Here is a 57,277-nt window from a genome sequence, read left to right as displayed (position 1 = left end):
AGTGGGAGCTGCGGGTGCAGATGATGGAGGACCACGAGCACCCGGAACTCGGTTGGGATCCGCTGGATGACACGAAGGTGTGGCCGGAGAACGAGTACCCGGCGCATCCGGTCGGCCGCATGGTGCTCAACCGCAACGTGGACAACAACTTCGCCGAGAACGAGCAGATCTCGTTCGGCACCGGCGTGCTCGTGGACGGGCTCGACTTCTCCGACGACAAGATGCTGGTGGGGCGCACCTTCTCCTACAGCGATACGCAGCGCTACCGGGTGGGGCCGAACTACCTGCAACTGCCGGTCAACCAGGCCAAGCAGGCGACCGTGCACACCAACCAGCGGGATGGCCAGATGGCCTACGACCAGGACCAGGGCGGGCGCAACCCGCACGTCAACTACGAGCCCTCGATCAACGGGGGACTGGTCGAAGGCGAGTACCCGACGCACGACGAGCAGGGCCCGGAGATCCGCGGCCGGATCACCCGGGCCCGCATCGAACGCCCCGACGACTACGAGCAGGCCGGTCAGCGCTACCTGCTGATGGAGCAGTGGGAGCGCGACGACCTGGTGCGGAACCTGGTCGAGAACCTGTCGCAGTGCGCGCGGCCCATCCAGGAGCGGATGGTGTGGCACTTCCTGCTGTGCGAGGACGACCTGGGCCGCCGGGTCGGTGAAGGCCTGGGCATCGCGCCGGCCGACGTCGCGGGTCTGGAACCCCTGCAGCAGCAGAACCTCTCCGAGGCAGATCGGCGGCGGCTGGGCAATCTCGGCGGCAACGGTCCGCGCGAGGTCGGCGACCTGGTGATGACGCACTGCGTGCCCGACGAACGGATGGCCGGTTGAGATCGCGACCGTCGTGCCCGGCCGGTCGGCGGCCCGCGTCGTCCGGGGATCGACGCGGGCCGCCCCCGTGCGGTGGTGCGGCGTCGGTCCCGGGCCGGCGTTGACCGCGGGATCGGAGCCGTGAACGTGGACGGGATCGCCGCGAGGGCCTGGGAGACGCTGTGGGAGCAGCTCGCCGGGCCCATGGCATTCGTCGACCTGCAAGGGCGCCACCTCGACGTGAATCCGTCCATGTGCCGGATGCTCCGCTACGACCGGGCGGAGCTGATGGAGCTGCGTCCGGCGGACGTCACGCACCCCGGTGATCCGGTGCTCGACAAGGCGTCGATCGCCAGGCTCATCGCCGAGGGCGGCACCCTCTCCTCGGTGGAGAAGCGCTTGGTGCGCTCCGACGGCACGATGGTCTGGGTGCTGATCAACAGCTCCCTGGTGCGCGACGCGGTCGGGAACCCGCTGCTCATCGTGTCCCAGTTCCACGACATCACCGCTCGGCGACAGTCGGAGATGCTGTGGCACCAGACGCTGGCCAACGCGCCGATCGGGATGGCGCTGATGGATCTCGACGGGAGGTGGATCGAGGTCAACGAGCGGTTGGCGTCGCTGGTGGGCTACCGCCGCGAGGACATGGTCGGCCGTCCCTCGCACGAGACAATCTACGACGGGTATCGGCACGATGCCGAGCGGGTGCTGGACGATCTGCGGGAGGGCAGGCGGACCGCCGGGGCGATGGAGATCTGCCTGCGTCACCGCGACGGGCACCCGTTCTGGATGCTGACCCGGTACGGCGTGGTGCCCGGTGCCGATGACCGGCCGGCGTACCTCGTCTCCCAGTTCGAGCCCCTCGGGGATGACCTCACGATGAGCCCGGAGCGGCTCACCGAGCTGACCCGGATGGCGTTGCGCGACCCGCTGACCGGGCTGGCGAACCGGTCGCTGCTGATCGAGCGGTTCCAGCAGGAGGTGGCGGCGCTGGGCGAGCAGGGGGGCGGGCTCGCGGTGCTCACCGTCGACCTCGACGGCTTCAAGCCGGTCAACGACCGCTACGGGCACCACGTCGGCGATGACCTGCTCCGGGTGGTGGCCGACAAGCTGGTCACCGTCGTGCGCTGCGCGGACACCGTCGCCAGGGTCGGCGGCGATGAGTTCGTCGTGCTCGCCCTGGTCCGGGACCGCGCCCACGCCGACGACCTCCGGGAGCGGGTGGTGCGGCAGGTCAACGCCGACGTGGTCGTGTCGGGCCAGGCCATCGCGCTGCGGGCCAGCGTCGGCATCGCCCACACCGACGACCCCGCCGTGGCGCCCGCCGACCTGATGCGCCGCGCCGACCAGGACATGTACGGGCGCAAGGAACGCGCCCGCTGACCCGAGGCGCGGACGTCGCCCGCGAGCGGCGGTCGCGAGCGACCGCTCCGCGAGCACGCCGGTTCGGAGGCGCTCCCGACGGGGACGGGGCACCGCACCGGCGCGGTCGGTCAGGCCCGGGCGCCTGCGGAGCGGGGAGCGGCCGCGATGCCACCGCCGTGCCGGTGGTGGGCCCACCGCGCGGCCGCATCGCGGAGCTGGTGCGTCCAGCCGCTCGGGTGCTCCTCGGCCGTGGCCCGCCAGAGCCCGGCCTGCGCGGTGGAGAACAGGTTGAGGTCCGCGGCCGACGCGCTCGACCACGAGGGCACCCCCGCGGCCCACCGCTCGGCCTCGCGCGGGTGGTGGCCGGCGGAGATCAACCAGACCACCCAGCACGCCGGGTCGATCCACGCCGCTCCCCGGGTGGCCCAGGCCCAGTCGACCAGCCGCGCGATCCCGCGGTGCCCGGTGCGGGCGATGAGCACGTTGGTGTGGTTCAGGTCGGTGTGCAACAGCGCTTCCCCGGAGAAGGCCACGGCATCGGCCGGCTCGTCGAGGTAGGCGGCCCACCGCCGTGCCGCGTCCTTGAGCTCGACCTCCGGGCAGCGCAGTCGCCCGAGCGCGGTGAGCAGGTCCACCACGAGCGGGAGGTCCGTCGACCCGGGGCGGAAGTCGGCGCCCCGGCCGGCGAGGTGTTCGAACCCGAGCAGGTCCCAGCCCGCGCTCGTCACCCGCCAGAGCAGGGCGGCGCTCACCGGCCGCACGCGCGGGTTGACCGCCGCCTCGCGCGCCTGCGTCCACGCCCGCGGGTGGTCCTGGCGCAGGCCCTTGACGAAGACCGGCCCGCTGGCGGTGTCCAGGGTGGCGGCGACCTGGCTGTTGAAGCCGTGACGGGTCGACACCGCGCCACGGACCGCGCCCGTGCGTTCGTGGACGGCGGCGCGGAGGGACGGTGGCAGGTCTGCCCAGCTTCGGCTTGGTGGCACGCGGTGCAGCATAGGGAGCGGGCGTGCCCCGATCCGGTCGACACGCGAGCGGGCCCCGGCGGTGCGCTGCCGCGATGACCCGGCCGTGCGACCCGGCGGCCCCCGCTTCGCCGTCGAGCCGAGCGCCTCCCGATGCCCATGCCGCGGCCACCCGCAGCGCTCGGCGCACCAGCGGCAGCGCCGCGCGCGACCACCGCGCGACCCCGGTCTTCCACCCACCCATCACCTGCTCCTTCCGACCTGGTCAGCGTGCCCATCAGCGAGCACCCGCCGGATCGGCCGAACGGCCGGGAAACCCCCGCCCGTCTCGGCCGACAGGCCGGGTTCCCGAGCGCCCACCCGGCCGGGAGGACGACCACCCGGCGTGTCCGACGCACGTCGCCGAGCGGGCCTCGCCCGGCCGCGCCGGTGCTGGGCCGAACGGCTGGCGTGCCCGGCTCCGGACGCGGGCCGAACGGCGTCTCCGACCTGCGCGAACACGCGGGCGCGCGGACGTTGCGCCGTCCGTGTGCGATCTTGTCCCGGTCCGGCGGGCGCGGCGACGCTGATGTCCGGAACCCGTCTCGGGGACAGGCGTGCCCGGAAAGGGCGCTCCGGTGCGAGCCAGCCCGCCGTCGACCTGTCCCGGTGCGGTGCCGACCCGGGCGCCGGACCCACCATCCACAATGGAATCTCAGGTGCGCCGGTCGGTGCTGAGCACGCCTCCGGGGCGCAGCTCGGCGTGGAACTCTGCCAGCGCCTCGCGGCGGTCCTGCTTCCCGAGCAGGTGCGCGAGCGAGCCGCCGAGGCAGCTGATCGCGTCGCGCACGCCCGAGCTCAGCGCGGGGGTGCGGTGCTGTCCCTGGCGACCAGTTCGGTCGGCAGCAGCAGCCGCTTGCCGACGCCCCCGCGCATCACCTCGACCAGCATGTCGGCCGCGCGGCGCCCCTTCTCCACCAGCGGCTGGGAGACCGTGGTGAGCCCGGCCGTCGCGGCGGCGGGCAGGTCGTCGAAGCCGGAGACCGAGATGTCCTCGGGCACCCGCGCCCCGCGTTCGGCGAGCACGTCGAGCGCGGCGAGGGCGAGCACGTCGGTGCTGGCGAGCACGGCGGTGAACCCGCCCTCGTCGAGCAGCGTGCGGGCGGCGCGCAGCGACAGTGCCCGGTTGAACCCGCCCGCCTCGACGACGGTGGTCCGGCCGAAGTCCAGCCCGTGCGCGGCGAACGCGGACCGGTAGCCGCCGATGCGCTCCCGGGCCACGCGGTCGCGGATCCTCCGGAACCGGCCGCGCGGGACCACGCCGCGCCGCCCGTCGGGGGCGAGGCGGTCGACGAGGACGCCGATCCGGCGGTGCCCCAGCTCGAGCAGGTGGCGGGCGGCCTGCTCGGCGCCCCGGCGGTCGCGGATGCCCACCGACGGCACGCCGGGCAGCAGCGGGGAGTCGATCACGACCATCTGCGCGCCTCGCCTGCGGACCGCGTCCAGGGCCGGGTGCCGGTCGGGCATCGCGTAGGCGAGGAACCCGTCCACGGCGCTGCGCAGCGCCACCCGGGCGGCGTGGGCGTCGCGTTCGTCGGCGGACCGGGCGATGTCGGCGGCGGGGAAGGGCAGCAGCGTCAGCGCGACCTCGGCGAGCTCACCGACCTCGGCGATGCCGCGCAGCAGGTACGTGGTCGCCGGGTCGTCGAAGGCGAGCGCCAGCGAGTCGGTCATCATCAGGCCCAGCGCTCCGAAGTGGCCGGTGCGCAGGTTCTGGCCGCCGGGATTCGGGCCGGCGTAACCGATCTCGTCGGCGATGCGCAGCACGCGGTCGCGCAGGGCCGAGGAGATCTTCTCCGGCCGGGTGTAGGCGTAGGACACCGTTGCCTGGGACACCTGTGCGACCTGCGCCACGTCCTTCATGGTGACCAAGGCAACACACCCCCAGCGCGGTGACGCGGTGGTTCCGGCCACCGCGCAGCGCACTGTAGTCCGCACCGCCGCGGCGGGTGCTACCAGGCCGGTTCTGGCGGTGCCGACCCCGGTTATACGTTTCGACGCGTCCTTCCCTACGCTCTTCGGGTCGTAGTTCACCGCACGGATGGGATTCGATCGCGTGGCTCTTCGGTCGCGCCCGGTCGCCGACCGGGACGTATCGCCGCGGACGAGGAAGGCCCGGTGGTGGGCGGCACTGCTCGGGCTGGCGGGCGCGCTGCTCGCGGTGGCGGTGCCCTTCCTGCCGGTCAAGCACGACGTGACGACGCTGCGGTGGCCGACCTCGCACGGCACCGAGTCGGTCGAGGCGCCGCTGGTGACCTACGCGCCGCTGTGGCTGGACGCCGAGGTGCCGTGCGCCGCCGCGCGGGACCTCGACGCGCGCACCACCGGCCCGGCCGTGCTGCTCAGCACCAACGCCCCCGACTCGCCCTACGGCGCGCTGTCCGGGCTCAGCGCCACGATCGACGGCGGGCAGGTATCGCTGTTCTCCAAGGGGGAGCTCACCGGGACCGCCCCGCTGCCCGCCGGGAACTGCTCGCTCACCGTCCACGCCGACGCCGAAGGCACCGAGGCCGCGGTCGGCGGGGAGCAGCTGGCCGCGCTCACCGGTGATCAGCGCCCGCAGCTCACCGGCGTCTTCTCCGACTTCGACGACGCGGTGGACGACGTGCGGGGCATGTCGGTCGAAGCCCGCGTCGACGACCGGTTCGCCAGCTACGCCACCGGCCTCAAGCTCGCCGTGATGGCGTTGGCGGTGCTGTGCTTCCTCGGTTCGGTGTTCGCGCTGCGGCGGCTGGACGACCGCGGCGGCCGCCGGGCGCCCCGGTTGGCCCCGTCCCGCTGGTGGCGGCCGACCGCGCAGGACACCGTGGTCGTCGGCGTGCTGCTGGTCTGGTGGCTGATCGGCGCGATGACCGCCGATGACGGCTACATCCTGACGATGGCGCGCTCGGCCGAGAGCGCGGGCTACGTCACCAACTACTTCCGCTGGTTCGCCAACCCGGAGTCGCCGTTCGGCTGGCACTACGAGCTGCTCGCGCTGTGGGTGCAGATCTCGACCGCGACGCCGTGGGTGCGCCTGCCCGCGCTGCTGATGGGCATCGGCTCCTGGTTGCTGATCAGTCGGGGCGTGCTGCCCCGGCTCGGCCGCCAGGTCCGGCGCAGCGGGGCGGCGGTGTGGGCCGCCGCCATGGTCTTCCTGGCGTCCTGGCTGCCCTACAACAACGGCATCCGCCCGGAGCCGGTCGTGGTGCTGTTCACGCTGCTGTCGCTGTGCCTGGTGGAGCGCGCGGTGGCCACCCGGCGGCTGACGCCGGCGGTGCTGGGACTGGTCGCGGCGGCCTTCGGGCTGGGCGTGAACCCGCACGGCATGGTCGCGGTGCTGCCGTTCGTGGTGGCGATCAAGCCGCTGCTGGCGATGGTGCGGGAGCGGATCCGCCAGTTCGGCGTGCTGCCGGTGCTGGCGCCGATCGCGGCTTCCGGCCTGGTCCTGCTGGTGGCGGTGTTCGCCGATCAGACCTTCCGCTCGGTGCTGGAGGCCGTCGAGCTCAAGCAGATGTTCGGCCCGAACGGCAAGTGGTACGAGGAGCTCAGCCGCTACACGCTGTTGTTCAGCGGCGGCCAGGACGGCTCGCTGAGCAGGCGGGTGCCGGTGCTGCTGCTGATCCTGTGCGTGGTCACCACCGGTGCGGTGCTGCTGCGGCGCAACCGGATCCGGGGTGCCGCGCTGGGGCCGAGCCGGCGGTTGCTGGCGATGGCCGCGCTGTGCTTCGTGGCGCTGGCGCTGACCCCCACCAAGCACACCCACCACTTCGGCATCCTCGCCGCGGTGTGCGGTGCGATGGCGGCGCTGACCGCGCTGGCCACCAGTTCGACGGTGCTGCGCTCCCGCCGCAACCGCACCGGGTTCTTCGCTTGCCTGATGGTGGTCTGCGCCTTCGCGGTGACCGGGCCGAACGCCTGGTGGTACGTGTCGGGCTGGGGCGTGCCGTGGTTCGACAAGCCGCCGTCGCTGGACGGGCGCACGCTGAGCACGGCCTTCCTCGTGGTGGCGGCCGTGGCCGGGCTCGTCGCGCTGGTCGAGCACCTGCGCCTGGACGACAATGGCGCGGGCGAGGGACGCGGCCGGGCGCTGCGGCGCGGCACGGCCTCGCTGACCATCGTGTGCTCGCTGCTGGTCGCGGGTGAGGTCGCGACGTTCGTCAAGGGCATCCACAAGCAGTGGGGCGGCTACAGCCTCGGCGCCGACAGCGTCGAGCAGATCGCCGGGGCCAGCTGCGGGTTGTCCGACCACGTCGAGGTCGAGGCGGACCCGAGGGCGGGCGTGCTGACCCCTTCGGCCCGGCAGCCCACCGTCGCGGCGCCCTCGGTGCAGCCGACGCGCACCGAGACCGCCGACGAGTACCTGGCGCCGCGCACCCAGGGCTTCGCCCGCGACGCCCTGCCCACCGGTGACAGCAGCATGCCGGGGCAGCTCGACTGGGACTCGCCGGCCGGGTTCGGCGGTGACGACGCGCCGCTGTGGGGGACCTACCGGCACGGCGACGGTGTCGGGGAGCTCCGCACGCCGTGGTACGACCTGCCCGAACGGGCGGCCAGCGGTGAGCTGCCGGTGGTGCTGGCCTACGCGGGTTCGGCCAGCGGGACCAACCGGCTCACCGTCGAGTGGGGACGGCAGACGGCCGACGGGTTCGAGATCGTCGAGCGCTCCCGGGTCGACGAGGACTCGCCGGACCGGTGGCGGGACCACCGGGCGCAGGCCGAAGGCGCGACCCAGGTGCGCCTCGTCGCCGAGGACCGGTCCGTGGGCCAGCAGGCGTGGCTGGCCGTGAGCGCGCCCCGGGTCCCCGAGCTGACCTCGATGACCGAGCTGGTCGGGGAGTCGACGACGTTCGTGGAGTGGCCGGCCGCGCTGGTGCACCCGTGCCTGCGGATCTCGGAGCTGCGCGGCGGCATCGCCGAGATCCCGGAGTACCGGGTCTCGGGCGGCGGACCGGTGCGCGACATCGGGCAGGGCTGGTCCTCCTCGGACGCCGGCGGCCCGTTCGGCTGGCTCAACGTCACCAGCAGCGTGCGGGAGCTGCCGACGTACCTGCGCGGCGACCTGGACCGGGACTGGGGTTCGCTGTACCGGGTGGAGTCGTTCGCCCCGGAGGCGCTGCCCGCCGAGGCGGCGCTGGAGGTGCACACCGAGACCCGCAACGGCCTCTGGTCGCCCGGGCCGCTGGCCACCCCGGTGACGTTGCCCGCCCGCGCCCCGCAGACCTCCGACCGGGACGACGCCGCCGCGGAATGACCGGAGCGCGGGGCGCGAGGTGGTCGCCGGGGGTGCAGGATCGAACGCGGGAGGTGCCGGATGAGCGGGCAGAAGGAGCGGATGCTGGCCGGTGAGCTGTACCGGGCCGACGATCCGGAGATCGCCGCCGACGCCCGGCGGGCGGCCGAGCTCAGCGAGCGGTTCAACAACTCGTCGGTGTCCGACCTCGCCGCCCGGCGCGCGGTGCTCGCCGAACTGCTCGGCGAGCTGGGCGAGGGCGCCGAGGTCCGGCCGCCGCTGCACGTGGACTACGGCTACCAGATCAGCCTGGGCGCCGGTTCGTTCGTCAACTTCGGCGCGGTGCTGCTGGACGTGGGGCGGATCTCGATCGGCGCCCACGCCCAGTTCGGCCCCCGGGTCCAGCTCCTCACCGCGACGCACCCGCTGGATGCCGAGCAGCGGCGCGCCGGGTGGGAATCGGCCCGCCCGATCACGCTCGGCGACAACGTCTGGCTCGGCGGCGGCGTCATCGTCTGCCCCGGTGTGACCATCGGCGACAACACCGTGGTGGGAGCCGGGGCGGTCGTCACCCGCGACCTGCCCACCGACGTCGTGGCGGTCGGCAACCCGGCGAAGGTCGTGCGCGAGCTCTGAGCGGTCCTCGGCGGGCGCGCGGTCCGCCCGCCGAGGACCGGCGATCAGCTCGCCGGGACCGAGCAGGTCGTGCCGCCGAGGACGATCACCGAGGTGTCCAGGTCGGTGCGGACGCCGTCGACCAGGACGTAGCTGGCGACCTCCACGCGCCATCCCGAGGTGGCGTTGACGTCCCCGGTCCGCCACTGGTCGGTGGGGACCAGGTCCGCCGCGTCGGTCACCCGGCGCACCGAGATGTCCGCGTACTGCGGCAGGTTCTGGTGCTCCATCGTGGTCCGCGGCAGCCGCAGCGGAACGTCCCGCACCTCGTAGCTCTCGCCCGCGGCGGGCACCGGGACGGCCGCCAGAGCGCGGTCGGGCTGCCGCACCCACATCCCGGAAGCCTCCGTCGATGCCGAGACCCGTTGCGGGGAGCGGCATTCCGCCTCGCTGCGCACGTCGTCGAGGTACAGCCAGCGGTGGTCCTCGGCGGAGTCGCCGAGCGCGTTCTGGGCTTCCAGCAGGTAGTCGGCCGAGACCGTCGCGCTCGGCGTTCCGTCGCCCCGCATCGCCGCGCTGGACTCGAAGTGCGCATCCGCCGTCGCACCGCTGGGCGGGGTGTCGCCGAACACCCCGGCATCGGCGTTGACGTGGATGAACCAGGCGGTGCCGGTGGACATCGGGCCGACCGGGAGGAAGTCCTCAGCGGACTCGGCGGACGGCGGGACGACACCGTTGACGCCGCGCTGCGCGGGGGAGCCGAACACCTCCGCGAAGCGTTCCTGCTCCGCTTCGAACGCGGGGACGTGGTAGGCGCCGGTGAAGGCGTAGGCGACGGGTTCCTCCGTCGTGGCCAGCGCCGGTCCCGCGGCGCCGAGCAGGAGGGCAGCGGAGGCGCCGAGCGCGGCCCACCCTCCGAAACGAGATGCATCCAACACGCTGACTCCTTCAGGACTGCTCCCGGAACGGCTCGCTGGGCCGGTGCGCGGCGGAAGATCCAGGCGTCGCGAGCGGCTTCGCCGCTGTCCGGGAGGACCCTCGATCGATGACAGCCCTGAACACGGTGCGCCACCGGGGGTGGTTGTCCCCTTCCGGCCGAGATCACCCGAGCGGAGCAGTCCCCGCCCGAGCGGGGTCCTATGGAATGGGTCACACCGGTCCGCCGACTTCGCGAATCGCCCCTCCCCGCGCGGGGGTCGGCTCATTACAGTCCCCGCGTGCTCCCGAGACCTTTCGCCCGCGGCCCGGTGTGGGCCATCGCCGCCGCGACGTTCCTGCTGCTGGTGCTGCTCAGCGGTCGGTACGGCTACCTGACCGACGAGCTGTACTTCCTGGCGGCGGGGGCGCTGCACCTGGACTGGGGGTACATGGACCAGCAGCCGCTGGTGCCGCTGCTGGCCGCCGGCCTGGATGCGGTGTTCCCCGGTTCGCTGCTGGCGCTCCGGTTGCCCGCGGCGGTGTGCACGGCGCTCGGGGTGGTGGTCACCGGGCTGATCGCGCGGGAGTTCGGCGGCGACCGGCGGGCGCAGGTGCTGGCCGCGGCGGCCTACCCGCTGTCGCCGTGGGTGCTGCTCAGCGGGCACTGGCTGGCCGCGGCCACGGTGGAGCTGCTGCTGTGGGTCCTGCTGCTGTGGCTGGTGATCCGCTGGGCCCGCACCCGCCACGACGGGCTGCTGCTCGCTGCGGCGCTGGTGGCCGGGGTGTCGGTGCAGACGAAGTTCCAGGTCGTGGTGCTGTGCGCGGCGCTGCTGGTGAGCTGCGCGGTGGTCGGACCGCGTCGGGTGCTGGCGCGGCCGCTGCTGTGGCTCGGAGCGGGGATCTCCGCGCTCGCCGCGGTGCCGACCCTGCTGTGGCAGGCCCGCCACGATTGGCCGGCGGTGCGGATGGGCGCTGTCGTCGACGCGGAGAACAGCAGGTTGTTGCTGCTGCCGACCGCGCTGGTCTACTCCGGTGCCGTGGTCGGCGCTTTCCTGTGCTGCTACGGAATCGTCCGCCTGCTGCGCGGGCCGGAGCTGCGGCCGTACCGGTTCGTCGGCTGGGCGGTGCTGGGCGTCGTGCTGTTCTTCCTGGTGACGAGCGGGCGTCCCAACTACCTCATCGGGCTCTGCGGCCCGCTGTTCGCGGCCGCCGCGGTCGGGTTGCAGCACCGCCGCGAACGCAGCCCGCGCCCGCGCGGCCGGTGGCTCGCCTGGCCGGCCTACGCGGTGTCGGTGGTGCTGCCGCTGGCGGTGCTGCCGGTCTACCCGCTGGACTTCCTGGCCAAGCACCCGGCGTGGCCGAACCCGTCCCGGCTCTACGAGACCGGGTGGGAGGATCTGGTGGACGCGGTCGCCGGGGAGGTCGCCGCACTGCCCGCCGAGCAGCGCGCGCGCACCGCGATCATCGGCGAGACCTACTACCTCACCGGTGCGCTCGACGTGCTCGGCCGCGACCTGCCACCGGTGTTCAGCCCGCACCGGGGCTACTGGTACTTCGGCGCGCCATCGGAGCGGATCGACACCGTGCTGCACGTGGGCACCGACGACCGGCTCGGGCCGCACTTCGCCGCGCGGCGGTCGCTGGGCACCGTGCGCAGCGAGCACGCCAACATGGCCCAAGGCGTCTCGCTGACCCTCTACGAGGACCCGCTCGACGACTGGGCCGCGTTGTGGCCGCGCCTGCGCACCCGCTGACCGGACCTCGCCGACCGATCGCTCGGGGAACGCCGGCGCAGCGGGTTCCCCGAGCGGGCGCTCGCCGGTGTCCTCAGGCGCCGAGCGTGCTCCGGTAGTGGGCGATGAGCTCCTCGTCCGGGCCGGTGTGCGGGGCGGGGCTGCGCCCCTCGAGGACCTCGGCGAGCGCGTCGAAGCAGGTCGTCCAGCCCGCTGCCGTGTTCGCCGTCCAGTCGGTGTCGGCGATGGTGTTGGTCAGCCGCAGCACGCAGCCCTGGGCGTCCTCCTCGAGGGTCCACCGCAGGTGTTCACCGGACCAGGTGAAGGCCAGCGCCGACGGCGGGCTCAGCTCGGTGATCACCGCGACGTCGGGTTCGGGTTCACCGGGGAAGCGGAGGGTGAGCGTGCCGCCTTCCCGCAGGTCCACCTCCACCGAGCAGGGGAACCACTGGCTGAGCTGCTCGGGGTCGGTCAGCGCGGCCCACACCCGGTCCCGCCGGTGCGGGTAGTGGCGTTCCAGGCGCAGCACCGGTTCCGGTGCTAGGTCGAAGGAGGCGGTGGTCGTCGCGGTCATGGCCCCTCCTCGGGGTAGGTCCGGTCCAGGTGATCGGCGAGATCGTCGAAGCGGCGCTCCCAGAACGCGCGGTGCGGCGCCAGCCAGTCCTCCACCTCGCGCATCCCTCCCGGCCGCAGCAGGTAGCGGCGCTGCTGGCCTTCGACGAGCGTGGTGACCAGCCCGGCGTTCCGCAGCACCTTGAGGTGCTTGGAGACCGAGGTCTGGGACAGGCCCAGGCGTTCGACCAGTTCCCCCACGACGCGCCCGTCGTGGACGCGCAGCTCGTCGAGGATCGCCCGGCGCGTCGGTTCGGCCAACGCATCGAAAACGTCTCGCACGACCCGAAGTATGCCCGCGAAGGAATATGCCTGTCAAGGCATCTTGCCTGATCGAGCGGTGCTCAGCGGATGTCCTCGGCGAGGATCCGTTCGACGTTGCGCTCGGCGAGCGCGGTGATGGTGACGAACGGGTTCACCCCGGTCGAGCCGGGGATCAGCGCGCCGTCGTTGACGTAGAGGTTGCGGTGGCCCCGCACCCGGCCGTGGGTGTCGGTGGCGCGACCGAGCACCAGGCCGCCGAGCGGGTGGTAGGTGAACCGGTCCTCGAACGCCCGGGTGTCGCCGAACAGGTCGTGCCGGTAGGCGGTGCCGTTGGCCTGGTTGACCCGGTCGAACAGCCGCCGGGCGGCGTCGATGGACGGCCGGCCCTGCGCGCTGTCCCAGTGCAGGTGGGCGGAGTCGGTGCCCGGGTCGTAGCTGAAGTGCCCGCGTTCGGGGTTGCGGGTGATGGCGAGGTAGACGCTCGCCCACGTCTCCAGCCCGGCGGGCACCGGGGCGATCTCGGCGAACACCGGGTGCCGCGGGTCGTCCCAGGCGTCGATGCCCATCGCGGGCATGCACGAGGCGAGGGCTCCGGTGGGATCCCAGATGTGGTTGGCGCGGCCCAGCATGACGTTGCCGTTCGGTCCCCAGCCCTGCCCGATCTCCTCGCCGAGGCCGGGCAGCGCACCGGTGTCGCGGGCGCGCACCAGGAGTTCGGTCGAGCCGAGGCTGCCTGCGCCGAGGAACAGGTGCCGGGTGCCGATCCGCTTGGTGGCCAGCACGGTGCCGTGCTCGTCGATCTCGCGGACGGTGAGCAGGTAGCCGTCTGACTGCGGCACGATGTCGCGCACCTCGTGCAGCGCGTGGATGGTGACGTTGCCGGTGCCCAGCGCGGCGGCCAGGTAGGTCTTGTCCAGCGAGCGCTTGCCGTGGTTGTTGCCGTAGATGACCTCGGAGGCCAGCGCCGAGCGCGGTACCAGCTCGGCTTCTTCCCGCTCCATGTAACCGAAGTCGTAGACGCTGGGCACGAACGCGGTGGACAGGCCGGCGCGCTCGGCGTGCGCCGCGGAGACCCGTGCGTAGCGGTAGCTCTCGGCGGTGCGGAACCACCGCCGGTCCACGTGGTTGGTGCCGAGCGCGGCATTGGCGCGCGGGAAGTAGGTCCGGTACATCTCGTCGGCGTCGACCTCGGGCAGAATCTCCTCGAAGTAGGAGCGCTTCGGCACCACCGCCATCGCCCCGTTCACCAGGGATCCGCCACCGACGCCGCGCCCGAGGTAGACCGACATGTCGCCGTGGTGCACGCGATCGAGGACCCCCGCGTAGGGCTCGATGTCGCGGTTCGCCAGGTCGAGCCACAGGAAGGTGGACAGCGGTGCCTCGGTGCGGGTCTTGAACCAGGTGGAGCGCTCGTCGGGCCGGATCATCCCCGGGAAGATCGTGCCGTCCGCGCCCCGCGTGTCCCACAACCGGCCCATCTCCAGCATGACGGTCGGAATCCCGGCCTCGCCGAGCCGCAGCGCGGTCACCGCCGCGCCGTAGCCGGTACCGACCACCACGGCGGGCGAGAAGTCCGAGGAGCGCGCCGCGGCGGAGCCGGTGGAGATCGTCGTCAGGCCGAGTGCGGCCGCCGTGCTGAGGGCGCTCGCGCCCAGGAAGCGCCGGCGGGACAGGGAGGTCGACATAACGCGAATGATACTCACAGTAACTTCGCGTGCACGGGGCGTTCGCGGCAAGCGGTTCCGCCGGGTGCCGTTGCCGTGCTGCCCCGCCCGGCGGTGGTCGGGGCGCATCCGGCCGAGGAGCGCAAGGGGTCATCCGGGAAACGGCTGACCGATCAGCCGACCGGCTGATCCGCTCCGGGACCCCCGACGCGGCGCGGCGGCGAGCCACGCGCACCCGCGGTGAAGCCGCGCCCGCGCGGGCGAACCCGGATCGGGGTTCGCGAGGTGCAGCACCGGACCGGGCCGACGGCCGCGCGGCCCGAGGGCGCGCGGGACCGCATTCCCGAACCGGAACGCCGCCCCGCACGGGGAGATCCACTGCCATCCTGGCCGCGTCGCCGCCGGATCGCGGCGGTGCCGATTCCCCGAACACCGGCGCGAGCACCGGGAACCTCGGGGCCGGAGGGGAAATCATGGCCGTGTCGTTCTTCGTCGCCGCGCACCCGGACGACGCACTGCTGTTCCGGGGCGATTTCGTGTTCACCGACATGCGCTGGTCCGGCGCGAAGATCGTCGTGATCGACACGACGGCGGGCGACGACGGGATCGGGAACGCGTGGTGGCGGGCCCGGGAACGCGGGCTCGTCGACGCCTGCGCCGCGGCGCGCCCCTCGCTCCGGATCGGCGAGGACGCCCCCGTGTTCGCCGGCCGCGCGGTGCAGCGCTACCGAGGGGAGAACTGGACGTGCTACTTCCTGCGGCTGCCGGACGGGAACCTGGGGGGACAGGGCTTCCCGTCGCACGGGAACCAGAGCCTCCAGAAGCTGCGGGCGGGCCAACTGCCGGGCGGCATGACGACGGTCGACGGTGCCGCCACGTACCCGGACTGGGCGGCCGTCCTGGAATCGCTGCGGCTGATCGTCGACCAGGAACGGCAGGGCGAAGCGGGCACACCGTGGGTCAACGCGTCGGACTGGAACGCCGCCGAGAACCCGGACGACCACTCCGACCACTACGCGACCGGATACGCGATCCGGGACGCGCTCGGCCCGAACGAGTTCAACTTCGCCTGGTGGAAGTCCTACTGCACCCGGGACGACAACCGGTTCCCGCCGAACCTCTCCGGAGTGGTGCTGTCGTCCAAGCGGTTCCTCTTCTACACCTACGCGTGGCGCGTCCTGCCCGCACGTCCCGGCTACCAGGGCGTCATCGACGGCGAATGGGCGCAATGGGGCGCCAAGTCGTACGCGCGGACCGTCACCGCGGGCTGATCATTCCGGTGCCGTGCGGGCGGGTTCGGCCTCGCGCGGCGCCGGGCGGACCAGGATCGCCCGGGACACCAGGAAGGTCGCGGGCACGGCGACGACCCCGCCGACCAGGGTGGCGATCCGGGAATCGAGACCGACGCCCTCGACCAGCGCCCACACCGCCGCCGTGCTCAGCGCCAGGTTCGTGACGTTGGACAGCGGGTAGAGCAGGAACTTCCGCAGCGTGGGCCGGACGCCGAAGGTGTAGCGGCAGTTGAGCAGGTAGGACACCGACATCGCCACCGTCGCCGCGATCAGGTGCGCCACCAGGTAGGGCGTCCACAACCACATCACCAGGTAGACGGCGTAGTGCACGACGGTGTTCGGCACGCCGACGACGATGAACTTGAGGAACGACACCGCTACAGCGCCCCGCTCACCGGCAGTTCGCCGTCGCCGCGCCACCGCTGATCCGGCGGTGCGACCGTGCTGAACGTGCGCGGCCGGGGCACCGCTTCGGGTTCCGGGGTGCTGTCCTTGACCAGGAACAGCGGTCGCCGCTTGGATTCCGAGTAGATCCGGCCCAGGTACTCGCCGATCACGCCGAGGAACAGCAGGTTGATGCCGCCGATCCCGACCACGCTGACGATGATCGTCGCGTAGCCCGGGACCCCGACGCCGTGCAGCAGGGTCTGCGCCACCACGAACGCCGCGTAGCAGAACGCGAGCGCGGTGATGATCAGCCCGAGGTAGATCGACGCGCGCAGCGGCTTGCTGTTGAACGACACGATGCCGTCGATGCCGTAGTTGAGCAGCTTCGGGAACGAGAACTTGGACTTCCCGGCGGCCCGGGTGGCGTTGCGGTAGCTGATCGTCGCGGTGTCGAAGCCGATCCAGGCGAACAGGCCCTTGGAGAACCGGTTGCATTCCGGCATGGACAGCAGCGCGTCCACCGCTCGCCGCGAGAGCAGCCGGAAGTCGCCGACGCCGTCCTGCAGCGGCACGTCCACCAACCGGTTCACCGCGCGGTAGTACAGCTTCGTCACCAGCGACCGGATCGCCGACTCGCCCTTGCGGTCGCGCCGCGCGACCACCTGGTCGTAACCGGAATCCAGCAGCGGCACCATCCGCGCGAACAGCTCCGGCGGGTGCTGCAGGTCGGCGTCGATGATGCCCACCCGGTCGCCCCGCGCGTGCGTGAGGCCGGCGATCAACGCCGCTTCCTTGCCGAAGTTGCGGCTCAGCGACAGCACCCGGTACGCCGGGTCCTCCTCGCTGAGCCGGTGCGCCTCGGCCAGCGTCGCGTCGGAACTGCCGTCGTCGACCAGGATCACCTCGTACTCGTCGGACACCTCGGGCAACACGTGCTGCAAGGCGTTCCGGAGCCCTTCGAGGTTGTCCTGCTCGTTGTAGCAGGGCACCACGATCGACAAGTCCATGCTGCTTCCCCCCTCCGTCCTGCCGCGCGCAGCCGGGTCGCGGCGGGATGGCACCGCACCGACTGTAGGACCGCGCCGCGGGTGCCGCTCGGCGTGCGCCGCCGCCGGAACACGCGTTCGGACCGTCAGCCGCGCACCGCCGAGCACGGCACCACCACGGAGAATTCCGGTGGTCCGGCTGGGTTCAGCGGAGCGATGGCGACGGTGCGCTCGTCCGGTCCGGGCACCAGCGGAACCGAGCCCGCGCCGTGGTTCTCCCCGATCGGTGACACGGGTTGCGGGGCGCGCTGCGCCGGTGGCAGCGCGCAGCTCGCCGCCGCGGCTCGCAGGCCCTCGGCCCAGGTGGGCCCACCGGTGCGCACGCTCGGTGCGGCCCAGTCGCCCAGCAGTTGCGCCCCCAGGAAACAGCTCAGCGCCACCCAGACCACGGGCGGCCGGGCGGTGCGCGGTGCTGCGGGCACCGCCGCGTCCAGCAGCACGATCACCGCCGCCCACAGCAGGAGCAGCGGAACGATCGTGTAGCGCGAGCCGCCGAGCCCGAAACCGTCCCGTCCCAGGAATCCCTCGGTGCCGCGCAACCCGACCGGCACCACGAGATAGGCGATCGAGATCAGCATGGTGACCACGGCGAGCACGCCGGTCCGGTGGGGCACCCGGGTGAGCAACCCGGCGAACCCGGCGGCGAAGGCCAGCACGGCCACGACCACCACCGCCATCCCCCACGTCGGGTACACCGCGCCGAGCATCCGGTCGCCGGTGAACGCGCTGAGCACCACGCGCAACGCGTAGATCTGGGACAGCTCGCCGACCACCGTCGGGCTGACCCGGTACATGTCCGGGTGCGCCCACCGGACCCAGCCCTGCACCGCCAGCGCCAGCACCATCGCCGTCGGCGCCAGCAGTGCGATCCGCCGCCGCACCGCCAGGTAGCCGAACACCGCGGCGGGCAGCACCAGCGCGGTCAGCGGGTCCGACAGCGCCGCCAGCACCACGACCGCCGCCGCGCCGAGCTGACCGCGCAGCGTCGCCGGGGCCGCCAGCAACACCCAGAACGCCGCGCAGGCCAGGTACCAGTGCAGGTCGTTGACCGCCGCGTTCACCTCGTAACCGGCCTGTGGCAGCAGCGGGACCAGCGCGGTCAGCAGCGCCCGCGCCCACCGGGACCGGACCACCCGGGCGCTGGCGAACCACACCAGCACCGAGATCAGCGACACCACGACGGCGGCGACGGCGGCGAACCACAGCGCCGCCCAGGACAGCGGCAGGTGCGCCGCCGGCTGCGCCAGGATCCGGCCGATCACCTGGAGGTACCCCGCGTGCGGTGCGAACAGGTTGTGCCACAACGAATGCCGCAGCGCCTGGTTGAGGAACACGGCGCCGTCCTCGGCCCACAGCACGGCAGGCGCGCGGTACCCCGGCCCGCGGATGAGCTGGAGGTAGGTCGCCGCCAGCACCCAGCAGGCGGCCAGAGCGGCGATCGACGTGGTGCGCTTCCGGGCCGGTGCGGCCGGAGCTGCCCCGGCCCGCATCACCTGGTCGGTCACGACGCGCTCCTCTCACCCCTCCGCGCTCACCGGGCACGCGCGGATCCGCGTCGTCATGGTTGGGCTCGTCGCGGTGGGGGGCGAGCCGGGCAGCGCACCGGCCACCCGAACAGATGATGCCCGCGGTGGCGGTCCACCGAGTGCGCTTTCATCTGCTGTGGCGGTGAAGGAGGAGGGGAAGTCGATGCTCAGCACGCCCGCGCGCGCACGTCCCGGCCGGCTGTGCGGGGTGCTGCCGCCGTTGATCGCCTGCGCGCTGGTCGCCGCGCTGGCCCAGCTCCCGCTGCTGCGCAACCCGTGGATCTACTTCTACGACGACGCCGCGATCCAGATCCTGCCGGTGTGGCACCGCCTGGGCGAACTGGTGCTGGCCGGCCGCTGGCCACCGCTGCTGGACGTGGACGGCTGGATGGGCGGCAACCTCGCGGTCGAATCCCTCCACGGGGTGTGGAACCCGGTCTACCCGCTGGTGTGGATCGGCACCGCCCTGGCTCCGGATCTCGCGGTCGCCGGGGCGCTGGTCCGCACCCTCGGGATGGTCGCGCTCGCGCTCGGCGTCCACCTGCTGTGCGCGGAGTACGGCGCCCGGCGTTCGGTCGCCGCCGCGACCGCGGTGGCGGTACCGCTGGCCGGATCGCTGTACTTCCTCGACACGGTCCTGTGGCCGGCCGCGCTGCTGGCCTGCGCGTGGGTGCCCTACGTCTGGTGGGCGGCCCGGCGGATGGCGCACGGTCGGTCCAGCGCGCTGTGGGCGTTCCTGCTCGGCGGGTTCGGGGTGGCCGCGGGCAATCCCTACGGCACGCTGGCGATCAGCCTCGTGCTGGTGGCGCTGGTGGTGGAGTCGGCGGTGCGGGCGCGCTGGCGCGCGGCGCGGGACCTGGTGCTGCTCGGTGCGGCGGTCGCGGCGGTGGTGCCCCTGGTGTACCTGCCGCTGCTGCTGAGCTCGTCGGTGACCTGGCGGGCCGCGGACGGCTCGGCGATCGGCGACAGCGGCGTGATGGCGCCCGCCCCGCTCGACCTGCTCGGCTCGGGCCTGCCGCACTACGTCCCGGACATCACCGGGCTCGGCGGGGCCGCGCTGGCCGTTCCGGCGGTGTACACCTGCTGGTTCGCGGTGCCGCTGCTGCCCTGGCTGGACTGGGGCGTGCTGCGGCGCCGGTGGCGGGAGCTCAGCGGCTGCGCGGTGGTGGCCGCCGGTTTCCTGGCGCTGGCGATCGGACCGTCGGAGCTGTGGATGTTCCGGTGGCCGCTGCGGGTGCTGCACTACGGGTTCCTCGCGCTGGCGGTGGTGCTCGCGGTGCTGCTGTCCGGCGGGCTGCGGACGGGCCGGGCGCCGGTGCGGGCGGTCGCCTCGGTCGTCCTGCTGCTCGCCGCGTGCGGCGCCACCGGCGCGCTGGAACCGGCGCGGTTGCCGCGCGGCGCGATCGCCGTGCTGCTGGTCGCGGGGCTCACCGCGCTGGCCCTGCTGGCGTTCCGGCTGCGCGGGACGCGGTGGCTGGCCGCCGCGCTCCAGCTCGGCACCGCCGTGGTGTTCGCCGCGCAGGTGACGTGGTACGTCGGCCCGCCCGGGACCACCACCGCCCACCTGCCGTCGTCGGTGGCCGAGCTGCGGGACCGGTTCGAAGACCGCTACCGGGGCACCACGTTCCAGATCGCGGTGCCGCACTGGCGGCCCGGCGACGAGCCCGGGGCCGGGGTGTGGCGCGACCTGCTGCCGGGCAGCATGTACCCGGTCGCCGGGGTGCGCAGCATCAACTCCTACACCGGCATCGGTTTCCAGCGATTCTCCGACACCTTCTGCTTCAGCTACGACGGCGGGGCCTGCCCGGAGGCCTACGCGGCGTTGTGGCGCGAACCGGCGGGCACCGGCACCCCGCTGGCGGACCTGCTCCGGCTGGACACCGTCGTGGTGCAGCGGGAGCTCGTCCCGGAGCCCGACGTCCCGGCGGGCTGGTCGGCCATCGAGCGCACCGACGAGGTCACCGTGCTGCACCGCGACTTCCGGACGCCGTGGCCGCGGGGGACGCTCACCCACGTCGACGGTGCGCGGATCCGCTCCGCGGTCGCCGAGGGCACCTCCGAGGTCGTCGAGTTCGCGCGGGAAGGGCGCGGCCCGGCGCGGCTGCTGTTCGCCCGGCTGGCCTGGCCGGGGTACCGCGCCACCACCGCGGACGGGGGGAGCTGCCGGTGAGCGCGGGACCGGCCGGGTTGCTGCGCGTCGACCTCCCGCCGGGGCAGGCGACCGGCGAGGTGCGGCTCACCTGGGCGCCACCCGGTTCGGCGTTCGGTGCGGCCTCGGCCGCCCTCGGGTGCGCGCTCGCGCTGGGACTGGCGTGGGCCCGGCGCAGGCGGCAGCGGCGGAGCCCGCGCCCCCGCGAGCACGACGCCACCCCGGTGCCGGTGTCCTGAACCCCGCACGGCCGGAAGGCCGCCGACCCCTGAAGTCCCCGTTCCTCACCCGTTCGGGAACTGGGTGAGGGGCACCTTCATCCGGCTATGCCGGCCGAAGGTGCCCCTCACCCAGGAAGTCCGTCAGGAGCGGAAGCGGCGTTGCACGGTCGCGGCGGCGGTGCTCGCGAGGGCGCGCAGCAGCTGGCCGACCCGCTGCTCCTCGGCCAGCTGCTCGGTCAGGCGCCGGTTGGTCTCGCGGAGCCGCGCGATCTGCTCGGCGTGCCCGGCGATGACCCAGTCGAGCTTGTCGCGCAGCGCCGCGATCTCGGCCTGCTGGGTGCTGACCGTGCCCGCCAGCCGGTCGGCGTGCGCGGCGGCCTCGTACTGCAGGTGCAGCACCTGGGTGTAGAGCGCCAACCGGTTGTTCTCCATCGCCGCCAGCAGCGACGACCGGCTGTACGGCCGCAGCGCCCGGACCAGCCCGTCGTCGGCGGTGTCGCGGCGGGGCACCAGCACGCCCAGGCCGAACACCGCCGGGACCAGTTCCAGGTGCCACGATCCGTCGTCGTCGGCCAGCGCGTCCTCCACGGCGGTGAGCACGCCGTTGCCCTCGCCACCGGCGGTTTCGGCGCAGCGGAACGCACCGCGGCCCACGAAGCCGGTCGGGGTGAGCTCGTCGTGCCAGATGGTAGGACCGTCCTCAGTGGAAGGGAGCTGGTCCTCCTCGCCGAGCTGCGAGGGCTGGTAGTACAGGTCGCGCCGCCCGCACGGCCACAACAGGTCGTGGAGCACCACGACGGCCTCCGGCGCGTGGGCCAGGATCCAGTCGAGTTCGGCGCGCACCGTCGCGTAGTTGTGGTCGCCGTCGAGGACGTACAGGTCGGCGGCGGGGAGCTCGGCCAGCGCGGCGGGGGAGGACCGTTCCACCAGGTGCAGCGCGTCGTGCTCCGCCAGCGTCGCGCGCAGCTCGTCGGTCGGGTGCGGCTCCACGCAGTGCACGGCGGTCGCGCCGAGTTCGGCGTAGAGCCCGCTGACCTGCCCCGATTCCACCCCGACCTCGACGACGGTGCGGATCTCGCGGTGCGCGAAGACGATCTCGAACACCTCGCGGAACAGACCGGTGGAGTGCAGCAGCAGGGGTTGTCGGCGGGCCTCGCGGGCCTGGGCGTGCGGATCGGCACGGGTGCCGATCCCGTTCGGGGTACCGACCAGACTCATGGACGTCCTCTCAATCGGCGGATGGCGATCCGGGCCGCTCCCGCGGCGACCCCGGTCACGCCCCGGCTGCGGTACTCCGCGTGGGCGCGACCGGCGAGCCGGACCAGGCGGGGACCGGTGGGCATCCTGGGTGCCAGCCCGGAGGCCGACTGGGGCAGCATCGCGAAGGCGATGGTGATCTGGCCCGAGGTGACCGGCGTGTCCGCACCGGCGGCCAGCGGGATCCACAGCGCCGAGTGCGGGGCGTGGAATTCGACCATCGTCCCGCCCAGCCAGGTGCACTCGGCGAAGGTGAGCCCGGCGAAGTCCTCGGCCGCTTCCCAGCGCAGCACCCGCGGAGCCGGATCGTCGCCGTGGAACACCTTCGCCTCGATCCAGTCCACCCGCACGATCGCGGCCTGACCCGGAATGGCCAGGGACACGGCCGTCGCCCCGTCGGACTCGAAGCCCAGCCGGGCGAAGGACAGCCCGTTGTGGTTGATCCGCACCCGTTGCCGGGGCCCGTCCCACCACTCGTCGTCGGCGGTGCGCACCCGCAGCCGCGTTTCCCGCGCGGGGCCGGAGGATTCGAAGGCGTCCGGGTTGATCGTGCCGTTGTGCAGCGCGCGCACCGCCGAGCTCAGATGCCGGTCCGAGGCGGCCAGCAGCGCGGGCCAGAACGCATCCCGCATGTGCAGGTCGTCGAGGTCGTGCGGGGACAGGTACGGCACCGCGGACACCAGGTCCTCGGGCAGGATGCGGGTCACCACCGAGGAACCGAAGTTGTCCTCGTGGCTCCAGTTGCCGAAGACCGCGGCCTCCTCGTCGGTGGGCGCGCGCAGCGCCGAACCGAGGATGCGGGCCAGCCGGGGCGCCGCCGATTCGTCCAGCAGCGGCCACTCGCCGTCGGCGCCCAGCGCGTACCGGTTCCAGCACTCCTGGAACGCCACGACGCCCTCCTGCACGGCCTGCCGCTCCAGCGCCTGCGACCGGCTGCTGCCGGACGGGCCGAGCACCGGGGCCCCGTCGGCGTCGAAGTCGACCAGCGAGCCGCACAAGGCGCTGGCGCACTGCTCGACCACCTCGGGACTGCGGCACAGCGCGTCCACGATGTCGCGCGGGTGGCCGGACTGGCCGAGGTAGCCCTCCGCCCGCAGCCCCGCCAGCGCGATCCGGTTCGCGGCCCGCTCGTCGGTGGCCAGGTAGAAGCCGCTCGGGCGGACGCCGGTGCGACTGCGGTGCAACACCTGGTGGAGCTGCCATTGGATCGTCCCGCCCCAGCCGAGGTCGACCAGCGGGAGTTCCGGGCGGGCCAGCGCCCCGGCTTCGTGCAGCGACCGCAGCAGCCGTTCCCGCGCGGCGGTCACCGTGGCGGCGAGCCTGCTGCGCAGGTGCGGGGTCTCGGTCAGCGCGAGGGTCACCTGGTCGGCGGTCGTGCTGTCGCTGAGCGAAGCGTCGAGCTGGTGGGCCAGGCAGGGCACGTCGCCCGGGCGCAGCTTCAGCGAGTCGAGGAGCTGGGCGACGGTGAGCCGGTAGCTGCGGCGGATCAGGTCGCGCACCGAGTCGTGGTCGAAGCAGTCCAGCGCGGCGATGGACGTGACGTGCCGGGACAACCAGACCGGTTTCGCGGTGACGTCCCAGCCCCGGGTGCGGGCGGCGTTGTTGACCAGCTCGGAGAGCAGCTCGCCCTCGCGCATCGGGCACCACACGACCGGGTGGCCCGCGGTGTGCGCCCGGTGCGCCACCCATTCGGCGAACGCGGCCAGTGGCGGGCCCAGCACCGCCGCGCCGAAGCGCCACGACGTCCGGGCCGAGGTGCCCATCCCGCGCGGTGCCGACTGGAGCACCTTCGCGCGCAAGCTGGTCAGCCCGTGATCGCCGTGCCGGGTGTCCACCGGCAGCGGCCCGGGGTGGTCCTGCGGTTCGCGCTCGCGCTCCAGCATCCGGGCGAACCCCGGGTCGATCCGGATGTAGTGGATCGTGCGCACGCCGAGCTCGGCCGGCACCGCGCCGTCGGCCTCCTCGTTGTCGCCGAGGTGCACGACCTGCTCGGGGCGCTTGCCGAGCTCCTGCAGCACGATCTTCCAGAGGCCCGAGGCCTTGTCCAGCCCGTGCTGGTGGGAGCGGAAGATCCGGGCCTCGGCGAGCGGTTCCAACTCCGGGCGGTCCAGCAGGTGGGAGAGCTGGGCCTCGGTGAAGTAGGTGTCCGAGACGAGCACGATCGGCACGCCGTTCTTGTCGGCGACCGCGATGAGATCGGCGATGTCGAGGTCGACGATGGTCAGCTCCCGCTCCAGCTCGACCTCCTGCCGCACGAGATCGCCGAGCGCCACGTCGCCGAACAGCGGCATCTCCCGCCAGATGTCGAACAACGAGACCTCGTGGGTCGCGCTGCGCCGCCGCGCCCGGTGCTCGGCCTCGATCCGCATCCGGCGGAACGTGGCGTCGGTGATCCACGAGGGGTACCAGCCCCGTTCGCGCAACCGGGAGCCGAGCATCCCGAACGCGTCGGAGGGGCGGGGTACCCGCCGCCACAGGACCGTGTCGAACACGTCCAGCGACAGCACGGCGCACGACCTGTCGCTGACCAGTCGCAAGGCCAGCTCGATCTGCCTGTTCGGTGCAGCCGGTTCGGCCCGCACCTCTTCCAGAGTTGGCAAGGATTTCGCCTCCACTCCGCCACGTGGATCGCGGTGTGCGCCTCCAGCCGGCGCGCCCCGAGCATAAGTCCGCGGCATCGAGCGCGATCCGTACCGCCGAGGTGTTCACGCGAATGTGGTCGCACAGCGAAAGATCCGCCGAAGTCTATGGATCTTTCCGTTGCGTACCAAGGATCGTCGTTCTCCGAGGCGTTGACACGGGTGTGGCGGAAGGGCAGGATGGGACGTGCGGCGCCGCGTGCGTCGGGTGTGCCGGGAAGTCTGGTCGGCGAGTTCGGTGAACCATCGACCCCGGGGGTGCACATGACCGCTTCCCGCTCCCACCGCCCCGCGGAGCCACCGCGCAGCGGTGTGCCGAGTCCATCGGAGCGCGCGGGGGTGGCGCCCGCCGCGGGCACCACCGGCCGCCACCGGAGGGTGTCGTGAGCGTGCGCCCCCCGGTGACCTCCGGGAGCATCTACCGGTCACCGGGCCGCCGCCGCGCTGTGCACGACTGGTGCCGAGGGGCCTGGGACGCCTGGCCCGAGCTGCGGGTGCAGCCGGTCCGGCGGACCGGTCTCGGCGCCACGGCCACCTGCTCCGCGCCCGGCGGGCCGGGCACGCCCGTCGTGCTGCTGCCGGGCACGAACTTCAACGCCGCCACCGCGCTCCCGCTGGCCCGCGAGCTGGCCGCGGACCGGACCGTGCACCTGGTCGACCTGCCCGGACAACCGGGGCTCAGCGCGGGTCGGCGTCCCACCGGGGACCGGACCGCCGCCTACGGCGCCTGGCTGGACGAGCTGCTGCCGCAGCTCACCGATCGACCGGTGCTGGTGCTGGGCCATTCGCTCGGCGCGGCCATCGCGCTGGCCGCCACACCGGGACCTCTGGTCGCGGGGATGCTCCTGGTCAACCCGGCCGGTTTGGCGCGGGCCCGGATCAGCGCGGCCCTGCTCGCGGTCACGGCGCCGTGGCTGCTGGCGCCGGGGGAGCGCACCGCCGCGCGGCTGTTGGGGTTCATGAGCGGACCCGGCCACGACCCCGGGCCGACCGACTCCCGGGCGAGGTGGCTGGCGCTGGTCGGCGCGGCCTGCCGCACCGGCCTCGCGCCCGGTCCGCTACCGACCGACGCGCTGCGCCGGTGGGCCGGGACCCCGATCGGGGTGGCCACCGGGACGCACGACCGGTTCTTCCCGCCGGAGCGGCTCGTCCGGGGCGCTGCGGCGCTGGGCGCCGAGGTGACCGCGCTCGACGGCGCCGGGCACCTGGCCCCCGACGAACGACCGGAGGAGGTGCGCGCGCTGCTGACCGCGCTCGCGGCCCGGGCGGGCCCGTGATGCCCGGTCAGGGTCGGCCGGCGAGGGCGCTCACGCGTCGGGAGCGCGGAGCCGGGCGGCGACGTCGAGGAACGCGGTGGTCTGCGGCCAGGACAGGGCCCAGGCGTCGGCGTTGGCCCGCTCGCCGTGGCGGCCGCGGTCGCTGAACCCGTGCTGGGCGCGGGGGTAGAGGTGCACCACGGTCGCCGCGCTGGTGGCGCGCTCCTGCAGCGCCGACTGCAAGGCGCTGAACCGGTGGTGCGGCACGATGGAGTCCTCGCCGGGGTAGTGCACCATGACCGGCACGTCGAGCGTGCGCGCCGCCGCGATCGCGTCGCGGGTGTGGTTCGGCGGGGTCTCACCGGGGATGGTGGGGTGGTAGGCCACCACGCTGGAGACCCGGTCGTCGTGCGCGGCCAGCAGCAGGGCGAACCGGCCGCCGAGGCACCACCCGATGACCCCGGCGTGCTCGACGCCGTGCTCGGCGACGAGGTGGTCGAGCAAGGTGCGCTGCTCGGCCAGCGCGGCGTCGTCGTCGAGCTGTCCGAGCATCCCGTGCAGCTCCTCGACCGGGGTGTCGTCGGAGCTCTTGCCGTGCCACGGATCCCAGCACAGCGCGACCGCACCGGTCTCCTCGACGATCAGCCGGGCGTACTCCCGCACCTGCTCGCCGATCCCGGTGATCATCGGCAGCAGCAGGACGGCCCCCGTCGGCCGCCCCTCGGGCGCGGTGACGTGCGCCCGCAACCCGTCCACCTCGAGGTAGGAACTCCGCTCAGCCACCGCGCGGCCACCTCCCCGCGAGGTCGGCATGCCCGGCCGGACCTCGCCGTCGTCGATCACCTTCCACCGCGGCGGACGCTACCACGCACCCCCACCACCGCCGCCGGTTCCGGAGGCCGCCTCAGGTGCGGGCGGTATCGCGGGCTGCGGCCTGGCTGCTGAACAGGGTTCCCACGCTGGGGACCTCGGCGGTGTCCGGCCAGCTCTCCGGGCGCCAGAAGCGGGACCGGTTCAGCGATTGGCCGCAGTGGACGAACACCTCCCGAACGTGGACCACGACGGCCAGGTGGGGTCGGGTGCCCGCGTCGGCCATCCGGTCGAAGAAGGGGCCGTCGTGCACGACGGTGGCCGTGCCGTTGACGCGCAGCGTCTCCTGCACTCCCGGGATGAGGAAGATCAGCGCCGCGCGGGGGTCGCGGAGCAGGTTGCGCATGGTGTCCAGGCGGCGGTTGCCCCGGCGGTCCGGGATCGCGAGGTCGTGGCCGTCGTCGGAGACCAGCACGCTGCCGGGCGGGTCGCCCCGTGGCGAGACGTCGATGGTGCCGTCGTCGCCGGTGGTGGCCACCAGCACCAGCGGTGAGGCCGCGATGAACCGGCGCGACTCCGCGTCGACCAGGGGGGCGGCCTTGTCGGCGATCGCCGGGTGCGGTGTCTCGACGAACTCCCGCAGGTGGGTCTCGTCGGTCACCGGGCGCAGGTCGTGCCAACCGCTCATCTCGTCTCCGCTCGCACGTCGTGGATGTCCCGCGGCCGGACCGCCCCGGGGACAGCGGTGTGCGCGCCGCCCTCCGATGATCGCCGGAGGCCGCCGCGGCGCGGCCACCCGGGTGCGGTCTCCGCGCCCGGCATCACGGGGCCATCGCCTCGGCGAGCCGCGGGACCACCGCGTCCAGCGCGTAGGACAGGCCGTGCACCGAGGCGCTGGCGAAGGCCTGCGACACGGTCGGGTCGTCGAGCACCACGGAGCGCCCCGCCCGCACCGAGGGGACCGCCTGGAACAGCGGATCGGACGTGATCTCGGAGCTGTCCACGCCGATCGCGGTCGCCACGGTCAGGTCGGCGTCGAGCAGGCCGAGGCGCTCGTTGGAGATCGGGACGAAGAAGTTCCCCGCGGCGAGGTCCTGCACGGCGGGGGAGTTGCGGAAGCCGAGCGCGCGCAGGAAGTCCACCCGCACGTCCCCGTTGACGTAGGCGCCGTAGCCGGAGGTGCTGCGCGCCGCGACGACCGCGGTGGCATCCTGGAAGGCCGGGTTGGCCTCCGCCGCCCGGCGGAACTCGGCGTCGAGCTCGGCGCGCAGCCGGTCGGCCTCCTCGGTGCGGCCCAGCGCCTGGCCGATCATGGCGAGCTGGTCCTGCCACGGCGTCATGTAGGCGGCGGCGCCCGCCGGCACCCCCACGACCGGGACGCCGAGCGCGCTGAGCCGTTCGTGGCGCGCCGGGTCGCCGCTGGACCGCGTGTCCAGGATGAGGTCGGGTTCCAGGGCCGCGACCTCCTCGAGGTCGAGCTCGGTGGTGCCGAGCATCTTCGGCGGGTTCCGGTACGACAGACCGGCCTCCTTCGCCCACGGGCCGAGGCCGTCACCGCCCACCGGCAGCCAGTCCGCCGCGCCGACCGGCTCGACGCCCAGCGCGAGGGCGGTCTCCGCGTCGCTCCACCCCAGCGCCACCACGCGCTGCGGCTGCTCCGGCACGGTGACCGGGCCGAACGCGGTCTCGATGGTCACCGGGAAGGCGCCGGAGGGGTCCGGCGGCGGGGCGGCGGGTTCGGGGGGCGTGGAGCCGCATCCGGTCAGCAGCACCGCCACGCCGAGCAGGGCGACCAGCGCACCCCGCTTCCGCCGCGGCAGGGATCGAACAGGACGCATGGGCACTCCCCGGGCAGATCGTCACAGGCTTAGCTGTGCCTACCCTAACTTCAACGTCCGTGCCGGTTGCCATGAGAGGCGTCACCGGCGCCGGACGACCGCGTCGCGCATCCGGCCGGTCGCGGGGCGTCACGGTGGCGGTTCGAGCAGGTCGCGGCGCAGCGCTCCGCGCACCCGGGTCTTGAACGTGGCGCGGGGGATGCCCAGGAACGCGGCGGCCTGCGCGGTGGTGCTTCGTCGTCGATCAGTTGCTGATGCCGCCGCAGCAGTGACCCGATCGCCGATTCCCGGTCGCCGCGCCCGGTGACCGGGAATCGGTGCGCGCGGCCCGTCCGTCCACAGCGGACCGGGGCCGATCACTGGACTCGGGACGTGCCGGGCTCGGTCTCCTCGGTGGGCAGGTGGATGTCGTTCACCGCGATGTTGACCTCGATGACCTCGAGGCCGGTCATCCGCTCCACGGCGGTGATCACGTTGCGCCGCACCGCCCGCGCCAGGTCCACGATGGACACGCCGTAGTCGACGACCATGTCCAGGTCGATCGCCGCCTGCTTCTCGCCGACCTCCACCTGGACGCCGGAGGACGTCGAAGTGCCGCTGCCGCCGGGGATGCGCTCGCGCAGCGCTCCGAAGGTGCGCGACACGCCGCCGCCCATCGTGCGGACGCCGTCGATCTCGCGCGCGGCGATCCCGGCGATCTTCTGCACCACGGTGGCGGCGATCGTCGTGGTGCCGACCGACGAGGAGTCGGCGAGCCGGGCCGGGGTCGAGCCGGTGCCCTCCGGTGCGACCTCGGCCGCGGCGTGGTTCGCGCTGTCGTGCGCCATGAGGTGTCCTTTCGCGGTTCTCGTGCGCGGGTTCCCGTAGGACGCGGGGCGGTCCGGGGGCCTCACGCCCGTGTGGTGCGGATCACTCCGGTTCGAGCACGTCGCCGACGCGGACCGACAGCACCGGGGTCGCCGCGCCGAGCGAGCCCTCCAGTCGTTCGGTGATCTGCTCCCGCACCGATTCGGCGAGCACGACCGCCTCCAGCCCGTAGCGGACCGCGATGGTCAGCTCGACCCACCGATCGCCGCCGTGCAGCCCGCGCAGGTGCACGCCGGGTCGCTCCCGGAGCACGTCGGTGGCGACCTGCCGGACGAGCAGCAGCAGCGGCCGGGGCAGGATGCGCAACCGCCCGCCGGGCTGGGCGAGCTCGACCGGTTCGGCGGTGCCGCGCAGTCCGCGCACGGTCTCCAGCGCCCGCGACACCAGGCCCTCGGGCACCTCCACCGGCGCCGCGGCGGCCTGCCGCACCGCCTGCCACTGGCGGTCCAGCGCGGCGAACTCGTCGGTGCAGAACCGGCAGCCGCGGACGTGCTCGCGCAGTTCCGGGTCGGCTTCGGCGGGATCGCCGAGCAGCGCCACGAGCGCCGCGGCCGGACGCCCGCAGGGGAGCACGCGCTGTGGTTCGGCAGGGCCGCTCATCGCAACTCCTCCAGCCTGGCGAGCAGGGTCACTCTGGCGCGGGACAGCCGGGACTGCAACGCGGGCACGCTCACCTGCAGCACTTCGGCGACTTCGGCGTAGCTCAAGCCTTCCAGTTCGTGCAGGACCAAGGGCACCCGCTGGGACGGTTCGAGGGTGGCGATCGCCCGGTGGACCGCCGCGGCCCGCTCGTTGCGCAGCGCGATGGCCTCCGGACCGCTGCGCGGATCGACCCACTGCGCCGCCGGACCACCGGGCTCGGTCGGGTCGACCGGCACCGCGGGTCGGCGGCGGCGCAGGTGGCCCAGCGCGGCGTTGGTCACCACCCGGTACAGCCAGGTCGACACCGCTGCGGAGCCGCGGAAGCCGGCCAGGCCGCGCCAGGCCTGCACCCAGGCCTCCTGCACCACGTCCTCGGCCTCGACCGGATCGCCGACGATGCGCAGCGCCACCCGGTACAACCGCACGGTGTGCCGCCGCACCAGCGCGTCGAACGCCGTCGCGTCGCCGTCGGCCGCGGCGGCCAGCAGGGCGTGCTCGCTCCCGGGCTCGGTCATCGTCGCTCGCGATGCCCACGCAACGCCATCATGGCGCCAGCCTAGAGTCCGTCCGGCCGGCGCGGCGGGGCCGGATCAGGTCCAGGCCCGGTCGCGGAACCGCCACGCGCTGTCCCGCAGGTACTCGGCCAGGCCGGTGGGCGGGCGGCCGAGCAACCGGGTCACCTCGTCGGTGACCGGGGCGTTGCGGCCCAGCCGGGTGAGCGTGTAGACGATGGACATGAACCCGATGCTGTCCCAGCCCACGCCGCGGCGGCGGAGCCGGGCGGCGAACCGCGCCGGGCTCGGGCGGGTGTAGCGCACCGGACGGCCCAGGGCCTCGGTCAGCTCCTCGGCGACTTGGTCCATCGTCAGGGGCTCCGCGCCGGTCAGGTGGTGCACGACGTCGCGGTGGCGGCCGGGGTGGCGCAGCGCGTCGGCGGCGACCGCCGCGGCGTCGCGGGCGTCGAGGAACGACGTGCGTCCCCGGCCGGCCGGGATGAACAGCTCACCGCGCTCGGCGATGTCGACGCCGTGGGTGGAGATCCGGCGGTGCAGGTTCTGCGCGAAGAACCCGCAGCGCAGCACCGTCCAGGTCATCGAGCTCGCGCGCAGCGCCGCTTCGACCCGGTGGTGCGGGATGACGGCCGAGCGGTCCGCGCCGACCACCGAGACGTAGACCACGTGGCGGCAGCCCGCGCGCTGCGCCGCCGCGACGAACGGGACGATCGCCTCCCGCGCGGCCTTGCCGCCGGGCAGCGGGAACAGCAGGAACAGCGCCTCCACCCCGGACAGCGCGGCCTGCCACGTGCTCCGGTCGAAGAAGTCGAACGCGACGGTCTCGGCGCCGCTGCCCCGCAGGCGTTCCGGGTGGCGGGAGGCGACCCGCCACGCCACTCCGCCGGAGTCCCGCGCGAGCAGGTCCACGAGTTCGGCCCCGACGTTGCCGGAGGGCCCGGTGATCAGCAGCATCGTCCCTCCGCCTCCGCGTACGACGACGCGGACGAGCCTAAGGTGTGCTGCCGGAGCCGCAGCGGGGGCGGTCTAGCGGGTGGCGACGCCCGCGGCCAGGATCGCGTCCACGGGCTCGGCGGGCGGATCGGTGGGTTCCGGGCGCCACTGCGCGGGTTGCACCAGGCCGGGTTCCAGGAGCGACCAGCCGCCCGCCTCGATCAGCGCGGCGATGTCCGCGCGGGAGCGCGGGAACAACGGGTTGGCGGTGCGGGCGTAGACCTCCTCCGCGCTGCGGAGTTCGGCCTGCTGCTCGGCGCTCGCCCCGTCGTGGGTGAGGTGGGTCAGGACCAGCCTGCTGCCCGGCGCGAGCCGGCTGCTGAGCTCGCGCATCGTCGCGTGCGGATCGTCGCCGTCGGCGAGGAAATGCCACAGCGCCACCGTGAGCAGCGCGACCGGCCGGGACGGATCGAGCAACCGGCGCGTTTCGGGCGCGTCGAAAACCGCCTCCACGTCGCGGAAATCCGACTGCACCATGCCCGCGTGCCGCTGGACGCCCTGCTCCTCGATGGTGATCGTGCCGTGCGCGCAGGCGACGTGCTCGTAGTCGACGTACACGACGCGGGTCCGGTCGCCGACGATCTCCAAGGCCTGCTCGTGCACCGTCCGCACGCTGGGGATCCCGGCGCCCAGGTCGAGGAACTGGGTGATCCCGGCGCGGGCGGCCTCGCGCACGGCGCGCAGCAGGAACGTCCGGTTCGACCGGGCCAGCTTCGGCGCTCCGGGAACCGCTTCGATCGCCTTCTCCGCGGCGACGCGATCGGCCGCGTAGTTGTTGGTGTCGCCCAGGAAGACGTTGTACATCCGCGCCGCGTTGGGCTTGCTGACGTCGAGCCGGGCCGGTGCGGGCGGTGCGTGGCGGCCGGCGTGCTCGCTCATCGCTGTGGCTCCCCGAGGTCGTAGCGGGCTGCTGCGTACCGTATCGGTTCGCGGAAGCGGCTCAAAGGGCTGAAGCGAAACGGTTTCGCACCCCGCCGAGCGGGTTCCCGGTGCTCACCGCATCCGGCCGGTGCATTCGAGCAGCATGGCGTGCACGAAGGCCTGGGGGAGGTTGCCCCGGAGCTGGCGCTGCTCGACGTCGTACTCCTCGGCGAACAGGCCCGGCGGGCCGCAGGCCGCGCGGTTGCGCTCGAACCAGCGCAGCGCGTCGGCCTGTTCGCCCTGCTGCCACTGGGCCAGCGCCATGACGAAACCGCAGAGCAGGAAGGCGCCTTCGAACGAACCGAGCGGGTGCGGGTCCTGCGGGAACCGGTAGACGTAGCGGTCCACGGACAACCGGGACCGCACCTCCGCGACGGTCCGCCGGGTGCGCGGGTCGTCGGCGCGCAGCGCGCCCCGCACCGGGGGCAGCAGCAGCGCGGCGTCCGGTCCGGTGTCGTGCGGGGTGCGCTGCCAGTGCCCGCGCGGGTGCAGGCAGCGCCGCGAGGTCTCGGCCAGGATCGCGTCGGCGAGGGCGAGCATCTCGTTCGCCTCGTGGGCGGTCGGGCTGACCTCGGCCGCGGCGCGCAGCCCGGCGGTGCAGGACAGGCGGGAGTGCGTCCACCAGTCCTCGCCGAGCTCCCAGATGCCCGCCTCCGGGCTGCGCCAGTGCTCGGCGACGGCGTCGGCGGCGACGCCCATCGCGCGCCACCCGTCGCCGTCGAGCACGTCGTGCCGCGCCGCGGCGGCCAGCAGTTGCAGCAGTTCCCCGAAGGTGTCGAGCTGGAGCTGCCCGCGCACCCAGTTGCCCTTGACCACGTCCTGACCGCCGGGATACCCGGGCAGGTCCAGCGCCTCCTCCGGCGGCACGGGCGCGCCGTCGACGGTGCACGCGGGGCTGAGCGAGGTGCCCTCGCGCAGCAGCAGCCCGGTGAGGAACGACGTGCTGTCCGCGAGCACCGAGCCCGGGCCGTGCGCGGCGACCCCGATCCCGGCGTAGCACTGGTCGCGGACCCAGGTGTACCGGTAGTCGAAGTTGCGGCCCTGCTCCGGGCGTTCCGGGAGCGACATGGTGGGTGCGGCGACCATGCCGCCCCCCGGCGCGGTCAGACCGCGCAGCACCGCCGACGCCTGCTGGGCGTCCCGGGGGGCCAGGGTCCCCGCCATGCTCGGCACGGCGTCCCCCCAGTTCGCGGCGGTGGCCCGCCACGCCGAATCGGCGTCCACCGCCGGGCCGGGCGCGCCGTCGCCGAGTTCCAGCACGAGGTCGTGGTGCCCGCCCGCGGGCACGGTCAGCTCGGCGACCAGCGCACCGTCCTCGGCCACGACCGCCTCCGGCGCACCGGACCAGCGCACCCGCAGGTCGCCGGTGGTGGCGTGCCACCGGCCCGCGGCGTCGCGGTGCGGCGCGCTCATCGGCACCGCGCCGAACCGGGCCCGCGGATCCAGCCGCACCCGCAACCGCACCTCGCCCTCGACCGCCTCGATCCGGCGCAGCAGCACCACCCGGTGCGGATCGCCCGGGTAGGCCAAGGCGTCGCGGCACTCCACGGCGGTGGACGTGGTGACCCAGCGGTGCCGCCAGATCAGCGAGCGGTCCTCGTAGCGGCCGCCCCAGACGTAGCGCTCCACCGGCGTGATCGAGTAGCCGCCGTCGCCGCCGAGCAGCGCGGTGAACACCGCGTCGTCGTGCCAGCGCGGCGCGCACATCCAGACGATCGCGCCTTGCGGGCCGCACAGCGCACCGCGCTGCCCGTCGGCCAGCAGGGCGTACTCCCGGAGCACCTGCGGCGGGAAGCGGGTCATCGGCGGCCCCCGAGGACGACCGCGGCCCCGGCGGCCACGGCGGAGGCGGTCGCCAGCAGTCGGCCGCGCCGCTGCGACAACCACATCTGGAGGCTGCGCGACCGCGCGGTGCTGGTGAAGACCCCGTGGGCGCCGTAGTCGCGCCTGTCGGGGCCGTCGGCGGGCTGCCAGAGGTTCGCCGCGCGGTGCGGGTCCCGCACCGCGCGGTTCTGCTGCGAGTCGTAGCCGTTGCGGGCGAGATAGCGGTCCAGCAGCCCGGGGACCACCGCGTTGGCCAGCAGCGTGCCCGCGGTGCTCCCGCCGACCCAGTACTCCCGGCGCCCCGGGTGCTCGGCGGCGTGCAGCACCGCGCGGGCCGCCACCTCGGGCTGGTAGATCGGCGGCAGCGGTTGCGGGTGGCCGGGCAGCCGCGACAGCACCCACGAGAACTGCGGGGTGTTCACCGCCGGGAGCTGCACCATCGTGGTGCGCACCTGGCTGCGCTCGTGCAGCAGCTCGCTGCGCACCGACTCGGTGTAGCCCTGGATCGCGTGCTTGGCCGCGCAGTAGCCGGCCTGCAGCGGCACGCCCCGGTACGCCAACGCCGAACCGACCTGCACCACCGCGCCCCGGTCGCGGGGGCGCATCCGCCGCAGCGCCGCGAGGGTGCCGTGCACGTAACCCAGGTACGTCACCTCGATCATCCGCCGGTACTCGTCCGGGGTGATCTCGGTCGCCGGGGCGAAGACCGTGGTGAAGGCGTTGTTGATCCAGACCTCGATCGGGCCCAGCTCCCGTTCGGCCCGCTCGGCGGCGGCGTCGACCTGGTCCGGGTCGGCGACGTCGACCACGATCGGCAGCGCCTCGCCGCCGTAGCGGCGGACCTCCTCCGCCGCGCCGCGCAGTCCCGAGATCCCGCGCGCCAGCAGGGCGACCCGGTCCCCGCGCTGCCCGCAGCGGCGGGCGATGGCGCGACCGACGCCACCGCTGGCGCCGGTGACGACCACGACACGTCCGCTCATCGGTGCACCTCCGCGGCCAGCACTTCGGCGAGGTGCCGGGCGCGGCGGTCGCTGCCGTGCGCGATCTGCGTCCGGCAGCTGAAACCGTCGGCCAGCACCAGGGTTCCCGGGTCGGTGCGGCGCAGCGCGGGCAGCAGGGCGTGCTCGGCGCAGGCCATGGACACGTCGTAGTGCCCGCGCTGGAAGCCGAAGTCACCGGCCAGGCCGCAGCACCCGGAGTCGAGCACGTCCGCGTCGATCCCGGCCCGCCGCATCGCCTGCCGGTCGGCGTCGAAGCCGAGCACCGCGTGCTGGTGGCAGTGGGTCTGCACCACCGCGTCGGCACCCAGCTCGGGCGGTCGCCAGCCGCCGGGGGAGCATTCGGTGAGCAGCTCGGCCAGCGTGTGGAACCGCTCCCGCAGCCGCGCGGCGTCCTCGTCGTGCGGCAGCAGTTCGCGGGAGTCGGAGCGGAACACCGCCGTGCAGGACGGTTCCAGGCCGACCACCGGGGTGCCCGCTTCGATCCACGGGCGCAGCACCTGCAGCGTGCGCCGCAGCACGCGCGCCGCGACGCCGAGCTGCCCGGTGGACACCCAGGTCAGCCCGCAGCAGACCGGCTGCTCCGGCACCGCGACGGAGAACCCGGCGTGCTCCAGCACGGCGACCGCGGCCCGGCCGATCCGCGGGTCGAAGTGGTTGGTGAAGGTGTCCGGCCACAGCACCACGGCGTTCGGGTCGCCAGGCCGCGGTGGGGCGCTGCCGCGCCGCCGCCACTGGTGCTGGAAGTCCCAGCGGGCGAACCGGGGTGCGTCGCGCTCCGGGGCGACCCCGGCGGCCCGCTTGGCCAGCTCGCCCAATCCCGGGGTGCGCAGCGCGGTGTTGACCGCCCGCGGGGCGAGTCCGGCGACCCGCGCCAGCGCGGGCAACCAGCCCAGCGAGTAGTGCGCCACCGGGCGCAGCCGGTGCCGGTAGTGCTGGGCGAGGAATTCGGCCTTGTAGGAGGCCATGTCCACCCCGGTCGGGCAATCGGACTTGCAGCCCTTGCACGCCAGGCACAGGTCCAGCGCGTCGTGCACGGCGGTGGAGCGCCAGCCGTCGGAGATCGGGGAGTCCGCGTGCCCCTGGAGCATCTCGAACAGCAGCCGCGCCCGGCCCCGGGTGGAGTGCTCCTCCTCGCCGGTGGCCCGGTAGGACGGGCACATCACGCCGCCGGAGGAGCTGCGGCAGTTGCCGATGCCGACGCAGCGCAGCACGCCTTGGTGGAAGCTGCCGCCGTCGTCGGGGTAGCCGAGGAACGTGGCGTCGGTGCGGGGCCGGTAGTCGGGCCCCAGCCGCAGATCCGAGTCGGGTCGCCGGGGCCGCACCACCTTGCCGGGATTCATCCGGTTCGACGGGTCGAAGAGGTCCTTGACCTCGCCGAAGGCCCGCACCAGGTCGGCGCCGAACATCCGCACCAGCAGCTCGCCGCGCGCCTGCCCGTCGCCGTGCTCGCCGGACAGCGACCCGCCGTAGGAGACCACGAGATCGGCCGCGCGGCGCAGGAACCGGCGGAATGCCAGCACACCCGGCTCGGTCTTGAGCCGGAAGGGGACGCGGACGTGCACGCAACCGTGCCCGAAGTGCCCGTAGAGCGCCGGTCGTTCGTAGCCGAACTCGGCGAACAGCGCGAGCAGGTCCCGCAGGTAGTCGCCGAGCCGCTCCGGCGGAACCGCCGAGTCCTCCCAGCCCTCCCAGCTCTCCGGCATGTCCGGCGGGTTGGCGGTGGCGCCCAGGCCGGCCTCGCGCGCGTGCAGCATCCGCTTCTCGCGAACGGGGTCGTCGGAGATCGCCACGTCGTCGTCCTGCTCGGACTTGCCGATGCCGGACAGCAACCGCTGGACCTGTTCGTCGGCCTCCTGCTGGGTCCGCCCGCCGAACTGGGCGAACAGCCAGCTCGATCCACTCGGGAGCAGCCGCAGGGAGCCGGGGAACATGCCTTCTTCGCGGATGAAGTGCGCCAGTTCGCCGCCCACCGCCTCCAGGAGCAGCGGGTCGCAGTGCGAGCGCAGTTCCGGCGCCGCGTCCGCCGCCGAGGCGATGTCGGGGTAACCGAGCACGACCAGGGCCTTGTGCGGCATGGTCGGCACCAGGTCCAGCTCGGCGTGCAGCACCGTCGCGAGCGTTCCTTCGCTGCCCACCAGCAGCGCCGCCACGTCCATGCCGTCCTCGAGCGCCAGCGAGTCGAGGTTGTAGCCCGAGACGCGGCGCGGGATGTCCGGGTAGCCCGCGCGGATCCGCTCGCGGTAGCGGTCGCGCACCTCGCGCAACCGCCGGTGGAGTTCGCCGCGCTCGCCGCCTCCCTCGATCACCGAGGTGAGCTCCTGCTCGCTCAATGGCCCGACCCAGCAGCGCAGGCCGTCGTAGGTGAGGATTTCCAGCCGCCGCACGTTGTCCACCGTCTTGCCGTAGTGCTGGGCGCTCGATCCGCAGGAGTTGTTGCCGATCATCCCGCCGAGCGTGCAGTGGCTGTGCGTGGACGGCGCCGGCCCGAACCGCAGCGAGTGCCGGGACAGCTCCGCGTTGAGCCGGTCGAGGACGATGCCCGGTTCCACCACGCAGGTCCGGCGTCGCGGATCGCACGAGATCAGCGCGTGGCAGTACTTCGACCAGTCCAGCACCACGGCCGCGTTGGTGCCCTGCCCGGCCAGGCTGGTGCCCCCGCCCCGGGAGAGCACCGGGGCGCCGTGCTCCCGGCACACCCGCACCGCCCGAACCCCGTCCTCGACGGTGCGGGGCAGCACGACCCCGATCGGCACCTGCCGGTAGTTCGACGAATCGGTCGCGTAGGCGCCCTGGGACCCGGCGTCGAACCGGACCTCGCCGTCCACCTCCCGCCGCAGGTCCCGTTCCAGCGCCGCGGTGTCCACCCGGTGCGCGGTGATCGACCAGGTCTGCCCGTCGCGGAGGTCCGCCGCGCCCCGTCCTCGGGTGTGCTGGCTCGCCATCTCTCCTCCGTTCACCGCACCCGGTAGCGCTCGGCGTCCGGTTCCTTGAGGGTCATGCCGTGACCGGGTGCCGAGACGTCCGGCCGCACCACGCCGCCCTCCGGTTCGAGCACCCCGTCGAACAACGCCGACTCGATCCGCTCGTGGTCGTGGAACCACTCCAGGTGCCGGACGTTGGACGTGGCCGCCGCGACGTGCGCGGCCAGGTTCTGCGCGCAGTGCCCGGACACGTCGAGGTTGCGGGCCGCGGCCAACGCGGCTGTCCGCAGCCACTCGCCGAACCCGCCGCACCGGGTCACGTCCACCTGCAGGCAGTCCACCGCGTCGTCGGCCAGCATGGTCGCGAAGTACGGCAGGTCGTAGCCGTACTCGCCGGCCGCCACGTCGGCGGCGGTGGTGTCGCGGACCCGCCGCAGCCCGGCGCGGTCGTCGCTGGACACCGGCTCCTCGTACCAGGTCACCCCCAGCGCGTCGAGCTCCCGGCCGACGCGCACCGCTTGGCCCGCCGAGTAGGCGCCGTTGGCATCGGTGAACACCGCCGCGGGGCCGGCCGCCTCGCGGGCGACCTGCACCCGCCGCAGGTCGCGATCGACCCGGGTGCCGCGCGCCTCACCGATCTTGAGCTTCACCGCGGGGGCGCCGAGCCGGTCGGCCCACCAGGCGAGCTGGGCGCGCAGCCGCTCGTCGTCGTAGCTGGTGAAACCGCCGCTGCCGTACACCGGGACGGTCTCGTGCGCGCGGCCCAGCAACGTGCTCAGCGCCAGCCCGCAGACCCGCGCCGCGGCATCCCACAGCGCCGTCTCCACCGCCGACAGCGCGCACGACACCAGGCCGGGCCTGCCGTTGTTGCGCTCCACCGCCCGCATCGCCTGCCAGGCCGCGGGCACGTCGGTGACCTCGCGGTCCAGCACCGCCTCGCGCAGCTCGCCGCGCACCAGCTCGACGCAGGCCTGGTGCCCGTAGGTCCAGCCCACGCCGACCACGTCGGCGGCGTGGACGGTCACCACGACCGCGGTCGTGGCCGACCACGCGAGCGTGCCGTCGGCCTCCGGCGCGTCCGTCGGGATCCGGTAGGCCCGGGCCCCGACGTCGCGCACCGGGTGGCGCGCCGCGCTCATCGCCGGTCGGATCGCTTCGGCAGGTACTCCTGCGCCTTGGACTTGACGCCTTCCTTGACCACCGACCACGCTTCCGGGTCACCGCGCAGCAACGCCTGGCTGACGTTCTGGATCTGCTCCCAGTTGGCCTCCGGCGGGATCGGCGGCACCGCGGGGTCGGTCACGAACTCCACCAGGCAGGGCCGGTCCGACTCGATCGCGCGCTGCCACGTCGAGGTGATGTCGCCGGGTTCGTCCACCTTCATCCCGCGCAGGCCGAGCAGTTCGGCGTACCCGGCGTAGTCGAAGTCGGGCAACCGCTGCGACGGGATGAACTGCGGCGAGCCCGCCATGGCGCGCAGTTCCCAGGTGACCTGGTTGAGATCGCCGTTGTTGAGCACCCCGATCACCAGCCTGGGATCCGCCCACTCCCGCCAGTAGTGCGCGATGGTGATCAGCTCGCTGATCCCGTTCATCTGCATCGCACCGTCACCGACCAGCGCGAACACCGGTCGGTCGGGATGCGCCCACTTCGCCCCGGTCGCGTAGGGCATCCCCGGCCCCATGGTGGCCAGCGTGCCCGACAGCGAGCAGCGCATCGTGCCCCGGATCCGCAGGTGCCTGCCGTACCAGTTGGCGACCGAGCCCGCGTCGGTGGTCATGATCGCGTCGTCGGGCAGCAGCGGGGACAGCTCGTGGAACACCCGTTCCGGGTTCACCGGGTCGGCTTCCACCTGCGCCCGCTGCTCCATCGTGTCCCACCACTGGCGGACGCCCGCCTCGATGGAGGCCCGCCAGGACCGGTCGTCCTTGCGCCGCAGCATCGGCAGCAGCTCGCGCAACGTCGCCCGCGCGTCCCCGACGAGGTTCACCTCGAACGGGTAGCGCATGCCGATCAAGGTCGGGTCGATGTCGATCTGCACGGCTCGGGCCTTGCCGAACTCGGGCAGGAACTGGCTGTACGGGAAGTTGGCGCCGATCATGAGCAGCGTGTCGCAGTCCCGCATCATCTCCCACGACGGCCGGGTGCCCATCAGGCCGGACACCCCGGTGACGTAGGGCAGGTCGTCGCTGAGCACGTCCTTGCCCAGCAGCGCCTTCGCGACACCCGCGCCGAGCACCTCGGCGATCTCGGTGACCTCGGGCACGGCACCGCGCGCCCCCTGGCCGATCATGATCGCGACCTTGTTCCCGGAGTTGAGCACCTCGGCGGCGTGCCGCAGCTCGTCGGCCTCGGGCACCACCGTGGACGCGGACATCCCGAGGCTCGAGGGCACCATCTTGAAGGCGTGCGAGGGCGCGGTGTACTCCATCTCCTGCACGTCGCCGGGGATGATCAGCGCGGTGACCGTGCGCCGGGCGATCGCGGTCCGCATCGCCCGGTCGAGCACGTTCGGCAGCTGCTCCGGCGTCGTCACGGTCTGCACGTAGTCGCCCGCGACGTCCTTGTACAGGGAGTGCAGGTCCACCTCCTGCTGGTAGGCCCCGCCCAGCGAGGTGCTGCCCTGCTGCCCCACGATCGCCACCACCGGGACGTGGTCGAGCTTGGCGTCGTAGAGGCCGTTGAGCAGGTGCACCGCACCCGGACCGCCGGTCGCCGCGCAGACCCCCACGCGCCCGGAGAACTTCGCGTACCCGACGGCTTCGAACGCCGCGAGCTCCTCGTGCCGCGCCTGGATGAACCGAGGCTCGTCCTCGGCCCGCTGCCACGCGGACAGCAGCCCGTTGATCCCGTCACCCGCGTAGGAGAAGACCCTGTCGACGTCCCACTCCCGGAGTCGGCGCAGCAGGTAGTCGGACACCTTCTCGGCCATCGTCAGCTCCTCCTCACGGCGTGGTCGCTCTCCTCGTGGGGTATGCCGCGCGCCGCGGCGCTAAACCCGGTCGATCGACACCGCCTCCGGGGAGGTGGGGGAGCGACCACACCGCGGGTGGATCAGCCGGTGCCCGCCCGCAGGTCCGGTCGCCGCGGAACGGGACGCGAGGCCGTGGTGCCGCGCAACCACGTCTCGACGCCGAGCAGGTCCTCCAGTGCGGTGGCGGTCGCGGTGTCTGGGCGGGCGGTGAGCCGCTCGCCGAGCCGGTCCACGTCGATCAGCCCCCGGGCGGCCAGCTCGGAGTCGGCGAACAGCTCCACCAGCGCGGACCGGTTCCGGTGGATCCCGGCGCGGACGTCGTCCTCCGGGCCCGCCGGGGAGACCCGCTCCAGCACGGCGGCGGGCACGATCCCGCGCATCGCCTCGAACAGCAGCCGCTCGTCCTGGCCCGGACCGCGCTCCTGGGGGCGGACCGCGAGCACGGCCTCGGCGATGCGGTCGTCGTAGAACGGCAGGTCCAGGTCGAGGCCGGAACCGGCGTAGAGCTGGCGCAGCATCCGGTGCCTGCTCGCCGCGCTCCGCAGCGCGAGCAGGCTCTGGTGCTGGCCCGGGTCGGCGGCCAGCGGCGCGGCGTGCTCGGCGGTCCGGCGCAGGGCGTCCCGCGCCTGGTCGGTGCAGGCTCCGGTCACCCAGCCGGGCGCGCGCAGCGGTCGCGGTCCCCAGCCGGAGCCGGGCGGCTCCGGGCCGGTGAGCTGCTCGGCCTGCGCGTGCCACCACGCCGCCGCGGATTCCGGCCGGGCCAGCCGCCCCAGCGCGTCCCACAGCGACCAGCCGTCGGTGGCCCGGTAGCAGCGGACGTGGCGCAGCGCGGTGAGCGGATGGCGCCGCAGCAACCGGTGCAGGTAGCCGGGGTGCACTTGCAGCAGCTCCGCGGCCCCACCGCCGCTGAGGTGCCGCCGCGACCCGTGCCGGGCCAGGAGCTGCGCGGTGTAGTGCGCCTGGGCGGTCGTGCGGGCGAACGGGTACGGTTCCTCGGTCCCGGCCGGGACGTGCGGGTCGGTGAACGCGGCGGGCAGGTCCCGGCGGGCGGCGCTGAGGTGCTCGGCGTCCTCCAGGCTGCGCACGGCGTGCACGGCGAACGCGGTGTCGCCCCGGTCGTCGGCGGTCGGCCGCCAGCGCAGGGTGAGCAGGTCCGGGGTGTGCCGGTCGGCCAGGAAGCACAGCGAGGTGGCGGCGAGGTCGCCGGACAGCTCGGCGCTCAACCGGCCCTGGGCGGGCGCCCGGTGCTCCAGGCCCGCGGTCAGCGCCGCGCGCACCGCGCGGGCCCCTCGGCCGGTGGGCGCGTCGGCGCCGGGGCGTGCCACCAGCGCCGCTCCTGCGCGTCCTGCCGGTGCCACACCAGGCAGTGGTCGGGGGCCAGCGCCTCGATCCCGGCCCAGGGGGAGCGTTCGCCCAGCGGGGGGACCAGCAGACCGCCGCACGCCACCCGGGCCGCCAGCAGCTCCTCGTCGACCCCGGCGCCGGTCATCGCGGCCAGCACATCGGCCCGGTCGGCCGCCAACCGCACCGCGCCGACCCGGGCGTGGAAGACCCGCCGCAGCCCGGTCGCGCTGCCCTGGGCGCGGACCTGGCCGTGCACCGAGGCGATCACGTGGCACGAGCCGGGCAGCGCGGCGGCGAACGCGTCCACATCGGAGGTGGTCCGGATCCGCGCGGCCAGCTCCGCGAGCCGCGTGGTGGTCATCGGGCAGAACCCGATCACCGCCACGCGCACCGGGCCCGCGTCGGCCAGCGCGAACCGCCCGGCCGGCCACCGGCCGACCAGCCACGGTCGGCCGGAGGGGTGGGCGATCACGTCGGGGGAGTCCAGCGGGACCACCGCGCGGGCCAGCGACGCCGCGTCGGTGTCGGGCAGGACGACGAACCCTTCGCACCACATCGCGCGGCCCTCAGCGGTTCCGGCCGCGGTGCTGTCGCGCGACCGGGGTCGCTCCGCGTGACTGGTCGTCCATCACAACCTCCTCGACGCCCACGCCGTAGCCGGACGACTACGGGGAACAAGGATCATTGGCCGCGCGCCGGGCCCGGGTCAACGGCCCGGGCGCGACGGTCACCCGCTTTGCGCACCAACGTCAGCCGTACCAGTGAGCCGCGGGCGTGTCCGGAGGTGCAGGAGATCGCGTGGTGCCACCGGGTTTCGGAATCGATACAGCCGGGGTCCGCTGTGGACTCGCGGCACGCCTCGCTCCCTTGTGGACGATCACGGGAAGGGGCGACCGCTCGGGTCAGACGCGCTCGGCGGCGGGGTGCGGGGTGCGCGCGGGGGCCTGCAGGGTCAGCGCCACCGCCGCCGAGACGGCGCAGCCGACGGCGAGGTAGGCGGCCACCCAGTACCACTGCCCGCCGCCCAGCACGACCAGGGCGGTGGCGATGAACGGGGTGAACCCGCCGCCGAGGGCGGCGGCGACCTGGTAGCCGAGCCCGGCGCCGCTGTACCGGTACTCCGCGCCGAACATCTCGGTGAACAGCGGTTGCTGGACGCTGACGACCATGTCGTGCGCGATGTTGACCAGCACCACCGAAGCGACGACGACCAGGACCTCCGAGCCCGCTTCCAGCGCCAGGAAGTACGGCACCGCGGCCAAGGCGCCGATCACCGCGCCGCCCAGGAACACCCGCTTGCGGCCGTAGCGGTCCGAGAGCCAGGCGAACAGCGGGATCGTCACGATGCCCAGCGCGCCGACCAGCAAGCCGATGTTGAGCATGAAGCCCTCGTCGAAGCCGTGCTCGGTGGTGGCGTAGGACAGGGCGAAGGTTGTGACGATGTACATGCTCAGCAGCTCGGCCAGCCGCATCCCGATGATCCGGAAGAACGCGCCGGGGTGCTCGCGCAGCGCCCGGACCACCGGCAGCCGCCGCTTCCGGGACGGCTGCTCCTGGACCTCGTCGGTGAACACCCGCGTCTCCGGAACACCTGAGCGGATCCACAGCGCCACCGCCACGAACACGATGCTGAGCAGGAACGGCAGCCGCCACCCCCAGGCCCGGAACGCCTCGTCGCCGAGGACGGGTTCGAGCAGCGCCACCACGCCGGTGGTCAGGATCAGCCCCACGGAGTAGCCGACCTGCACGCCGCTGCTGTAGAAGGCCTTGAGCTTCGGGGGCGCGCTCTCCACGGCCATCAGCGCCGCGCCGCCCCACTCGCCGCCGACCGCGAAGCCCTGCACGGCGCGCAGCAGCACCAGCAGCAGCGGTGCGAGCCAGCCGATGCTCCCGTAGGTCGGCAGCAGACCGATCAGCGCGGTGGCGGCGCCCATGATCGCGACCGTCCACACCAGCATCCGCTTGCGGCCGATCCGGTCGCCGAAGTGGCCGAAGAACAACCCGCCCAGCGGGCGGCAGACGAATCCGATGCCGAAGGTGGCGAAGGCGGCCAGCGTGCCGGCGACCGGGCTGAACTCCGGGAAGAAGGCCTCGTCGAACACGATCGCCGCGACGATGCCGTAGAGCAGGAAGTCGTACCACTCCACCACGGCGCCGACGAGGCTCCCGGCTGCCGCCCGCCCCGGGCTGGTCGTCGCGGGCCCGGCCGCGTGGGTCATGGATACCTCCTGTGCGCTCTGCGCACATCCGTGCGCAATCTGCGGAATGGTGCCTGTCCGCATCGAGGCGGTCAACGCCCACCAGCAGGTGGGACGCCGAGCCGACCGGAGGTGGTGGGGGCGGCTGCCGTTCGGGGCGCGCAGCGCCCGGCCGCGGCGGGGAACCGTCGCGACCGGTGCGATGAGGGTAATCATCCGTTCCCCGCGCGCGGGCCTCGGCTGAGACCCGGGCCACTGGGCGTCCGGCGGGGCTCGGACGGGTGTTCCGAGGAGGCGGCTTCCGGCGAGCTCCGGAACGGGTGTCGGGTCCGGATGGCAGGCTGGTGGCATGTCTGCCTCCGCACCGGACGATTCGCTGGCGGGCGTCCTGGCCTCCGTCGCCTCGGCCGCGGCGACCCGCTTCCGGGGTCGCAACCTGATGATCCGCACGCGCGGGACGGTGCACGCCGTGATGTGGGCGCCGTGGATGGGCGGGTGGGAGCTGCCCGCGCCCGCCTGCCACGTGGGCGTGTTCGGCTGGGTCGTCGACGACCTGCATCCCACCGCCGACCCGGTGACCTGCAAGCTCTGCCTGCGCGGCAACGGCGGTGCCGGAGCCCGGGCGGGAGCTCAGCAGCTCGCCTTGGACCTCGACACCGCCGACGCGGGCGCGGAGCCGGTCACGCCCCCGACATCGTCGTCCGGCTGAAGCCCTCCAGCGTCGTCCGGAACGGGTCGGGGTCGATGCCGAACGGCCCGCTCAACGGGTGCATCAGCGCCGTCGACAGGTAGAGGACGAGTCCCAAGGTCGACGACAGCAGCACCATGCTCGCGATGTTGGCCGGCCGCATGCTCAGCCCCACCAGAAGCGGGAAGGCGATCATCAGCGCCGCGCCGAGGGCGCTGCCGACCAGCAGCACGGTGGTGAACGTCTTGCTGTCGGTGGCGATGTCGACCCGCTCCCGGTGGCCCTCGTCGATCTGGCGGATGCTCTGCAGCGACTGCTCCCGGGCCGACTTCACCGCCTCGTCGTCGGCGGGCAGGGCCAGGACCTCGCCGCGCAGCGCGTTGAGCAGCCGGTCGACCTCGGGATCGGTCCGGCTCTCGTCCAGCGCGGCCCATTCGTGGTCGACGACCCGCTCCGCGTACTGCTCGGTCAGCGACTGGATCGCCGCCGCCTGCGGGGCCGGCGCGACGGAGGCCTGCCAGTAGATGTCGGTGAGCGCGTTGGCCTCCTGCTTGGCGGCGCTCTCGATGTCGTCGCCGTTCTGCCACGCGAACACGATGTAGAACGCCAGCACCACGGTGAACAGCGCGTTGAGGACGCCGCCGACGAACGACTGCGAGTCGGAGTCCGATCCGCCGTCGGCGACCGCCTTGCGGCGGGCGATCAGCAGCGTGATGCCGGCGACCACCAGCGCCAGCAGTCCGACCGAGACGATGCTGAGGATGCTCAAGGGATTTCCCGTTCCTGGGTGCGAGAGGGGTGCGCGAAGGAGGGGCCGGGGCGACGAGCATGCCCGCACGGAACCCCGGTCGACTGTAGCGAGGTGGATTTCGCTTCGGCAGGCGGTTTTCCTTCTTCACCGCCGAGTTCACCGGATGTGGTGATCTTGGTGCGCGGACCGGTGGTGCCGCGCCCGTCCCCGGTGTCGCGACAGATCGCCGCACGGGCGCAAAGCGCAGGTCACGGGCTCCGATCGGACACTGTGGAGTGTGCTCGAACCCGCCGGGGGTGTTGTTCGGGTGCTGCTACGGTTCCTTCCGCCGTCACCGCGATGCAGCGGCTTTCGGGAATATTCCGCAGAAAATCCGGGGAGGAGGTGGACCGTCGTGCGCATCCGGAACATGTCGCGATGGGTGGCCGGGCTGCTGGTCGTGCTGGCGCCGCTGCTCACGTCCGCCTTCGTCCCGCTCGCCGCGCGCACCGGTGCGGCACCGGCCTCGGGTGCGGGGACGACGGGCACGGTGACGATCGCGGCCGAGGCCGCGGGCGACCGCTCGTCTTCGGTGCTCGACCTCCCGGCCGGTGCGCGGATCGTGTCGGCCGAGCTCCGGTGGAGCAGCGCCGGACCGGCGTGGTGCTGGTTCGACGGTGGCGCCGTGGTGATCCCGGATCTCTGGGCGGGCGCGGTCGCGATCACGGCCGACCGGGTGGAACCCGGCGAGCGCGGGGCGACCGCGCGGGCGGACGTCACCGAGCTGCTGCCCGCCATGCTCGGTGCGGACGGCGAGACGCTGTCGCTCACCGGGTTCGCGGCGGGGGCCGACCAGGAGTGCTGGGCCGAGTGGGCGCTGATCGTGGTGTGGTCGCGCGAGAATCCCGCCATCGCGGTGGGCAGCACCGTGGTCCCCGAGGTGGCCCGTCCGGGCCAGCGGGTGCGGCAGGGCGCAGTGGTGGGCAACACCGGCGATGTCGCGCTGCGCGACGTCACCGCGACCTTCGCCGGATGTCGCCGCGAGCTGGGTCTGCTGCAACCGGGCGACCATGCCGAGGCGCGCTGCGAGCTGCCCGCGCCCGCGTCGGGCGAGCTCCTCGTGGAGGTCAGCGGCACCAGCCCGGCCGGTGAGGTGGTGACCGCGCGGACCTCCGGGGCGGTGCGCGCTCCGGCACCGGAACCCGCTCCCTCGCTGGAGATCCACGTCGACGGGACGCCCCACCCCACCCGTCCGGTGACGGCCGTGGTACGGGTGTCCAACACCTCGGCGGTGCCGGTGCACGACGTGGCGGTCACCGGATCACCCCCGGCCTGCGCGCACCGGATCGATGAGCTGGCGCCCGGCCGGACCTCGGTCCACCGGTGCCGCGTCGGACCGGGTGAATCGATCGACCTGGTGGTCTCCGGCCGGTCCGCGCACGGCGTGGTGGCCACCGCCGAACTGGTGGTCGCTCCCGAGGGCGAACCCGGAACCGCCGTCGCGGCGCCGCCGAGCAGACCTCCGGCACCGCCACCACCTCCCCCGGAAGCGCCGGTCCGCGCCGCGGAGCTGACCGAGGTCGGTCTCGTGCGCGAATCCCCGGCCTGGACGGCGGGTTTCATCGCCGTGCTCGGCGTGCTGGTGATGATGGTCAGCGTGGGTGCGTTGTCCGCCGCGACCCGCATCGGCCGGTGACCTCCCGCCGGAACGGCAGGACGTCCGTGCACCGCACGGATTCTCACGACGACAACGATGACAAGGATGTGCAGGAAATGCGCCTTCTCCCCGCCGCCACCGCCCTCGCCGCGGGAGCGTTCGCGATGCTCGTGTCCGCCGGTGCGGCCACCGCGTCCACCGGTGAGGTCGCGGTGTTCGAGACCGAGTTGCAGCCGCTCACGAGCTACGCCAACCCCACCGGGTGCCACAAGCTGCCGATGGCCGCACACGTGCTGGTCAACCAGACCGACCAGCCGGTGCGCATCTACGGTGACCCGTTCTGCCTGACCCCGTCGCTGACCGTGCAGCCCGGCCACGGATCCCACGTCGCGCCCGGCAGCGGCAGCTTCTCGGCCTGACGTCCCGGTCACCTCGGTGGCGAGGTGACCCGCCCGCTGTCCCGAATGCAGGAGGAGGTGCGCATGTCCGTCGACCTCGTTGTGGTCGGCCTCGGCTACGTCGGATTGCCGTTGGCCGCCAGGGCCTGCGAAGCGGGGTTGAGCACCGCCGGGCTGGACGTCTCCGGCGAGGTGGTGGCCGGGCTCGGCGCGGGCCGTTCGCACGTCCGGGACGTGCCGGACGCGGTCGTGGCGGACATGGTGGCCACCGGGTTCACCGCGACCACCGACCCGACCGTGCTCGGCACCGCGGACACGATCGTGCTGTGCCTGCCCACCGGGTTGTCCGGGGTCGGCGAACCCGACCTCTCCGCGGTGCGCGCGGCGGCCACCGAGGTGGCCGCCCGGCTGCGGCCGGGCACGCTGGTGGTGCTGGAGTCGACGAGCTTCCCCGGTACGACCGAGGAGCTCGTGCGGCCGATCCTGGAGCGGGGCAGCGGACTGCGGGTCGGGGCGGACTTCCACCTCGCGTACTCGCCGGAGCGGATCGACCCGGGCAACGAGTCCTTCGGGATGCGCAACACCCCGAAGATCGTCAGCGGGTGCACGCCGCTGTGCGCGAAGTACGCCACGGCGTTCTACGACCGGCTGGTCGACTCCGTGGTGGTCTCCCGGGGGACCCGGGAAGCGGAGATGGCCAAGCTGCTGGAGAACACCTACCGGTACGTCAACATCGCGCTGGTGAACGAGATGTCGCTGTTCTGCCACCGGGTCGGCATCGACGTCTGGGACGTGCTGCGGTGCGCCGCCACCAAGCCGTTCGGGTTCACCTCGTTCCAGCCGGGGCCCGGGGTGGGCGGGCACTGCATCCCGATCGACCCGGTGTACCTGGAGAGCAAGGCGACCACCGAGGGATTCGCGTTCCGCACGCTCGCCGCGGCCCGGTCGGTGAACGAGGGGATGCCCGCGCACGTCGCGGAGCGGGTCCGCGGTGCGCTCGCCGAACTCGGCGTCCCGGTGGCCGGTGCGCGGGTGCTCCTGCTCGGCGTGTCCTACAAGCGGGACTGCGACGACACCCGGGAGTCGCCGGCGTACCCGGTCGCGCGTGACCTGCTCGCGGCCGGTGCGGCGGTCGGCTACCACGACCCGCACGTGCCGGAGTTCGCGGTGGACGGAGCGCCGCTTCCCCGCACCGAGGACCTGACCGCCGCCCTCGCGGCGGCGGACGTGGTGGTCCTCATGCAGGACCACCACTGCTACGACGCGGGGGCGCTCACCGCGTCGTGCCGCGCGCTGGTCGACACCCGGGGCATGACCTCGGGTGCCGAGGGGGTGGCTCCGAGCTGAGCCACCGGAAGAGTTCCGCCGGAGGTCGGCCGACTACCGGCGGGGACCGCGCTGGACGCCCCTCACGTCCCGTGCGAAGGTCGCGGCGGTGCCGGACGTGGCCCGCCGGACCGGCAAGGAAGTGTGCACAACTGCGAAGGAGATCATCATGACCGCGGCTACCGACATCGCGAACGAGCGGCTGCGCAAGCGCTTCGCCCGCTGGGACCAGAACAGCAACGGCACCCTGGAGCAGGCGGACTTCGAGAAGGAGGCCGCGCAGATCGCTCAGGCCTTCGGCAAAAGCGCCGACAGCGCCGAGGCGCAGGCGCTGCACGCCGCGTTCGCCGGGATGTTCCGGCACCTCGCCGTCGAGGCGGGTGCGGGCGCCGACGGGATGCTGTCCGAAGAGGACTTCGTCCGGGTGACCCAGAAGCTGATGTTCCAGGACGGCGAAGAGGCCTTCAACACCGTGCTCGGCCCGGTGATGCGGTCCATCGTCGGCCTGTGCGACAAGAACGCCGACGGCCAGATCAACGCCGACGAGTTCGTGGCGTGGCTGGGCGCCGTGGGTGTCGACTCGGCCCAGGCCGCCGACGCCTTCCGCCAGGTGGACACCAACGGCAACGGCGAGCTCTCCATCGAGGAGCTGCTCGAGGCCGTGCGGAACTTCCACTTCGGCCGTCTCGAGGTCGAGCTGCTCGGCTGACGCGAGCCGTTTCCGATCCGGTGGCCGGGGACCTCCACGAGGTCCCCGGCCACCGCGCTGTTCCCGGGCGAACCGCGTGCGGGACCGAGGAGTCGGCCAGGTGCGGGCCCCTCGTCCGAAGTGGGCGCACAGGAGCGGCTCCCGGAGCGAGAAGGCCGCTGAGGTTCCGCTACCCCGCACCGCCCCAGCCATCCTGAAAGCGGTCCTATGTCGGACGAGGGGGTCCTCACCTGGTTCCCACGGGGGCGGGGAGGCCCGCAGCAGACGGTCAGAGGACCGGTACCCGGGCCGGGTGGAAGCCCACCGGCATCTCCGGGAGCAGGTCCAGGTCCGCGCCGGTGACCGGCACCGGGGCGTGGACGATGATGTTGTAGTGGTTCGGGAAGTGGCAGGCGTCGAAGCCGAGCACGGTGCCGACCAGCCGCTCGCCGATCCGGAACTCGTCCCCCGGTCGATCACGCCCGCGCAGCCGATCTCGGCGAAGCCGAGGAAAGCCACCCGGTCGATCCGCGCGCCGGGCGCGGTGTCCCGGTGATCGGTGGTGAGCAGCTCGTGCACCTCGCCGCGGCGCACGCACCGGCTGGCGTGCGGCTCCAGCGACATCCCGCGTTCCTCGCGGCGGTGCACCAGCACCTTCACCAGCGTGCCGTGCAGCGCCCGCTTGGGGCCGTCCTCCTCGGGGTTCACCCCCGCTCACCTCCTGGTGCCATCGCCGGCTCGCGGCGGTAGACCTCGTCGACCAGTTCCAGCGCGGCGAGCCCGCCGTCGCGGTGCCCGGGTCCGGCGTCGATCGCGGCGGCGAAGGCGTCCAGGACGCCCACGTACTCGTGCCACAACGACGACTTGAACCCGCGGTGCCCGGCGAGCAGATCCGCCCGGTGCACGGCGCCGTCGGCCAGCCGCACCTCGACGTCCTTGGTCTCGCCCGGGTAGGACCAGTCCAGTTCGACGGTCGCCTGCGCTCCGGCGGCGGTGTCCAGCCGCACCACGGCCTGCCGGTCGGTGCCCCGCTCGTCGCGGGTCACCTCGGCCGCCACCACGGCGCAGTCGCCGAGGAACAGCCGGACCAGGTCGAAGGCGTTCGGGCCGTTGTCGGCGACGCACCCGCCGCCGCAGCGGTCCGCGTCGAGGTACCAGGTGTCGCCGCCGATGTGCTCCTCGATGCGTTCCAGGTACCGCACGGTCAGCGATGCGATGCCCGCCGGCGGCCCGATCCGGTTGCGCAGCCGCAGCGCGTTGTCGTTGTAGCGGCGGTGGAACGCGGTGAACAGCACGGGACCGCCGAGCTCCGCCAGCGACCGGCCTTCGGCGGCGGAGAGGCCGAGGGGCTTCTCCACGCACACCGGCAGTCCGGCCAGCAGCGCGTCCCGGCACAGCGCGGCGTGCGCGTCGTTGGGGGCGGTGACGACCACGGCGTCGAGCGCGGCCTCGCGCAGCAGGTCGCGGTGGTCGGCGTAGCAGGGGACGCGGTCGGCGTGCGGGGCCAGCGCTTCGGGGCGCAGGTCGCACACCGCGCCGAGTTCCCAGCCGGGCATCCGCTCGATCGCGGCGAGGTAGAACCGGGCGATGGTGCCCAGGCCGATGATCCCGATCCGTCGCGGGCTCACGCGCCCGTCCCCAAACCGAGCTCGACGAGCTCGCGGTGCACCTGGGGCAGCAGCGGCACCCCGGTGCGGTGGCACTCGCGGGCGCGTTCGGCCTCCCACCACCCCGGGTAGCGGACCTCGCCGTCGGCGGCCGCGGGCGGGCAGTCCACCAGGGTGCGGAACAGGGTGCGGGCGTCGGCGGCGAACTCCCCGTCCGGGCGCAGCAGGTCGGGTGCGATGGCGAGGACGAAGAACCCGATGTCGTCGTCGGTGCCGTGCGGTCCGCCGGTGCCCTCCAGCGCGGCGGGCGCCGGGCCGAGGCCCGCGCCGGGCAGCAGCGCGGAGAGCAGTTCGACGACGAGCCCGAGCCCGTAGCCCTTGTAGGCGCCGGTGGCCGGGTCGCCGCCCAGCCAGCGCAGGTGGGCACTGCCCGCGTCGAACCGGGCCGGATCGGTCACCGCGCCCCCCGCGTCGTCGGACAGCCACCCCGCCGGGACGGTCTCGCCGCTGCTCGCGGCGGTGCGGACCTTGCCGGTGGGGACCACGGTGGTGCTCATGTCCAGCAGGAAGGGGTGGTCGTCGAGGGCGGGTGCGGCGACGCTGAGCGGGTTGGTGCCGAGCATCGCCAGCGCCCCCAGCGGTGGCCGGGCGATCCGCTGCCCGCCGCAGTTGCTCGCGACGACCCCGATCATGCCGCGTTCGGCGGCCCGCAGCGCGTGGAACCCGGCGCAGCCGAAGTGGGTGGCGCCGCGCACCGACACCAGCCCGATGCCGTGCCGGGCCGCGCGGTCGGTGGCCGAGTCCATCGCCTCGGCCGCGGCCCAGAGGCCGAGCGCGCGGCGGGCGTCGACCAGCGCGCAGGCGCCGAGGTCGGTGCGGATCACCGGCTCGGCGTCCGGTGCGGTGCGGCCGGAGGCGAACAGCGGCAGGTACAGGCGGGTCAGGTTGAACGCGCCGTGCGAGTCGAAGCCGCACAGGTCCCCGTGGCAGAGCGCGGCGGCCGCGGTGGCGGCCCGGTGGGGCGGCGTGCCGCGCTCGGCGAACAGGTCCGCGATCAGCGCGTGCAGCTCGGCGTAGGGCACCGCGATCCGTTCCCGCAGATCGTCGGTCAGCAGCGTCATGGTGTGGTGGTTCCCCTTCCGGCACTCCGGTGCCATGCGGCGAATTCGGTGAGCAGGGCGGACACGGCCGCGGCGAACTCCCGCAGCTCGTCCAGGTCGGCGTACTCGCCTTCGGCGTGCGCGTTGTTGGTCTCGAGGCTGCCCGGGCCGAGCACGGCGGTGGCCGCGTCGGCGACGCCCTCCATCCAGATCGCGTCGCAGGTGAACGCCGGTTCGTCGGCCGGCCAGCGGGCGATCCCGGCCCGGTCCAGCAGCGCCTCCAGCCACGGGTCGGCGCCGTCGAGGCTGGGCAGCCCGCGCTTGAGCCACTCCACGCTGGTCAGCGCGTCGGCGCGGGCGGCGGTGCGGGCGAATTCCCGGGTTCCGGCGAAGGTCCGGGCGAACTCGGCGATCCCGGTGCGCACCGCCGCGGTCAGCGCCCGCTGCGCGCCCTCGCCTTCGGCGGAGGAGGCGTAGGAGAGGTTGAGCAGCAGCTCGCCGCTGCCGTAGACCCGGTTGTGCCGGTCCCCGGTGCGCAGCCCCGCGACGCAGCAGCGGCCGGGGCGGTGCGCCGGGTCGAGCGCGCGGGCGAGGTGCTGGGCGAGGAAGCCCAGCAGCACGGAGGCGTTGTCCCCCGCGTCGGGTCGGTCGTCGATCGCGCCGTGGCCGTCGACCCGGACCCGGGCGGTGGCCGAGGCCGTCGCGCGGGACAGGTGGCGCAGCCCGGTCGGTTCGCAGAAGACGTTGAGCCGTCCGACGTATCCCGCTTCGACCAGCGGTCGCGTGCCGTAGGTGCCCATCGCGCCGCCTTCCTCCCCGGCGACGGCCTGGACCAGCACGGTGAGGTCGCGCCCCAGCGCGGGCTCGCGGGCGACCGCGTCGCGGATCCCGGCCAGCAGCGCCACCGCCGGTCCCTTGGCGTCGATGGCGCCGCGGCCGGTGATCCGGTCGCCGCGCCGGTCGACGGGTTCGAGCCCGGCCACCGTGTCCAGGTGCACGTTGAACATCGCGGTGGCGGCGCGCGGTGACCGCGGACCGAGCCGCAGCACCTGGCTCGGCTGCGCGGTCAGGAAGTCCTCGCGGGCGGCGGCGCGGTGCACGGCCGCGGGAACGTCGTCGCGGCGCAGCACCGCGCGCGGTGGGGCGCCCCGGTGCACCACTTCGAAGCCGAGCTCCCGGGCGGCGCGGGCGTAGGCGCGCTGCGCGCGATCCAGCTCCGCCGGTGGATCGCCCGGGTCCGCTTCCAACGGGTTCACCGTGGGGATGCGCAGCAGGTGCAGCAGCAGCGCGACGTCGTCGTCGGTGATCACGCGGGCACGCTCCCGGCGAGCTCGTGCAGCAGCGCCTCCAGCCGCCGCCCGGCGCGCACGAACGGTTCGGCGTCCTCGGCGCGTACGCCGTCGTGCGGGCGGGCCGCGAGGTGCGGTTCCAGGGACAGGGCGCCGGTGTAGCCGGAGTCCAGCAGCAGGCGCAGGCAGTCCGCGACCCGGGCCGAGCCGTCGCCGGGCAGCACGTAGCGGGCCTGGCCGGGGCCGCCGACGGCGTCCTTGACGTGCACGTGGGCCACGTGCGGCAGCAGCGGGGGCAGCAGTTCGGCCGCGTCGTAGCCGTGGTCGACGCCGTTGCCGGTGTCGAACAGCAGGCCCAGCCCGTCGGCCGCGCCGAGGAGCTGGAGCATCCGATCGGCGTCGGCACCGGCCCACCCGGCGCAGTTCTCGTGCAGCAGCACCACGCCGCGCCGCGCCGCGCGCTCGGCGAGCAGGGCGGTCCGGTCCAGCACGCGGTCCCGCCAGTCGTCGGGGGCGAGGCCGCCGTCCGGGTAGGACATGATCCGGACGTAGCGGGTGCCGAGCGCGCCGCAGCGGTCGGCGAGCACGTCGAGCTCGTGCAGGTCGTCGGCGAACGGCGCGGTGACCGGCCGGGCCCAGTTGCCGATCCGCGAAGCCGCGCACACCACGTCCAGCCCGGCGTCGCGCAGCGCGGTGCGGACCCGGGCGAAGGCGGCGTCGGTGAGGTCGGCCAGCGCGGTGCCGTCCACCGAGCGCAGCTCGACGTGCCGCCACCCGAGCCGCTGGATCGCGGCGATCTGCCCGGCCGCCGAGGTGGCCGCTTCGTCGCCGATGCCGGCGAGCGCGCGGGGCGGGGGATCAACCGGCATGCTGGTGCCTCCGGTGCAGGTCGGGGAGTGCGGTCAGGCAGTGCTGCTTGGCGGCCGCGACCAGCCGGAGGATCTCGCCGTGCAGCGCGAAGGTGCCGTCCGGTCCGGGATCGGGGTGCAGGAAGTGCCGGTAGGCGCGGAGCACGAAGGCGGTGAGCGCGTCGTCGCGGAACACCCGCCGCACCCGGTCGCCGGTCGTGGTGAGCTGGGCGTGGTCGTCGTGCTCGCTGAGCGGGAAGTGGCCGGTCGCCCGGCCGCGCTCGAAGTCGAGGGAGATCCGGCGCTCGCGGACCGGAGCGGTGAGGTCGGAGCTGATCTCGCTGAGCACCCCGCCGCGGTGGCGCAGCACCAGGCGCGCCCCACCCATCCGGGGGAGCGTGAAGTCCTCGCTGCGCATGTCGGTCCACTCGGCGTCGAGCAGCTCGGCCGGTCCGGCCAGCCGCAGCACCACGCCGAGCGCGTGCGGGATCTCCACGTCGAACGCGGTCGGGTGGCCCTCGTCGAGGGTGGACCGCTGGAACCGGGGCTTGTCCTGGGTCACCGAGATGGAGCGCAGGTCGCCGAACGCGCGGCGCATGGTCAGCGCCTGCAACCGGTGGGTGAGCTCGGCGTCCAGCCAGTGCGTCACCACCGCGGGGGCCAGGCCGTGCTCGTCGCACGCGCGGCGGACCGCGGCGTACTCGTCGAGTCCGGTGGCCAGCGGTTTCTCCACGATGATCCGGCGGAATCCGAGGTCGCCGAGCTCGCCGAGCAGCGCGGCCCGGTCGACCGGCGGGGTGCACAGGTGCACGACGGTGTCCTCGGGCGGGAGCAGGGCGGCCGCGGCGCGCACGGATTTCACGACCGTGACCCCGGGTCGCTCGCCGCGCGCCTCGGGTGCGGGGTCGCACGCGACGACGGGTCCGGGGTGGAACAGTTCGCCTGCGGCGGCGCGTGCTTGGGCCAGGACCCGCAGGTGCAGTCCCGCTCCCGCACGGCCGAGGCCGACCACGAGTGATTGCAGCATCGTACTCCGTAGTGCTTTGTGGACAGGAACTGGCGTCGGAATCGGCCTGGAATCGCGCCATTTCTCCGGATTCCCGCCAGACGGATCGCGCGGTCCTGCTCGCACACTAACCATTCGGGATCACCCGACCGAAGTCGGGGGAGCACAACGGTTTCCGGTGATCACCGTAAAGGGTGAAACTTTCTCGGGAACGACGTTCGAGCTTTCGGGTGGACCTGATCGTCGGCTAAGTTCTGCGGCCGTCAGCCCCGTTCACCCGTTCTCCCTGGAGCGTAATCATCGTGTCCTCCGGCGCGGATTCCACCAGGACTTGGGAAGACTTATCGCCACCGGCCGCCCCTGACGCCGCGTCGATCCCGTTCTTCTCCCAGGCCCGCACTTTCGACCGGCTCTGGTCGACCATCAGCGCCCGCGTCGGCGAGGTCTTCGACAACGGGAAGTTCTCCCACGGCGCGCAGGTCGCCGAGCTGGAACGCCGCCTCGCCGAGTACACCGGTGCCGCCCACGTGGTCGGCGTCAACAGCGGCACCGACGCGCTGGTGCTGCTGCTGCGCGCGCTGGGCCTCCGCCCCGGCGACGAGGTCGTCGTGCCCGGTTACTCGTTCGTCGCCACGGCCACCTCGGTGGTCCTCGCGGGCGGTACGCCGGTCTTCGCCGACATCGACCCGGACACCTACGCGCTGGACCCCGCCGCGGTCGAGCGGGTGATCACGCCGCGGACCCGGTTCGTGATGCCCGCCCACCTGTTCTGCCAGATGGCAGACATGGCCGCGCTGTCCGGAGTCGCCGAGCACCACGGGCTGATCCTGGTGGAGGACAGCGCCGAGGGCATCGGGATGAGCCAGGGCGGCAAGCACGCCGGACGGCACGGTGCCGGCGGGGTGCTGTCGTTCTTCCCGAGCAAGACGCTGGGCGCCCTCGGGGACGCCGGTGCGGTGCTCACCGACGACGCGCGGGTGGCCGAGCTGGTGGCCGGTCTGCGCCACCACGGCCGGTTCGGCCGCACCCTGGACCACTTCCCGGGGATCTCCAACGAAACCGCGCTGGTCGGCACCAACAGCAAGATGGACGACCTGCAGGCCGCCGTGCTGCTGGCGAA

At 73.7% G+C, this 57,277-nt stretch carries 48 protein-coding genes and 2 pseudogenes (2 of these 50 cut by a window edge); 15 read left to right on the top strand and 35 right to left on the bottom strand.

The genetic code is table 11. From position 1 onward, the window contains the following. Positions 1–839, top strand: the 3' portion of a protein-coding gene (locus tag ACQP0T_RS17760) for a catalase (RefSeq protein WP_433869086.1). Its footprint begins 766 nt before the window's first position; the window shows 839 of its 1,605 coding nt (coding positions 767–1,605); the start codon falls outside the window, past its left edge; the stop codon is at positions 837–839. A gap of 120 nt (positions 840–959) precedes the next feature. Beyond that, entirely contained in the window at positions 960–2,201 is a 1,242-nt protein-coding gene (locus tag ACQP0T_RS17755) for a diguanylate cyclase (RefSeq protein WP_433869085.1), read from the top strand. 110 nt (positions 2,202–2,311) lie between these two features. Here ACQP0T_RS17755 and ACQP0T_RS17750 read toward each other — a convergent pair whose 3' ends face one another. From ACQP0T_RS17750 to ACQP0T_RS17740, 3 genes are all read right to left on the bottom strand, one after another. Beyond that, positions 2,312–3,082: an aminoglycoside phosphotransferase gene (locus tag ACQP0T_RS17750; protein ID WP_433869084.1), complete on the bottom strand. Its 771-nt coding sequence runs from the start codon at positions 3,080–3,082 to the stop codon at positions 2,312–2,314. Positions 3,083–3,839: 757 nt separating this feature from the next. Next, positions 3,840–3,974: a hypothetical protein gene (locus tag ACQP0T_RS17745; RefSeq protein ID WP_433869083.1), complete on the bottom strand. Its 135-nt coding sequence runs from the start codon at positions 3,972–3,974 to the stop codon at positions 3,840–3,842. A gap of 8 nt (positions 3,975–3,982) precedes the next feature. Beyond that, positions 3,983–5,038: a LacI family DNA-binding transcriptional regulator gene (locus ACQP0T_RS17740; protein WP_433869082.1), complete on the bottom strand. Its 1,056-nt coding sequence runs from the start codon at positions 5,036–5,038 to the stop codon at positions 3,983–3,985. Positions 5,039–5,240: 202 nt separating this feature from the next. Here ACQP0T_RS17740 and ACQP0T_RS17735 point away from each other — a divergent pair, with 202 nt between their 5' ends. Continuing rightward, positions 5,241–8,417 (top strand): arabinosyltransferase domain-containing protein, encoded by a 3,177-nt coding sequence (locus ACQP0T_RS17735; RefSeq protein ID WP_433869081.1) that lies wholly within the window; start codon positions 5,241–5,243, stop codon positions 8,415–8,417. Between the two features lie 60 nt (positions 8,418–8,477). Next, the gene (locus ACQP0T_RS17730) at positions 8,478–9,032 is read left to right on the top strand and encodes a sugar O-acetyltransferase (RefSeq protein ID WP_433869080.1); all 555 of its coding nucleotides are present in this window, start codon (positions 8,478–8,480) and stop codon (positions 9,030–9,032) included. A gap of 44 nt (positions 9,033–9,076) precedes the next feature. Here ACQP0T_RS17730 and ACQP0T_RS17725 read toward each other — a convergent pair whose 3' ends face one another. Continuing rightward, positions 9,077–9,946: a hypothetical protein gene (locus ACQP0T_RS17725; RefSeq protein ID WP_433869079.1), complete on the bottom strand. Its 870-nt coding sequence runs from the start codon at positions 9,944–9,946 to the stop codon at positions 9,077–9,079. Positions 9,947–10,228: 282 nt separating this feature from the next. Between ACQP0T_RS17725 and ACQP0T_RS17720 the strand changes: the two genes are divergently transcribed. Next, the gene (locus ACQP0T_RS17720) at positions 10,229–11,683 is read left to right on the top strand and encodes an ArnT family glycosyltransferase (RefSeq protein ID WP_433869078.1); all 1,455 of its coding nucleotides are present in this window, start codon (positions 10,229–10,231) and stop codon (positions 11,681–11,683) included. A gap of 73 nt (positions 11,684–11,756) precedes the next feature. Here the strand turns inward: ACQP0T_RS17720 and ACQP0T_RS17715 are convergent, their stop codons facing one another. The 3 genes from ACQP0T_RS17715 to ACQP0T_RS17705 all read right to left on the bottom strand — a co-directional run bounded on the left by ACQP0T_RS17715 (position 11,757) and on the right by ACQP0T_RS17705 (position 14,223). Continuing rightward, on the bottom strand, positions 11,757–12,236 hold the full coding sequence (locus ACQP0T_RS17715) for an SRPBCC family protein (RefSeq protein ID WP_433869077.1): 480 nt from the start codon (positions 12,234–12,236) through the stop codon (positions 11,757–11,759). Then, positions 12,233–12,556, bottom strand: coding sequence for an ArsR/SmtB family transcription factor (locus ACQP0T_RS17710; protein ID WP_433869076.1), 324 nt, complete (start codon positions 12,554–12,556; stop codon positions 12,233–12,235). The genes ACQP0T_RS17715 and ACQP0T_RS17710 overlap by 4 nt, the downstream gene beginning before the upstream one ends. Before the next feature lie 62 nt (positions 12,557–12,618). Beyond that, positions 12,619–14,223 carry a GMC oxidoreductase gene (locus ACQP0T_RS17705; RefSeq protein ID WP_433869075.1) on the bottom strand — a complete coding sequence of 535 codons (1,605 nt, stop codon included), beginning with the start codon at positions 14,221–14,223 and terminating at the stop codon, positions 12,619–12,621. A 452-nt stretch (positions 14,224–14,675) separates the two neighbouring features. Here ACQP0T_RS17705 and ACQP0T_RS17700 point away from each other — a divergent pair, with 452 nt between their 5' ends. Continuing rightward, complete coding sequence (locus ACQP0T_RS17700; RefSeq protein WP_433869074.1) at positions 14,676–15,473, top strand: PIG-L family deacetylase; 798 nt, start codon at positions 14,676–14,678, stop codon at positions 15,471–15,473. Here ACQP0T_RS17700 and ACQP0T_RS17695 read toward each other — a convergent pair whose 3' ends face one another. From ACQP0T_RS17695 to ACQP0T_RS17685, 3 genes are all read right to left on the bottom strand, one after another. Further along, a complete protein-coding gene (locus ACQP0T_RS17695; RefSeq protein WP_433869073.1) occupies positions 15,474–15,869 on the bottom strand; it encodes a GtrA family protein in 396 nt (131 codons plus the stop codon). Between the two features lie 2 nt (positions 15,870–15,871). Beyond that, entirely contained in the window at positions 15,872–16,888 is a 1,017-nt protein-coding gene (locus ACQP0T_RS17690) for a glycosyltransferase family 2 protein (protein WP_433869072.1), read from the bottom strand. 125 nt (positions 16,889–17,013) lie between these two features. Then, the gene (locus ACQP0T_RS17685; RefSeq protein ID WP_433869071.1) at positions 17,014–18,432 is read right to left on the bottom strand and encodes a glucosyltransferase; all 1,419 of its coding nucleotides are present in this window, start codon (positions 18,430–18,432) and stop codon (positions 17,014–17,016) included. Between the two features lie 184 nt (positions 18,433–18,616). Here ACQP0T_RS17685 and ACQP0T_RS17680 point away from each other — a divergent pair, with 184 nt between their 5' ends. Both ACQP0T_RS17680 and ACQP0T_RS17675 read left to right on the top strand, forming a co-directional pair. After that, a complete protein-coding gene (locus ACQP0T_RS17680; protein ID WP_433869070.1) occupies positions 18,617–20,623 on the top strand; it encodes a hypothetical protein in 2,007 nt (668 codons plus the stop codon). Beyond that, positions 20,620–20,841 (top strand): hypothetical protein, encoded by a 222-nt coding sequence (locus ACQP0T_RS17675; RefSeq protein WP_433869069.1) that lies wholly within the window; start codon positions 20,620–20,622, stop codon positions 20,839–20,841. The genes ACQP0T_RS17680 and ACQP0T_RS17675 overlap by 4 nt, the downstream gene beginning before the upstream one ends. 123 nt (positions 20,842–20,964) lie before the next feature. On the opposite strand, the gene ACQP0T_RS17670 is transcribed toward ACQP0T_RS17675, so the two are convergent. Together ACQP0T_RS17670 and ACQP0T_RS17665 are read right to left on the bottom strand one after the other, a co-directional pair. Then, positions 20,965–22,041: a class I SAM-dependent methyltransferase gene (locus ACQP0T_RS17670; RefSeq protein WP_433869068.1), complete on the bottom strand. Its 1,077-nt coding sequence runs from the start codon at positions 22,039–22,041 to the stop codon at positions 20,965–20,967. After that, entirely contained in the window at positions 22,038–24,680 is a 2,643-nt protein-coding gene (locus tag ACQP0T_RS17665) for an HAD family hydrolase (protein ID WP_433869067.1), read from the bottom strand. The genes ACQP0T_RS17670 and ACQP0T_RS17665 overlap by 4 nt, the downstream gene beginning before the upstream one ends. Positions 24,681–25,102: 422 nt before the next feature. Between ACQP0T_RS17665 and ACQP0T_RS17660 the strand changes: the two genes are divergently transcribed. Next, on the top strand, positions 25,103–25,996 hold the full coding sequence (locus ACQP0T_RS17660; protein WP_433869066.1) for an alpha/beta fold hydrolase: 894 nt from the start codon (positions 25,103–25,105) through the stop codon (positions 25,994–25,996). 30 nt (positions 25,997–26,026) lie between these two features. Here the strand turns inward: ACQP0T_RS17660 and ACQP0T_RS17655 are convergent, their stop codons facing one another. From ACQP0T_RS17655 to shiA, 16 genes are all read right to left on the bottom strand, one after another. After that, a complete protein-coding gene (locus tag ACQP0T_RS17655) occupies positions 26,027–26,758 on the bottom strand; it encodes a dienelactone hydrolase family protein (protein ID WP_433869065.1) in 732 nt (243 codons plus the stop codon). A gap of 121 nt (positions 26,759–26,879) precedes the next feature. Then, positions 26,880–27,473, bottom strand: coding sequence for an MSMEG_1061 family FMN-dependent PPOX-type flavoprotein (locus ACQP0T_RS17650; RefSeq protein ID WP_433869064.1), 594 nt, complete (start codon positions 27,471–27,473; stop codon positions 26,880–26,882). A 133-nt stretch (positions 27,474–27,606) separates the two neighbouring features. Then, the gene (locus ACQP0T_RS17645; RefSeq protein WP_433869063.1) at positions 27,607–28,623 is read right to left on the bottom strand and encodes an iron-siderophore ABC transporter substrate-binding protein; all 1,017 of its coding nucleotides are present in this window, start codon (positions 28,621–28,623) and stop codon (positions 27,607–27,609) included. Between the two features lie 356 nt (positions 28,624–28,979). Beyond that, on the bottom strand, positions 28,980–29,450 hold the full coding sequence (locus tag ACQP0T_RS17640) for an Asp23/Gls24 family envelope stress response protein (RefSeq protein ID WP_433869062.1): 471 nt from the start codon (positions 29,448–29,450) through the stop codon (positions 28,980–28,982). An 82-nt stretch (positions 29,451–29,532) separates the two neighbouring features. Then, positions 29,533–30,090 (bottom strand): hypothetical protein, encoded by a 558-nt coding sequence (locus ACQP0T_RS17635; protein WP_345361475.1) that lies wholly within the window; start codon positions 30,088–30,090, stop codon positions 29,533–29,535. Then, the gene (locus ACQP0T_RS17630; protein ID WP_433869061.1) at positions 30,087–30,647 is read right to left on the bottom strand and encodes an RNA polymerase sigma factor; all 561 of its coding nucleotides are present in this window, start codon (positions 30,645–30,647) and stop codon (positions 30,087–30,089) included. The genes ACQP0T_RS17635 and ACQP0T_RS17630 overlap by 4 nt, the downstream gene beginning before the upstream one ends. 75 nt (positions 30,648–30,722) lie before the next feature. Then, complete coding sequence (locus ACQP0T_RS17625) at positions 30,723–31,598, bottom strand: NmrA family NAD(P)-binding protein (RefSeq protein WP_433869060.1); 876 nt, start codon at positions 31,596–31,598, stop codon at positions 30,723–30,725. 72 nt (positions 31,599–31,670) lie between these two features. Continuing rightward, positions 31,671–32,516 carry an SAM-dependent methyltransferase gene (locus ACQP0T_RS17620; RefSeq protein WP_433869059.1) on the bottom strand — a complete coding sequence of 282 codons (846 nt, stop codon included), beginning with the start codon at positions 32,514–32,516 and terminating at the stop codon, positions 31,671–31,673. Positions 32,517–32,630: 114 nt separating this feature from the next. Continuing rightward, complete coding sequence (locus tag ACQP0T_RS17615) at positions 32,631–34,361, bottom strand: glycoside hydrolase family 15 protein (protein ID WP_433869058.1); 1,731 nt, start codon at positions 34,359–34,361, stop codon at positions 32,631–32,633. Then, positions 34,358–35,362: an SDR family oxidoreductase gene (locus ACQP0T_RS17610; protein ID WP_433869057.1), complete on the bottom strand. Its 1,005-nt coding sequence runs from the start codon at positions 35,360–35,362 to the stop codon at positions 34,358–34,360. Before ACQP0T_RS17610 ends, ACQP0T_RS17615 begins: the two co-directional genes overlap by 4 nt. Next, on the bottom strand, positions 35,359–38,325 hold the full coding sequence (locus ACQP0T_RS17605; protein WP_433869056.1) for an FAD-binding and (Fe-S)-binding domain-containing protein: 2,967 nt from the start codon (positions 38,323–38,325) through the stop codon (positions 35,359–35,361). The genes ACQP0T_RS17610 and ACQP0T_RS17605 overlap by 4 nt, the downstream gene beginning before the upstream one ends. A gap of 11 nt (positions 38,326–38,336) precedes the next feature. Then, positions 38,337–39,443: an enolase C-terminal domain-like protein gene (locus tag ACQP0T_RS17600; RefSeq protein ID WP_433869055.1), complete on the bottom strand. Its 1,107-nt coding sequence runs from the start codon at positions 39,441–39,443 to the stop codon at positions 38,337–38,339. Beyond that, positions 39,440–41,236: a thiamine pyrophosphate-requiring protein gene (locus ACQP0T_RS17595; RefSeq protein ID WP_433869054.1), complete on the bottom strand. Its 1,797-nt coding sequence runs from the start codon at positions 41,234–41,236 to the stop codon at positions 39,440–39,442. Before ACQP0T_RS17595 ends, ACQP0T_RS17600 begins: the two co-directional genes overlap by 4 nt. A gap of 122 nt (positions 41,237–41,358) precedes the next feature. Further along, positions 41,359–42,603 (bottom strand): asparagine synthase-related protein, encoded by a 1,245-nt coding sequence (locus tag ACQP0T_RS17590; RefSeq protein WP_433869053.1) that lies wholly within the window; start codon positions 42,601–42,603, stop codon positions 41,359–41,361. Continuing rightward, positions 42,540–43,178: a hypothetical protein gene (locus tag ACQP0T_RS17585; RefSeq protein WP_433869052.1), complete on the bottom strand. Its 639-nt coding sequence runs from the start codon at positions 43,176–43,178 to the stop codon at positions 42,540–42,542. Before ACQP0T_RS17585 ends, ACQP0T_RS17590 begins: the two co-directional genes overlap by 64 nt. 346 nt (positions 43,179–43,524) lie before the next feature. After that, the gene (gene shiA / locus ACQP0T_RS17580; RefSeq protein WP_433869051.1) at positions 43,525–44,841 is read right to left on the bottom strand and encodes a shikimate transporter; all 1,317 of its coding nucleotides are present in this window, start codon (positions 44,839–44,841) and stop codon (positions 43,525–43,527) included. Positions 44,842–45,169: 328 nt separating this feature from the next. On the opposite strand from shiA, the gene ACQP0T_RS17575 reads away from it, so the two are divergent. Beyond that, positions 45,170–45,529, top strand: coding sequence for a hypothetical protein (locus ACQP0T_RS17575; protein ID WP_433869050.1), 360 nt, complete (start codon positions 45,170–45,172; stop codon positions 45,527–45,529). Here the strand turns inward: ACQP0T_RS17575 and ACQP0T_RS17570 are convergent. After that, a complete protein-coding gene (locus tag ACQP0T_RS17570) occupies positions 45,501–46,277 on the bottom strand; it encodes a hypothetical protein (RefSeq protein WP_433869049.1) in 777 nt (258 codons plus the stop codon). The two genes, ACQP0T_RS17575 and ACQP0T_RS17570, sit on opposite strands and share 29 nt — an antisense overlap. A gap of 376 nt (positions 46,278–46,653) precedes the next feature. Here ACQP0T_RS17570 and ACQP0T_RS17565 point away from each other — a divergent pair, with 376 nt between their 5' ends. The 4 genes from ACQP0T_RS17565 to ACQP0T_RS17550 all read left to right on the top strand — a co-directional run bounded on the left by ACQP0T_RS17565 (position 46,654) and on the right by ACQP0T_RS17550 (position 50,328). After that, positions 46,654–47,934: a hypothetical protein gene (locus tag ACQP0T_RS17565; RefSeq protein WP_433869048.1), complete on the top strand. Its 1,281-nt coding sequence runs from the start codon at positions 46,654–46,656 to the stop codon at positions 47,932–47,934. 26 nt (positions 47,935–47,960) lie between these two features. Then, entirely contained in the window at positions 47,961–48,314 is a 354-nt protein-coding gene (locus ACQP0T_RS17560) for a hypothetical protein (RefSeq protein ID WP_433869047.1), read from the top strand. A gap of 63 nt (positions 48,315–48,377) precedes the next feature. After that, positions 48,378–49,640 (top strand): nucleotide sugar dehydrogenase, encoded by a 1,263-nt coding sequence (locus ACQP0T_RS17555; RefSeq protein ID WP_433869046.1) that lies wholly within the window; start codon positions 48,378–48,380, stop codon positions 49,638–49,640. 148 nt (positions 49,641–49,788) lie between these two features. Further along, entirely contained in the window at positions 49,789–50,328 is a 540-nt protein-coding gene (locus tag ACQP0T_RS17550; RefSeq protein WP_433869045.1) for an EF-hand domain-containing protein, read from the top strand. A gap of 268 nt (positions 50,329–50,596) precedes the next feature. Here the strand turns inward: ACQP0T_RS17550 and ACQP0T_RS17545 are convergent. From ACQP0T_RS17545 to ACQP0T_RS17520, 6 genes and pseudogenes are all read right to left on the bottom strand, one after another. Continuing rightward, positions 50,597–50,955: pseudogene (locus tag ACQP0T_RS17545) on the bottom strand (DUF6917 domain-containing protein). Between the two features lie 65 nt (positions 50,956–51,020). After that, positions 51,021–51,935, bottom strand: a pseudogene (locus ACQP0T_RS17540) (Gfo/Idh/MocA family protein); the annotation flags it as partial. Further along, on the bottom strand, positions 51,932–53,035 hold the full coding sequence (locus tag ACQP0T_RS17535; protein ID WP_433869044.1) for an Ldh family oxidoreductase: 1,104 nt from the start codon (positions 53,033–53,035) through the stop codon (positions 51,932–51,934). The gene ACQP0T_RS17535 and the pseudogene ACQP0T_RS17540, both read right to left, overlap by 4 nt. Beyond that, a complete protein-coding gene (locus tag ACQP0T_RS17530) occupies positions 53,032–54,324 on the bottom strand; it encodes a M20/M25/M40 family metallo-hydrolase (protein WP_433869043.1) in 1,293 nt (430 codons plus the stop codon). Before ACQP0T_RS17530 ends, ACQP0T_RS17535 begins: the two co-directional genes overlap by 4 nt. Further along, positions 54,321–55,172, bottom strand: coding sequence for a sugar phosphate isomerase/epimerase family protein (locus tag ACQP0T_RS17525; protein ID WP_433869042.1), 852 nt, complete (start codon positions 55,170–55,172; stop codon positions 54,321–54,323). The genes ACQP0T_RS17530 and ACQP0T_RS17525 overlap by 4 nt, the downstream gene beginning before the upstream one ends. Continuing rightward, positions 55,162–56,178: a hypothetical protein gene (locus ACQP0T_RS17520; protein WP_433869041.1), complete on the bottom strand. Its 1,017-nt coding sequence runs from the start codon at positions 56,176–56,178 to the stop codon at positions 55,162–55,164. Before ACQP0T_RS17520 ends, ACQP0T_RS17525 begins: the two co-directional genes overlap by 11 nt. A gap of 353 nt (positions 56,179–56,531) precedes the next feature. On the opposite strand from ACQP0T_RS17520, the gene ACQP0T_RS17515 reads away from it, so the two are divergent. Then, on the top strand, positions 56,532–57,277 hold the 5' portion of the coding sequence (locus ACQP0T_RS17515) for a DegT/DnrJ/EryC1/StrS family aminotransferase (protein ID WP_433873760.1). It continues 397 nt past the right edge of the window; the window shows 746 of its 1,143 coding nt (coding positions 1–746); it begins with the start codon at positions 56,532–56,534; its stop codon lies off the right edge, out of view.

The organism is Saccharopolyspora sp. CA-218241, from assembly GCF_050954615.1.
In the GTDB taxonomy this organism is placed as follows: Bacteria; Actinomycetota; Actinomycetes; order Mycobacteriales; family Pseudonocardiaceae; genus Saccharopolyspora; species Saccharopolyspora cebuensis.
The sequence above is the reverse complement of the archived record's forward strand: the minus strand, read 5'-3'. Positions and strand labels throughout refer to the sequence as shown.

Excerpts from the sequence above, each read along its gene's own strand:
- shiA (WP_433869051.1), bottom strand. The coding sequence starts at position 44,841 with ATGACCCACGCGGCCGGGCCCGCGACGACCAGCCCGGGGCGGGCGGCA.
- ACQP0T_RS17535 (WP_433869044.1), bottom strand. The coding sequence starts at position 53,035 with ATGACGCTGCTGACCGACGATCTGCGGGAACGGATCGCGGTGCCCTAC.
- ACQP0T_RS17645 (WP_433869063.1), bottom strand. The coding sequence starts at position 28,623 with ATGCGTCCTGTTCGATCCCTGCCGCGGCGGAAGCGGGGTGCGCTGGTC.
- ACQP0T_RS17715 (WP_433869077.1), bottom strand. The coding sequence starts at position 12,236 with ATGACCGCGACGACCACCGCCTCCTTCGACCTAGCACCGGAACCGGTG.
- ACQP0T_RS17610 (WP_433869057.1), bottom strand. The coding sequence starts at position 35,362 with ATGAGCGGACGTGTCGTGGTCGTCACCGGCGCCAGCGGTGGCGTCGGT.
- ACQP0T_RS17640 (WP_433869062.1), bottom strand. The coding sequence starts at position 29,450 with ATGGCGCACGACAGCGCGAACCACGCCGCGGCCGAGGTCGCACCGGAG.
- ACQP0T_RS17705 (WP_433869075.1), bottom strand. The coding sequence starts at position 14,223 with ATGTCGACCTCCCTGTCCCGCCGGCGCTTCCTGGGCGCGAGCGCCCTC.
- ACQP0T_RS17525 (WP_433869042.1), bottom strand. The coding sequence starts at position 55,172 with ATGCCGGTTGATCCCCCGCCCCGCGCGCTCGCCGGCATCGGCGACGAA.
- ACQP0T_RS17575 (WP_433869050.1), top strand. The coding sequence starts at position 45,170 with ATGTCTGCCTCCGCACCGGACGATTCGCTGGCGGGCGTCCTGGCCTCC.
- ACQP0T_RS17595 (WP_433869054.1), bottom strand. The coding sequence starts at position 41,236 with ATGGCCGAGAAGGTGTCCGACTACCTGCTGCGCCGACTCCGGGAGTGG.
- ACQP0T_RS17670 (WP_433869068.1), bottom strand. The coding sequence starts at position 22,041 with ATGAGTCTGGTCGGTACCCCGAACGGGATCGGCACCCGTGCCGATCCG.
- ACQP0T_RS17555 (WP_433869046.1), top strand. The coding sequence starts at position 48,378 with ATGTCCGTCGACCTCGTTGTGGTCGGCCTCGGCTACGTCGGATTGCCG.
- ACQP0T_RS17615 (WP_433869058.1), bottom strand. The coding sequence starts at position 34,361 with ATGACCCGCTTCCCGCCGCAGGTGCTCCGGGAGTACGCCCTGCTGGCC.
- ACQP0T_RS17700 (WP_433869074.1), top strand. The coding sequence starts at position 14,676 with ATGGCCGTGTCGTTCTTCGTCGCCGCGCACCCGGACGACGCACTGCTG.
- ACQP0T_RS17650 (WP_433869064.1), bottom strand. The coding sequence starts at position 27,473 with ATGAGCGGTTGGCACGACCTGCGCCCGGTGACCGACGAGACCCACCTG.
- ACQP0T_RS17625 (WP_433869060.1), bottom strand. The coding sequence starts at position 31,598 with ATGCTGCTGATCACCGGGCCCTCCGGCAACGTCGGGGCCGAACTCGTG.
- ACQP0T_RS17690 (WP_433869072.1), bottom strand. The coding sequence starts at position 16,888 with ATGGACTTGTCGATCGTGGTGCCCTGCTACAACGAGCAGGACAACCTC.
- ACQP0T_RS17520 (WP_433869041.1), bottom strand. The coding sequence starts at position 56,178 with ATGCTGCAATCACTCGTGGTCGGCCTCGGCCGTGCGGGAGCGGGACTG.
- ACQP0T_RS17585 (WP_433869052.1), bottom strand. The coding sequence starts at position 43,178 with ATGTGGTGCGAAGGGTTCGTCGTCCTGCCCGACACCGACGCGGCGTCG.
- ACQP0T_RS17600 (WP_433869055.1), bottom strand. The coding sequence starts at position 39,443 with ATGAGCGCGGCGCGCCACCCGGTGCGCGACGTCGGGGCCCGGGCCTAC.
- ACQP0T_RS17620 (WP_433869059.1), bottom strand. The coding sequence starts at position 32,516 with ATGAGCGAGCACGCCGGCCGCCACGCACCGCCCGCACCGGCCCGGCTC.
- ACQP0T_RS17630 (WP_433869061.1), bottom strand. The coding sequence starts at position 30,647 with ATGACCGAGCCCGGGAGCGAGCACGCCCTGCTGGCCGCCGCGGCCGAC.
- ACQP0T_RS17605 (WP_433869056.1), bottom strand. The coding sequence starts at position 38,325 with ATGGCGAGCCAGCACACCCGAGGACGGGGCGCGGCGGACCTCCGCGAC.
- ACQP0T_RS17730 (WP_433869080.1), top strand. The coding sequence starts at position 8,478 with ATGAGCGGGCAGAAGGAGCGGATGCTGGCCGGTGAGCTGTACCGGGCC.
- ACQP0T_RS17550 (WP_433869045.1), top strand. The coding sequence starts at position 49,789 with ATGACCGCGGCTACCGACATCGCGAACGAGCGGCTGCGCAAGCGCTTC.
- ACQP0T_RS17635 (WP_345361475.1), bottom strand. The coding sequence starts at position 30,090 with ATGAGCGGCCCTGCCGAACCACAGCGCGTGCTCCCCTGCGGGCGTCCG.
- ACQP0T_RS17680 (WP_433869070.1), top strand. The coding sequence starts at position 18,617 with ATGCTCAGCACGCCCGCGCGCGCACGTCCCGGCCGGCTGTGCGGGGTG.